The organism is Paenibacillus sp. FSL L8-0470, assembly GCF_038008625.1.
Lineage (GTDB): Bacteria > Bacillota > Bacilli > Paenibacillales > Paenibacillaceae > Paenibacillus_AQ.
This window is the reverse complement of the sequence record NZ_JBBOZM010000001.1, coordinates 5,228,854-5,286,524: the sequence shown is the minus strand read 5'-3', so window position 1 is coordinate 5,286,524 and position 57,671 is coordinate 5,228,854. Positions and strand designations below refer to the sequence as shown.

Here is a 57,671-nt window from a genome sequence, read left to right as displayed (position 1 = left end):
GGATTTTTTGTCCGTCCGGACTGGAGACTGTGCTTGTGATACTAAGCAGCGGATAACCTTCCTCAATATTCAAATAGGTAGCCACATCAAAGGAGGCGTACTCCATTACGATATATTTTCTTGAATGCCCGAAGGAGACTTTGTATTTGCTCTTCAAAATTTCATAAAGCGATTTATCGTTCAAATCTTCCTGCAGCAAAAAAGAATAGGAGGAGGGGAACCGCGAATACTCCACGGAGATTGGAACGTTGTCGGCATAACGGATGCGTTCAATGTTGATGACTTTGTCCCCCGGGTTCAGCCCCAGATGCTCTTGATCCGATAAGGTGGCTTCTTCAATTACGCACTTGATGACTTTCGCGCCGGGTGTTTTGTTCTGCAGCTTGCACGTATCGCTGAACCCGATCGTTTCGGCGACATTTTTTTGAATCTTGTCTTTAGTAATGAACGTGCCTTTACCCGGAATCCGCACCAGATAACCACCCGAGGTGAGTGAATCCAGAGCGGCCCGTACTGTGACACGGCTTACCTGATTCGTTTCGCTTAATTCCAGCTCTGTAGGGAGTTTGTCCCCCGGTTTCAGTGTGCCGTTTTGGATAGAATCCAATATATTCTCCTGCAGCTGTTTGTACAGTGGAGATGATTCGGAAGGGTCAAGCATTTGTTATACCTCCAGGTTCAAAAATCGATTATAAAACGGGCTCTGTGGCAAGGAATAGATGAGGTCTATCCATATTACGTCCGGATTATCGGACATCTGTCCAACGAAATGTATTGCATTGTATTGACCACATACTTCTATAGTATAACAATATAGACAATTTGTTAACAGTTTACATTACTCTGCTCTCCTAATGTTACTGTAAACACCTTGTAATGAGCTCAAATAAGAAATTTTATAAAAAATGAAAGCCCTCTCTTGTATCATGTATTGCTTTGTGCTATTATTTGTCCATAACATTCCCATACAAAAGCCGGCGTGGAATGGAAAATCATAATATGTATCATACAAGGGAGAGGGAGAATGGATATGAAACAAATTATCGAGCAGATTATAGCGGATAAAAAAGAGGGCGGCGGCATCAAGCAGGTCTATTATGTCGCTTGCGGCGGTTCTTACGGAGCGTTCTTCCCAGCAAAGACATTTCTTGAGAAGGAAGCTAAGGACATTAAAGTAGGCCTATACAACAGTAATGAGTTCGTGCATAACACGCCAAAGGCATTCGGTGCAAATGCGGTCCTGGTCGTAGCCTCCCATAAAGGCAACACGCCGGAAACGGTAAAAGCTGCGGAACTGGGTAAAAAAGCGGGCGTGCCGGTTATCGCACTCACCTGGATCGAAGATTCTCCTATTACGGAATTTGCGGATTACGTGGTCAAGTATAGCTTTGGAGAGAATAAAGATATCGCTGGTGAAAAAACGATCCAAGCGCTTATGACCGCAGTGGAAATTCTGAAACAGACGGAAGGGTACCCGAATTACGAGAAATTCCTCGATGGCGTTTCAAGAATCGACCGGATTGTAAAACAGGCAACCAAGCATGTAAAGAATCGAGCCCTGACGTTTGCCAAAAACCACAAAGACGATTCCGTCATCTATACGATGGCCAGTGGAGCGGGGTATGGTGCGGCATATATGGAAAGCATCTGTATCTTTATGGAAATGCAGTGGATCAACTCCGCGAGCATCCATTCCGGTGAATACTTCCATGGACCGTTTGAGATTACGGACGCCGAAATTCCGTTCGTCCTTCAGGTATCGGAAGGTAGTACCCGGGCACTTGACGAGAGAGCGCTGGATTTCCTTAACCGGTACGCTAAGCGGGTGGAAGTGCTGGACGCGAAGGATCTTGGACTGTCCACCATCGATAGCTCGGTCGTTGACTATTTCAATCACTCCTTGTTTAACAACGTGTACCCCATCTATAATCAAGCTTTGGCGGTGGAAAGAAAACATCCGCTTACCACACGCAGATACATGTGGAAGGTTGAATATTAATCCGTACTCATTTCAGCAGCCTTCAGAGGGGATATTCATATGAAACAATATAAAGTAATCGGAATTGGCGACAATGTAGTAGATAAGTACATCCACCAGGGCATCATGTACCCTGGTGGAAACGCCTTGAACTTCAGTGTATACGCTACCATGTGCAAAATGGAGTCCGCTTATTTAGGCAAATTCGGCAGCGATGAAGTCGCCCGGTATATCGGGCAGGTGTTGGACGAGCTGACCATTGACCGCAGCCATTGCCGCGAATATGAGGGTGAGAACGGCTATGCGCGCGTTACCCTTGAAGACGGTGAACGCCTGTTTCTGGGATCGAATAAGGGCGGGATCGCCAAGGAAAACGCATGGAAATTTACCGAAACTGATCTGAATTACATCAAACAATTTGCCGTGATCCATACGAGCTTGAACAGTTACATTGAACAGGATCTGACAGTTCTTCGGGAAACCGGCATTCCTATTTCGTATGACTTCTCGGTTCGCTGGAACGACGACTATCTGGAACAGGTCTGCCGGTATGTGGATATATCCTTTCTTTCATGCAGCCATTTGACGGCAGAAGAGCGGGAGAGAGAGATGCGGAAGGCACAGCGGCTCGGATCGAAAATTGTGGTTGGGACAGTAGGTGAAAACGGATCGTACACCCTTTTCGGTGATCAATGGATTTATCAACCGGCGGATTCAACGGAAGCGGTGGACACGATGGGAGCGGGAGATTCTTATATCACTGCTTTTCTCGTGGAGATGATCCGGAGTTCAGAGGGCAGGATCGAATTTGACCAGGAGAGTGAAATGCTCCGTAAAATCAAGACCAGTATGGGTAAGGGAGCGGAGTTCGCATCTCAAATATGCCGGATCAACGGTGCTTTCGGATTCGGCACCCCATTGGTTTAACAGTATATGAGGGGAGGGGCCTCCTCTCTTTACTATCAATAATGTAAGCGTATTCAGAAAAGTCGGATGAGCCTTAACGAAGGTCCAGTGGATCGGTGAAGCCAGTATAAACAAAAAAGGGGACTTTTTATGTTTTGGTTTGAACTCTTGATCATCTTTTTACTCATTTTCTTTGGCGCCAGGGTCGGCGACGTATTCATGGGCCTGCTTGGCGGAGTCGGCGTTGCGATATTCGTATTCATTTTTCACGTCCAGCCTGCGTCACCTCCCGTTGATGTTATGCTAATCATTCTGGCAGTTGTCCTGGCTGCCTCCGCCCTCCAGTCTTCGAGCGGATTGAATTTTCTCGTCAAGGTCGCGGAAAAAATGCTGCATAAATCTCCGAAGAATGTAACGATTGTCGCTCCGGTTATTTGCTGGCTCTTCACCTTCCTGTCGGGAACGGGGCATGTTGTGTACAGTCTGCTGCCTATTATCAACAAGCTATCCATCGACAGCGGAATCCGGCCGGAGCGGCCTATTTCAAACAGCATCATTGCTTCCCAGCAAGCGATTACCTGTTCGCCGGTGTCGGCGGCGACCGCAGCTATGCTTGGACTTATGGCTCCGCTTGGCGTAAGTCTGGGTACAATTTTGTCCATCGCGATTCCAGCTACCCTGCTGGGGGTCATTACTAGTGCGCTGCTCACGTTGCGTAAAGGGAAAGAACTCGCAGAAGATCCGGAGTATCTGCGCAGACTCGCCGAGGGTTTGGTTGAAAGCGACCCGGAAGAACAAACGGAGAAAAAGGTGTCACCGAAGGGTGCGAAAGCTTCGGTGGTGATCTTCCTGCTCGCCGTTCTGTCCATTGTCATTCTGGGGCTGTTCACCGAGTTACGGCCATCATGGACCGTAGACGGCGTGACGACTGTGTTATCGATGGCCCACACCATTGAAATTATTATGCTGGTCTGTGCTTCGCTGATTATTATCATCTGCCGTCCGGCGATTGAATCGATTCTTAACGGTACCATCTTCCGGGCAGGGGCGCTTGCCATGGTTTGCGCTTTCGGATTAGCCTGGATGAGCAGTACCTTTATCGGGGGGCAAACGGCGTTTATCCAAGAGCATGTGGCTACGATTGTAAACAGTCAACCCTGGATGCTTGCTGTGATCATGTTTATCGTTGCCGCTTTAACAACGAGTCAGGGTGCTACAACGTTAATCATGATCCCGATTGCCATTGCCCTTGATCTGCCGGCCCACATCATCGTTGGTGCGTGGATGGCTGTGAATGCCAACTTCTTTTTGCCGGTGTCCGCCCAATGCCTCGCGGCCATATCGTTTGATACAGCGGGAACCACCAAAATCGGCAAATACGTGCTGAATCATAGCTTCATGCTGCCAGGGATGATCAACATTGTCGTATCTGTAGTCACCGCCACATTACTGGGAAACACTCTAATCTAGGTGTGTTAAGAATCATAGATGTACAAGTATGGATTCTGCCAGGTATAACAAAGGAGGAATCGGGTTCCTATGATACAGCTCAAGCAAGTCGCTGCAGCTAACTTTCATTACAAACGATATTCCTTGGATTATTTTCTGGATTCGGTTACCCGGATCGGTATCGAACACATTGAACTGTGGGCGTCGGGCCCCCACTTTCACCTGGATTATTACTCTCCACAGGATGTACAGAACCTGAAGCGGAAAATGAAAGAACGAGGGTTAAAGGTCATTTGCCTTACTCCGGAACAGAGCGTCTATCCGATCAGTATCAGTCACCCCGACCCGGAGTACCGCAAGAAAAGCGTGGAATTCTTCTGCCGGCACATTGAAATGGCTTCTTTTCTGGAGTGTAGCCAGATGCTGGTGACTACGGGACTGGCCTATCTGGATGTGGATGAGACGGAAACGTGGAAATGGTGCAGGGAATCGCTTGGCGAGATTTGCAGGACGGCGGAAAAAGAGGGAGTTTACTTACCCGTGGAAGCGTTTACCTCTTACTCTACCCATGTGTTTAACAGCGCCGAGCACATCTCCAGAATGATTAATGAGGTGGGAAGTCCGAATTTAAAAGGGCTGGCGGACACGGATGTCATGGCGGTTACAGGAAAAGATTCGATTCATGATTTTATCAGAGAACTTGGGGATAACCTGACGTACGTGCATTTTGTAGACGGCAGCCCCGGGGGGCATCTGGTTCCCGGCGAAGGTAATCTGCCGCTGGAAGAAGCGCTGCAGGCGCTAAACGAAAGCGGCTACAAGGGATATCTTGGTCTTGAGCTGCTGGATCGGAGATATGTGCTGGACCCGGAGAAAGCGATGCGGGATTCGCTGGCTTGGTTTGAGAAACGCTTGGGATGAACGAAAGAAATGAAACTATAATCAGCTGCAATAGCTGCGAAAGAGGGATGCAAGATGAAAGCTGACATTTATGCTTATGACGGGACAGGTATCCAATGTGTCTATAAAAACGATGAATGGCTTGTGTGCATCAAGAACTGGAAACCGGATAACGACATCGACGGCATTCACCGTCTGGAGGTCCACCTCGAGACGGACGAACAGTTCATTCTGGTGAACGGAAAAGCCATACTCCTGGTGGCGGACCGGAAGGAGGACCAGTTCGATATTGATCTGATCGAGATGGAAATCGGTAAGGTCTACAATGTTTCGAAAGACACCTGGTTCTATACGATTGTCCAAAAAGACACCAAGCTTGCGTATGTACAGCATGCCAATACAACGGAAGCAAACAGCAAATATTGCGAAATGTCCGAATCCGAGCTGGCTAGTGTAAAGGAAAGAGCGCGTAAAATACTGCAGCTGTAAGCGCGAAGACGGCTGATCTGGCGGAGGCTCCAATGCCCAAGCTCACGAAAAATGTTTAATTTGGAATGAATATTGTTTGCAGGGCTACTGCTGGAAAGGAAAGAACCTTTCGCCAGTAGCCCTGTATTTTTTGTTATCCAGCGGCAAAGCACGATTCTATGCACAGCAAGCAGTGATAGAGGGGGGAAGGCACACAGCGAACCGCTCAACGGATGGAGGAGAGTGATATGCCCCCCTCCGCTTGGCCGCCTATTTTTTGAGATAGTCCGAGAAATTCTCCTGAAAATCCAGCGAATGAATGTCTTCACGAAGATGGTGGTGGATCAGCGGACCGATCTTTCCGGTTTCCTTATGCACCATAAGCTCCAGCAGAGATTGATGCTCTTTCCAGATTCCCTCCAGCTTTTCGGTCTTCAGCATGTGCAGCCTACGGTACCGGAGGTAGTGCACATTGGACTGCTGAATCAGATTCCACAAAAACTCACGCCCTGCAAGCCGGTACAAGGCCCGGTGAAACGCGTCATCCAGGTTGAGGAAGGAATCGATGTCGCTGTGCCCGATGGCCTCCTTCTGTGTCTCCAGGATTCCCTTAAGCTCGTGCACGCCGGTCAGCAAAAGCTGTGAAGACAGATCCTTAAGGATCTCTTTTTCCAGTGTGCTGCGCAGATACGTGATTTGTTCAACAGATTCAAGATCAATATAGGATACGATATTCCCTTTTTTCGGATAGATATCGGTATAGGATTCCAGGGCCAGCTGTTTCAGCACATCACGCAGCGGTGTCCGCGAAATCTGAAAGCGTTCGGAAAGTGCGGTTTCGCTCAGAATCGTGCCTGGCTTCAAGGCCAAGGTGAGGATTTCGTGCTTCAGTGTATTCATAATTTCAACTTTGATCGACATTTATCTTCCTGCTTTCCATATGTATTGACGAATATGACTAGTATACATGATGTTTGACAGTAATAAAAATGTTTATCAAAATGAAGAGGCGAATTTAGCGTTTACGCTTGTGAAAACTAAGCAGTTTATTGTATTGACAACGGGGTGTTCTTGTTCTATGATCAAGAAAATCTTGTATACAAGATCGACTTACGACGATGACAATTATAGGAGGTTCTATCAATGAACATGACGTGGAGATGGTATGGTGAAGGCAATGACAACATTACGCTTGACCATATCCGGCAGATTCCGGGGGTTATGGGTATCGTCTGGTCTTTGCACGATAAAGTAGCCGGTGAAGTATGGGAAATGGAACGGATCCAGGAAGTGGCGGATCAAATCACCGCCAAGGGCTTCAGCACTGCTGTGGTGGAGAGTGTCAACGTTCATGATGATATCAAAATCGGCCTGCCGTCCCGTGATAAATATATCGATATTTATATCGACACGATCCGTAAATTGTCCAAAGTGGGCGTAAAAGTCATCTGCTATAATTTCATGCCTGTATTCGACTGGACCCGTACGGAGCTGTACAAGAAATTGCCGGACGGCTCCAATGCCCTCTTTTATGAAAAGGCTGCCATTACCGATAATCCGCGTGAGATGGTGGACCGGATTCTGAAAGGCGCCGGACAATTCACAATGCCGGGCTGGGAGCCGGAGCGGCTGGCAAAACTTGATGAGCTGTTCGCAGCCTATGCAGATGTGACGGAAGATAAACTGTTCGAGAACCTCAAATACTTCCTGGAACGCATTATTCCGGTATGCGAGGAAGTGGACATCAAGATGGCGATCCATCCCGACGATCCGGCCTGGCCGATCTTTGGCCTGCCGCGCATTATCCGCAACCGGGAAATGATCCGCAGGTTCCTGGATTTGGTGGACAGTCCATACAACGGTCTCACCTTCTGCACAGGATCACTGGGTACGAATCCGGCGAACGACCTGCCGGCGATGATCCGCGAGTTCCATGACCGTATTCATTTTGCCCATATCCGCAACGTGAAGGTGTTTGAGAACGGTGACTTTATAGAGGTGTCGCACCGCGGGCGTGATGGCAGTGTGGATGTGGCTGAAGTCGTCAAAGCCTATCACGAGAATGGATATACCGGTTATGTGCGTCCGGACCATGGGCGGCATCTATGGGGCGAAGAGAAAAACTGCCGTCCGGGTTACGGCCTATATGACAGAGCCATGGGCATCATGTATCTCCTTGGCGTATGGGACAGTCTTGACAATGCCAAGGGGGCGAACTAAATGCTGCGTTTAAACCGAAGCAGTATCTCTGATGAAGCAGCCTGGAAGGCTGCGGGTGTAGAGCTTCCGCGCTTTGACTTTGATCAAGTGGCGAAGAATACACAGGTGAAACCGGAATGGATTCATTTCGGTGCAGGCAACATCTTCCGCGGATTCGTGGCGAACGCCCACCAGAAGCTGCTGGACAGCGGCAAGGCGGACACCGGGATCATCGCGGCGGAAACGTTCGATTTTGAGATGATCGATAAGGTCTACAAGCCGTACGACAATCTGACACTGCTCGTGCTGATGAACGCACACGGTGATTTCCAGAAAAAGATCGTCAGCAGCATTGTTGAGGGAATCGCAGCCGACAAGAACCGTGAAGCGGATTACCGCCGTCTGACTGAGGTATTCGAGAATCCCAGCCTGCAGATGGCCAGCTTCACCATTACGGAGAAGGGATACTCACTGACAGGCCCGAACGGACAGTATCTCGGCATCGTGGAAAAGGATATCGCAGGCGGGCCGGACCAGCCAGTGCATGCGATGAGCATTGTGGCTTCCCTGGCCTACCGCCGCTACCTGAAGGGCCAATATCCGATGACCTTTGTCAGCATGGACAACTGCTCCCACAATGGCGATAAGCTGAAGAACGGTGTCGTGACCATTGCCAAAGAGTGGGCCGGCAAGGGACTTGTCGAAGAAGGATTTGTGACTTATCTGGAGGACGAGCGGTTAATCGCCTTCCCGCTGTCCATGATCGACAAAATTACGCCGCGCCCGTCCGAAACGGTCCAGGCGGCGCTGCTGGAACAGGGAATCGGCGATATGGAGGTCATCGTCACTTCCAAGAATACCTATACAGCCCCATTCGTAAACGCGGAGATCAGCGAATATCTGGTGATTGAAGACAAGTTCACGAATGGCCGTCCGGCGCTGGAGGAAGCAGGGATTATCTTTACCGACCGCGATACAGTCAACAACGTGGAGACGATGAAGGTAACAACCTGCCTCAACCCGCTGCATACTGCGCTTGCCGTATCCGGCTGTCTGCTTGGCTACACCCTGATCGCCGATGAGATGAAGGACGATACGCTGCGTAAATTCGTGGAAATCATCGGCTACAAAGAGGGATTGCCGGTCGTAGTAGATCCGGGGATTCTCAGTCCAAAGCAGTTCCTGGACGAAGTATTGACTGAACGTTTCGCCAATCCGTTTATCCCTGATACCCCGCAGCGGATCGCGACCGACACCTCGCAGAAGGTAGGCATACGGTTTGGAGAAACCATTAAATCATATATCCGCCGGGAGGATCTTAATCCGGCGCAGCTCACAGCCATCCCGCTGGCGATTGCCGTCTGGTGCCGCTATCTGCTTGGAGTAGATGATGAAGGCAATCCTTTCGCATTGAGTCCGGACCCGCTGCTCGAGACGCTGCAAGGACATTTGCAGGGAATTTTACTCGGAGCCAAAGCGGCAAATGTGCGGCCAATTCTTGAAGACGAGCAGCTCTTTGGTGTCCGGCTGTATGACATCGGCCTTGGGGAGAAGATTGAGGGTATGTTCCTTGAAATGCTGGCCGGCCCGGGAGCTGTGCGGAGCACATTGGAGAAATACCTGAAATAAGGGTTAAGGAGCATAAGGATGAAGCCTTTTATTCATGAGGATTTTCTGTTGCAGTCAGAGGAGGCCCGGATACTCTATCATGAGTATGCGGAAGCTCTGCCTATTATCGACTATCACTGCCATCTGGACCCGAAAGCCATTGCCGGCAATAAACGCTTCAAGAATATTGCCGAGGTCTGGCTGGGTGGAGACCACTATAAATGGCGTGCATTGAGAACATTCGGGATCGAAGAGAGATATATTACCGGCAATGCCTCTGATGAAGAAAAGTTTGCCAAGTGGAGCGAGGTGCTTCCCTATACTGTCGGCAACCCGCTGTACCATTGGTCGGCGCTGGAGCTGAAGGCTTACTTTGGCGTAGAGGAGCAGCTGAGTCAGGACAACTGGCGGAAGATCTATGACCACTGCAACACCTTGATTGCCCAGGACGGCTTCACGGCCCGGGGGCTGATTACCCGTTCCAGGGTGAAATGGATCTGCACGACGGATGATCCGGTGGATGATCTGCGGTATCATAAGCAGATTGCCGGAGACAAAGAGTTCAAGACCGGGGTGACGCCGACCTTCCGACCGGATAAGGCACTGCTGATTGAAGCGGAGTCCTTTCCGGGTTATGTAGCAAACCTGGAGCAGACCGTAGGGTATGCCATCACTTCCTATGAACTGATGGAATGCGCGCTGCTGGAGCGAATTGAATACTTTGACCAGCAGGGCTGTATGATCTCTGACCATGGCTTCTCAAACCTTCCTTTTGCTGAGGCGCCGCCATCTGTACTGGAGACGATCTTCAGCAAGCGGCTGAGCGGCGAGACCTTGAGCAGACTGGAATGCGATCAGTACGCAACAGCGTTGTTCTTAGCCATGGGCCGCAAATATGCCGCCCACGACTGGGCGATGCAGCTGCATATCGGTGCGATCCGCAATCCGAATACACGCATGTTCCGGGAGCTTGGTCCGGACACGGGCTTCGACATCATCGGTGACGGCAGCTACGCGGACAACTTATACAAGCTGCTCGACGGGCTGGACCGGACCGGCGAGCTTCCCCGGACCATTCTCTACAATTTGAATGCAGTGCAGAATGATGTGCTGGCTGCGATGGCGGGGTCTTTCCAAGGCGAAGGAGTCAAAGGGAAGATTCAATTCGGCTCCGGCTGGTGGTACAACGACCAGAAGGACGGAATGATCAAGCAAATCACTTCCTTATCCAATCTGGGGCTGCTCAGCTGCTTTGTAGGGATGTTGACAGACTCGAGGTCTTTCCTGTCCTATACACGTCATGAGTATTTCCGCCGGATTCTGTGCAACCATATCGGCGGCTGGGTGACCAGCGGGGAGGCCCCGCGGGATCTTGCATTCCTTGGAGGCATCGTTCAGGATATTTGCTACCATAATGCCAACCGCTATTTTCAATTAAGCTGAACAGGATAATAATTTTACTGTCGAAGGACTTTCAGCGGCTGGACTCACGGTAGGACTGGGAAGGGAGACAATTTCCCAGTAGCCAAAAGGTTGCATTTCACATGATGTGCAAATTCCTGCGGATTCAGGGAGACAGCCCCGGCATGTACCTCTGGTACAAGCAATATTTCAAACTGACAAGGTGCAGAAGCCGTTAATTCCGGTCTCTGCACCTTTACTATTTTTGTAGTTGACTTTGCCCTTAGGGGAAGGTGCATAGTGGATACAAATACAAGGAATGGAGGGAACGGCTTGCTGTCGATTGGAGACTTCTCGAAGATATGCGAAGTATCTACAAAAACGCTCCGATATTATGATGAAATGGGATTAATTAAACCTGATGGGATTAATCCGGAAAATGGCTATAGGTATTACTCTATCAGGCAGCTTAAAAAGATGCTGTTTATCAACCGTTTGAAATCCTATCATTTTTCTCTGGAAGAAATCAAAGCTCTTCTGGACTGGGAAGAAGATCAATCCGATGAGAAGCTTCGTTCTGCCCTGGATCGTAAGAAACGAGAAATACAGGACAAGCTGAAAGCTTTTGAACAAACCCTGCAACAAATTAGCAATGATCTTCTAAATGTAGAGAAGGGCCTGCCGATTATGTCCTATATGGACGATATCGAAGTGCAGCTTGTTGAAACCCGGCCAATGAATATGCTTTATATGCGTCAGATGATGAGCAGGGATGACTATGCTTTTGGATACGGAAAGTATTTTAGCAGGTTATATGAGAAGCTTGCGATTGAAAAACTTACCTCGCTGGGTACACCCATGACAATTTATCACAGCGCTGAATACAATCCGGCCGGTAATGATATCGAGTTTGCCATCCCGGTAAAAGAAACGGTAAACGGAACGCGTAATCTGCCTGGAGGCCTTTGTGCAAAGTCTGTTTTAAAGGGAGCGTATTCAGAATTGACTTCGGTCTATGCCAAGCTGAGGGAATGGATAGAGAATGAGGGCTATGTAATGGTGAAATCACCCTATGAAATTTATGTAACCGACCCTTATCAAGGCACTGGTCCTGAGGATCACGTTACCGAGATATATTTTCCTGTAAAGAAAATTTAAAAACGTCTTGTAGAGAGGTGTCTATCATGCAAAGAAACTACTGGCCCACTTCAGAATGGCTGCAAGCCCCAGACCCGGCAACCTTGAGGAAGGATTCTGAGAAGCTTACAGCGCTTGATCCAATCATTAAATCGGAGTACAGCAATATAAACGGTATTGTTGTTGTGAGAAACGGATACATGGCTTATGAAAGCTATTATAATGGCTATGGCCCGGAGGATACGCACCATGTTGCCTCTGTAACGAAAAGTGTCATATCTGCCCTCGTTGGTATTGCCATAGATGCAGGATATATTCGCAATGTAGACCAGAAGGTGCTCGATTTTTTCCCTGAATATGCTCAAGGTGCTGATAAGCAGAAACAAGAAGTCAGCATACGCCATCTTCTCACGATGACGGCTCCCTATTCATTTGAGGACTGGCAAGAACCGCTCGACAAGCTGTGCATGCAGTCTGACTGGGTAAAATACACTTTGGATCTGCTCGGCCAACAAGGTAGTATTGGAACCTTTAAGTATTCCACCGCAGGAGCGCATCTGCTTTCCGCCATCCTCACCCGCAGCACAGGGAAAAGTGCCCGTGAGTTTGCCAATGAACGTTTATTTAAACCCGTCGGGATGAAAGAAATTCCGGATTATGAAATGAAATCGTTCGGCTTTGAGGATCTATTCGGGGAAAATGTGAAGGGGTGGGTTACAGATCCGAACGGCAACTCCACAGGAGGATGGGGACTTACGCTAAATCCCCGTGATATGGCACGTTTTGGTCTCCTATATCTGAACGGTGGCATTTGGGACGAACATGAGGTTGTTTCGGGTGCATGGACCCGCGAATCCACAGCAATGAACCCTAATAAGTACGGCTACCTATGGTGGTTACGCCAAGAGGATGGAGTTTCCGCATACTTAGCTATGGGAGATGGCGGCAATGTCATTTGCTGTATTCCAGAAAAAGATCTGGTCGTAGCCATCGCATCAGAATTCATGATGAATCCCCGGGATAGATGGACACTGATTCATTATTTAATCGGAAAATAAATATCAATCTGAGATTCGGGGTTATCCGTGCCTAGAAACCGTTCAGAATAGCATTCGAAATCATCCCTGGCAGCCAGTTCTACATCACTTGCAGACAGCCAAGTTCCCCAGATATACTGATAGCTTTGAAATAATGAGTGTGTCTTTCCAGTGTGTGTGAATCGAGCGTATTTTCCTCCGGGAAATTTTTTATAACACATTTTATCTGGAGCAAGGCTTGTATCATTTACTTCTATTCCGATAAATTCGCTTGTTTGGCTCTGCTCACTGAACGAAGTAAATGTACAGCCCTGTGCAGACTCAAAGATGCCATAACGGCAGGAATCAGGAAGCGCATGAGGGATTTCATGAACCCGGGACTGGAAATATTCCCACTTACTAACGCTTTGATTGTTTGCAACACTAGTTTGAAATCGTATGCCAACGAGCTGTTTGGGTTCAACATCGACAATTTGCGGCCGCAGCGTAATAGAATTACACCGATGCTGTATTTCAGGTTTAGTGATTTCCCTGCGGCTGCCAAGGATGGTCTCTACACGGTTTTTGCGGTATTGATTCGGTGTCAAATGATACTGGGATTTAAAGGCCCGGCTGAAAGCTTCATGGGATTCAAACTGCAAAGAAACCGCAATATCTAAAATTCTTTTATTAGTATAAAGCAATTCCTTAGCGGCCTGTGTCAGTCTTCTGGAGCGTATATAACTTCCTACGGTTTCTCCCATCATTGCTTGAAAAAAACGATGGAAATGATAATACGAATAGGAGGCTGCTTTAGCAACGTCGGTAACGGAGATAGTGTTATTTAGATTGTTTTCAATAAATATCAATGCTTTTTCCAGTTGCACCCTATAGTCCATAGCAGCCTCTCTTTCTCATATTATAAAATATTATAAAAGCTTTTTGGTGTCTGTTCGTAAGGAAGCTGTACGGAAAATTCCATATCCTTCTGTAAAGCGAAAGTAAACAACTGCCAATCATTCTGCTGTGGGGAACCAAAGGTCATTTCCACCTGTCCTGCTGTTACATCAAAAATCATAGAACGCAGTGTGCCGAAAAAGTCTCCGTAGTAGTGGCAGCATAACCCATTTGGATAGGGCGAAGATAGCAATTGTTTTATATCTGTTTTCGTGAATTTTTCCCTTGCGTGGCTAAAGTCGACAATAAGGTCGTTTCTAATCATGGAATTTTCTAGGATCACTTTCTCAAAGGACTTTAGCTCAGTGAGTACTGCGTGATTGGTAGCACTTAAAAAAGTTTCCTCTGTTTGGCCATCCAGCAACTTATTCGCTTTGTGTCCATCAATGCATTCAAACAAGGCGATTTCACCACTTTTATCGGCAAGCATCAAATTCATATTATACCCGATGGGAACCTCCATGCAATAATTAATTGCTTCCTTAACGTTTTGGCAATTTTCCAAAATTCCGCGAATGACAGCCCAGAACTGCAGTCCGCTTACTTCCGCCTTCTTTCCGCCCTCAAAATTACCTACAGGCATTCCGCAGGAGGCTTGGGCAACGGCAAGGCCACATTCATTCATCCCATCACCGCGGCCAAACAGGTTAATCATAGAGCCGAGATGCTTGTATTTACCAGCTGGTTGAGTATAGGCAAAGCAAAGCTCCTCCATCACATCGGAGAACTCATAATTTCTCGCAAGGATAGTATGTCCGTCCTGAGTTTTGGCAGGCATTGCCGCAAATAAGCTGCATCCGCGTTCTAAATAGGTCATAGCATAAAACAATGCTTGGCCGCGTTCAATACCAACGGTATCTGCGAATCCTTGTATTTCTTCATTAATACCGCTGCAATATTGATCCAGTAGTTCAGTGATTTCCTGTAATTTCTTTTGAGGGTACACTTTTGGAGGGAGCAACATAGCTTTGAGCATTTCCGGTTTGGACAACGCCCATTTACCAAGCAATACGCCAATTTGATAACTGTCTCCTTCAAAGGTTTTATAATACGCTGTGGTTTTTTTCAAAATAGTCACCTTACCTTTCCTGTTTTACTTTACAAGAAAGGAAATAATTGATTTTGATATTTTCTGCTGTTTTAGGTTTTTTGCATGATATTGTTTCAGCTTGCTCTTAGCGGTACAGGAACTTCCGTAAAGTGTTCAGCCGCTTGATTCCTTCCGTACCAGCCCATCCTCCGGCACTTGCCAAGAGTACATTGTGGAAAAGCTTCAACGCTATAGAATAGGTTACAGTCCCGAGGATAATTTCGATGACAAAGAAGCGCAGGATATCGCCGGAGGTTATGATATAGACTTTGAATTCTTGGTTATGGGTCATGGATTGATCACCGTCTCTTCAGGGTTTATGTAACTAAATATGCTTATTTTAGGTTGTCTAATGCCAAAAATCACCTATCAGCCGCTAGCATTGTCATGTCCTTGTTGCTTGTTGCAAACTTTTGTTCTGCGGGATAAATGGTATATATTATATTTGAGGAATAATTGAAGGTTATTATTTGAACAAAGGTGAGGAGCAGGGGAATGAACACAGCGGAGTTCCAACAGTATGTGAGAGAATTCAGTGAAGTGAAAGGTTTTGACAGGAGTACCATTGAGCAGCGGATGTTGTACTTGATGACTGAGGTTGGTGAGTTGTCGCAAGAGGTACTGTCCGTATCCTTTCATCCCGATGCCGAGAAGAAAGAGAATCTTGGTTATGAGATGTATGATGTGGTGTGGAACATCTTTGATTTAGCTAACAAACTGGACATTAATCTGGAGGACGCCTTCAATCGGAAGAAGGAAATCAATGACAACAGAAACTGGGAATAAAGACTCAATTCGTAGGCGGTTGCCGAATTGATGAACGGGAGAGTATGGCTTAAGGATTCGTGTGGACAGGGAAGCTGCTTTGTATTCGAACTTCCATGTGCCGTCGCGTAATAACCTGTATATCAACTTAAATTGCAAATAGATGATCTTACTCCTCAGCAGCGCTTGTGCAGCCTCAAGCGCTACGGAGGAGTATTTGTGATGTCCTGTCCGGACCGGGGTTGCTTAATTCTAAATAGCGTTTTAGAATATAAGTAATGACTTATATATTAGAAAGGAGAAACCTGCATGGATGTTCTAAATGAACTAGTGGATGATCTGAAGCTGCTGGGTGACAAAACACGTCTCTCTATGCTTTCGTTATTGAAAGACCGGGAGTGGTGTGTCTGTGAATTCGTTGAACTCTTTGATATTTCACAGCCGGCGATCAGTCAGCACTTACGCAAACTGAAAAGCAAAGGACTGGTCAAGGAACAGAAAAGAGGGCAATGGGTTCATTATTCCCTGAATATCAAAGACAAGCCGCATATTCAGGCTATTCTTGAGTATACTCCGGATTCCAAAGAAATTCTGGCAGGACTCAACAAGGTATCTGGTGCTGTCTGCTGTGACTAAATAGAGATCATACATAAACGGGAGGGTCAGACTTGGTAATACTTGCAATTCTTATATTTTTGCTTACATTGGTTTTTGTTATTTGGCAGCCCAGGAACCTGTCGATCGGCTGGTCGGCTTGCGGCGGTGCGATTCTCGCTTTGCTGGCAGGTGTAGTCAGCTTTAACGATGTTCTCGATGTCACTTTAATCGTGTGGAATGCTACACTGGCGTTTGTTGCGATTATTCTGATTTCCTTAATCCTTGATAAGGTTGGGATCTTTGAATGGGCCGCCCTGCATATGGCGAGAGCTGCACGGGGAAACGGAACCCGGATGTTCATCTATGTCACTCTTCTGGGTGCGGTGGTCGCCGCGTTTTTTGCCAATGACGGAGCGGCGCTTATTCTGACGCCTATTGTCCTGGCCATGGTCCGTGCGCTGAATTTTGATGAGAAAAAGGTCTTTCCCTTCATCATCGCCAGCGGCTTTATTGCGGATACGACCTCATTGCCGCTGGTGGTAAGCAATCTGGTCAATATCGTATCGGCAGACTACTTCGGAATCAGCTTCATGGACTATGCAGGGCATATGCTGATACCTACACTGTTTTCTTTGGCAGCAAGTACCCTGGTGCTGTACCTCTTCTTCCGTAAAAGCATCCCGCGTAACTTCGACAGCTCAGAGCTTAAACATCCGCAAGAGGCGATCAAAGACCCAAAAATGTTCAAACTGTCCTGGCTTGTGCTTGCGATTCTGCTCGTTGGATACTTCGTCAGTGAATTCCTGAACATTCCGGTTTCTGTGGTGGCCGGGATTATTGCGATCTTTTTCCTGCTCATGGCCAGAAGAAGCTCTGCTATTTCAACGATGGAAGTAGTTAAGGGCGCACCGTGGGCGATCGTGTTCTTTTCTGTCGGGATGTATGTAGTTGTGTATGGATTGCGGAATGCCGGGTTAATGGATATACTAGCGGATTTGATTCAGGTTGTTGCGGATCAGGGGGTATTCGCTGCCACAATGGGGATGGGCTTTATAGCGGCGGTCATTTCATCGGTGATGAATAACCTGCCTACGGTCATGATTGACGCACTGGCTATCGACGCCACTCATACCTCCGGAATCATTAAGGAAGCTTTGATATATGCCAATGTCATCGGTTCAGATCTAGGGCCGAAGATTACACCGATCGGATCACTGGCCACGCTGCTGTGGCTGCATGTGCTCTCGGCCAAAGGTGTGAGAATCTCCTGGGGCACGTATTTTAAGACCGGAATTATATTGACGATTCCTACATTGTTTATTACTTTAGTGGGCCTCTATTTAAGATTGACTCTATTTTAAACCTAATCTATATTGCATTGCGCCTATCGAGCGACCCATGGCCTCCATTCAAATCGAACAGTGCAATCGAGAATGTAAGAAAAAAATTAAACTCAAAATATTTTAGCACTCAATACAACGAATTATTGGGTTTCTATTTGGCGAATAATGATGCATCCAGTTCTATATTCATATTATTTTTACAAGATGAAATTTATATGGAAAAGGATTGCAGTAAATACGAGGCTAGCAGGGTCCTTGAAAAAAGGTTTTCGACTGAGGGTTTTATAACATACGAAAAAAAATGTGAGACAAACTGGGGAAAAGAGAAAGAGGCGAAGTTGTGAAATCAATAAAAGATTTTTATGATGAAAGAGTTGCAAAAGTTCGCTGGTTCGAGAATTGTGGTAAAGAGATAAGGGAGCCTTATTTTGAAGGTAATATCATAATTGTTGATAGTTGGACAAAAGCTCAGAAAGGGATAAACGGGAAATGGGACAATCTGAAACTAGAAATAAGAAATAATCTAACGGGTACCTTACATGAACGTTGGAGAAATGAATATAGAGAATGGAATACGATTACTTTAGAAGCGAAAGCTGTACTCCAAAAAGGTGTACTTAACGAACTCAAATCTTATGTTTCTGCTAATAACATCAATTATAGTGTATATGAGAGTGTGGAATGGGATCTTCTTTGCGTGTTGATGGAATATGCCTACAGCGATCTCGTTGCTCCTGGTTTTTATTTCAAAATGTTTGATGTATATGAAACAGGTCATCTTCCATGTGGCTGGAAAGGAAAGTGGCCAGAAGGAAATGTTTTAATTTTTTAATATTAGGTTCAAACCTCCGGAGGTACATATGGTTAAAAAGGATGACTTTGCATCGGGTGAGCTAATAAATCATTTACGTGAGAATATTGGAGAACCTAGTTTTGTAAACATGGAAGGTTTCATGCAAAGCATAAATATTGATTTAATAGTATTTGAGGCAAACACCAATAGAAACTATCACACCATAGTTACTTCTGGAATGAGCAACTATTCTTCCAATGTTGAGGTAGGATATGAAGAGTGGCAATACACAGAATTAATAATGTATTTACCCTCAGATTGGCCTGTACGAAAAACTGACATTCAAGATTTTGAATGGTATTGGCCTTTCGGCTGGTTACGGAAACTTGGGAAGTTCATATTTGATCATCAAAATTGGTTTTGTTACGGTGACAGCATTCCAAATGGTGATCCTCCACAGTTATTAAGCAACAAAAACCCATATGTCGGATTTATGCTGTTACCACCTATAAACGAGAACCCTGATTTTTTCACACTAAAAACGCCCGATAAAGAAATTCAGTTTCTAGTTGCTTTTCCTATTTTTTTGGAGGAAATGAACTTTCTGAGGAATAATAATTTTACTCTGTTGTTGGAGAAGTTTGATGATTTCCATATTAATGACATTATTAATTTGCAGAGGGCCAATGTTTGTGAATAAGCTGATTGAACTACGTCGGGGGTGAGCGGCATCATGCGGAACGGGGGGAGGATGAATTCATTCGTCACCGGGTAGCCCCCACTATTGATACTCTACCGCACCCAAGAATCTGAGATAATTCGATTGAATGGTAACTTCAAGAAGTTCCTCAGTATACTTAAAATTATATAGTAAAACTACTGCATTAAAATTATCCGTCAAACCTTCCTGCACTAAGGCAGTAAATCTCAAAACAATCTCATCATCATAAGAGAATCCTTCAAGTAATTGATTCAGATTATTACTAGCTTCTTCATAATATTCTGCTTCTCTTACAGCATCATCATATCTACGAATCCCAAAGTGTTTAGCAAAGATCGATGGAATAAAATCTCCTTCATCCGTATAAGACACAGTAAGCAGCCTATCCAATTCCTCGGAAGATTGAACATTGCCTACCCACAAAGATACGGCTCCTTCTTTTTCCATGTTAGCCTCCTCTAAGGTTTTAATCCATCAGGCAGATCAGTAGACGAATCAATAATTTCTAACGTACAAGTTCATTGACAGCGGCACTTACTTATTCACTTATTTCGCATTTTTCTAGCACCCATTCCTTTGCTTGTTCTGATTTCAACAATATAGGTTTCTCCAATGTACCAATATTAATGCTTCTAAAATAAGCTTCTTCTAAACCTATAATATTTTTCAGTGTCACTCCGGTTAATAATGTTTCTTCAAATGTGGCTACACTTATATCTACATTTTCTAGTCTGGCATTACTAAAATCAGTTAAGTAGAAAAATACATTAATCAAATTACAATTCTCTAAATATGCATTTCTAAATATTGCTTCCCAGCAATCACCTTTACTAAATCTGCTGTTTTTAATGACGCAATTAGAGAAATCTGTATATCCAAGATCTGATTTATAAAAATCGCATTTATCCAAATACGCATTTTTAAAAGTTGATGAGCATAACAGCGATGCATGAAAATCGATATTTTCCAATTTTAGACCATCAAAAATGCACTCAGTTAAATATGCTTGATCAACAAATTTATCGGTTAAGTCAAAATCTCTTAAATCCACTTCATCTAATTTTAACACTTCGCCTTCTTTACCTATGGACTCAACCCACTTTTTATGTAGTACAAACTGATTTATAATGTTTTCTTCCATTTTGCCACTCCTTAAGGATACCAGTTCTATTTCTCGGTATTTGTAGGTTTTCGGGCTAAATCAGTCATATAAATTTTCTAAAAAAACCTTGAAATTCTCAGAAATAAAATACATGTTGCCCATATCTTCAGTGTCTTCGTCATGAGTCCAAAAATAAATATTTCCGAAACACTTCTCAGTAAGACCTATGCAGATTTGATTTCCACCAGAATCATCTGCAATTGGTAAAAAGCATTAAGTATATCGTCAAAAATATCTATTTTTTTGTCTAAATTATCATACATTCCTCCAATGCCATAGAAAATATTTACCATACCCTTACCTTGCCCCTCAGAAATGATGAAGTAGTATGGTTTAGGATAGCCCCCATTGTATCTCAATAAAAAATCTCGATAATGGTTAGGAAGTTGCACTCCAATGATTCGCTCAAAAACTTGAAGTCTAGCTTCTGTTAAAACTTCTTGATTGCTTTGCATTTCCAAACCAATCTCCTCCTGTTCCGTTTACAATGGACCGTCCGCCCATGTGCTCATGTATGTTTTTTCAACTAACACCAGTCTTTTTGCTCGTCTCTTAAGCCTAGCCCAAGTACTCTCCCTGATTACTACATGGGTTAAATGTGTTTCGGGGAAGAGGGGACATGGGCGTCAGGATCATATGTTTTGGGATCAGGCAGGTTCAGCTTACGAGAGGGACAAGGGCCATTTCGATTTCCATGCAGTTCTCAGATAGGGGGAGAAGTTGCTAGTGTAATTATGCTTGCAAGTAAAATGGAAGATTTCTTATACTGATATTATTTGAGTTAAGTCTGCTTGGGCTAAGCGATAAAACACCATAGTACGGGCGGCTATCTCGCATTATGGCTTTGTTGGTTAGAACCAATCCCTAATATAGGTTATCAAAAAAATCGTTGAAACTGTTTTTTAAAAAAATCATGTTTTCCATTTCTTCATCTGACTCCATATCATGCATCCAAAAATATATTTTCCAAAGTAGTTCTCACTAATTCCAATACAAATCTCATTTCCTCCTGGATCACTAGCGATTGATATAAAACCTTCAGGCAGCTCACCATCTAAAACAGGTATACAGTTTTATTTCGCCAACCGCATTTGTTCTAATCCCCTAGGACGTGGCTATCTCAAGGCCTACTACGTAATTAACATCTAATCCACAAAATCACAAATGGATTTTCGAAAGGAAATCTTGGAGCATTTTCTTTACTGGTAAGCTAGCAGTGTGTAATGAGTCATTTATTCGTTGGAGTATACTTGGGTTATCTAATATCATTTTCTTAATTTCTTGATTTGTAAAACTTCTTAGTGTGTCAATACATATTTCGAATAATTCCTCATCATTCTTACTGAGTAATGATAATAAAATGTTGAATTCATTTACATTGCATTCATTATCCAAACAATACGCTAATTTTCTCTGCCACTCTATAGGTTTATTTTGTACTTGATTAGATAATTCAACCCAATCACTTGAATTAAACTCCGAAAGCATCTCGCTTGCAATGACACAGCCAACATCGTACCACGAATCTACTGATGTATCAGCGGATAAAAGGTTATCTAGTTCTTTGTACATATTAGAGGCCTCCATTTATATTTGAATTAAAAACCTGATAGGTGAGACGCTTTATCTTGCCTGTTGGCTAACCACTTGTTACATCGTTACCAACTTTAAATATATCAATTTCCACAGCATTCGTCGTGGCCCTTTTCGGTGTAATGAGGATATTTATTTACATAAAGCTCCATAGATTGGGGTATTTGTACTTCGGATGATCATTCTATTAATGTTTGAGACTTAAACGTTAGAACTTCTGAACTTCTTGACAGTTAGTTCTTTGTGGGTTAGTATGAGGATAAGAAGCTTCTGAATGCTAGAAGGAAAGCAAAATATACGAAGGTAGGAGAGGTGCTGTTCATTATGAAATACGATGGAAGTCAGGCTGGCACAACAGCGGTGTCCAAGATTCAGATGTATCTCACAGGAAAGCCGTTTAACCGGAATGAGGCTACACAGATAATAGAAGGCCTCAAAAGCTACAATAAGAACCGCAAGTATGGGGAAGAACTTTCAGGATCTTGTGAGGAAATTTTCAGCTATTTTAAATTCAAAACAAAAAACAGATTTACAGACGAGTTAGCATATGACAACTTCTTCAAGAAAAATGGGATTACCGATTATGCAACACTTGAGATTCAAGCAGAAGACTACTACGAACGCTACAAGCTTTAAGAATTATAATCACTTTATCCCCGGCCTACGTGTGAAAACCTTGAGAAATCAAGGTTTATTTTTTAAAAGATAAGAATTTATATGTTTCACGCTATAAATTATCCTTCTATTTCTCGCTGAAACGGATACCGTCCTTTTGAGGACGGCAAAGCCGTTTCCACTTGTAGAGAACGTAGTTTAGTCTTTTTTATTAAAACTTCTAAAGTTCAGAAGTTTTTGATTGTATGCATACTTTTTTACTTGTATACTTAAAGCGAATATAGGACTGTGCAATTTATAAAAGTAGGAGTTGATCAGAATGAGTGGAGAACAATTTAGCTCAAACGCTGAGGAAATCAGATATTATATTAAACAATTGCTTCAAGATGGTGCGATACATGGCATTGAAGAAATGCGAAGTTATGTTGAACGGCATTCTTCCAATAGTGCGAATTTTACTACTGGCATGTATACAGGGGCAATACGCGATCTTGTGCGTAATAGCGGGGGGCATTATGCCAATCCGGTTCGGGGCGGCTATCAATTGGTTCAAGAGCCGATCGTGAAGTCGGCAGGCTCTGAGCTGCGTCAAAATGTGCTTTCCGTGATCGATAATACATGTGAATCTCTAACAGAAGCATGCACGATTAATATAATTGGACTTTCGCAGGCGGAATTAGCTGTCGCGAATAAGGTGGCTGATCTAATAGCCTATTTGAAATCAGCCGCTGATGAAATTCGACAGGAATAATAAGTCTTTACAAGCCTACAGTCGAACTACAATAGAAAAGCGGCAGTCCTTCGGACCCTGCCCGTCTTACAGGCAAAGGCCGAATGGGCCACCGCTATAGGATTACTTCAGTAATGGGGATAGAAAGTCACATTTTAAGGCCGAATGCACGGATATGAGGATGCCGTTCTTGTGCGGGGTAACGGCTAGTGGTCGCATTGTACAATTTAGAACCGCTTACATAAAAACCTTTGACTGAGGTGCCTGCCGCTGCTGCCTGCTTCTGAGGGAGTGAGAGGGGAGAGGATGAGGACGCAAGCCAGAGTCATTAGTCTAATGCTGCGGAACGAAAATAATTTTCCGCATTTCAATCATAGTTCCTCCTCAAAAGGTTTATATGGGAATGTTAATAGATTTGTATTTTAACAGACTTCAGCTAGACAGGCCGATTTCTCAGGTGCTTCTGCTATATTTTCCGGGAGAAACTCCGGCGATATTCTTAAAGGTGCGAATGAAATTGGCATAATCGTTAAAACCGGCCAGGTAGCAGGTCTCGGATACTGATTTCCCTCCAGCCAGCAGCTGCTTGGCCAAAGCTATTTTTTTTAGCAGTACATAGCGGTAAAGGGTGCCGCCGGTTTGTTGTTTGAACAGGTGGCTTAAATAGTATTTATCAACGGCCAGCTCACTGGAAACCTGCTCCAGCGAAAGGCTGGTGTGCAGATGGTTGTCGATATAATGGATTGCCGATTCAATCAAGGCGGAAATAATGCTGGGAACCGGGGAATGTGACTTGTTGTAGAGACCATTGATGAATACCAGCAACTGCACAAGATAGGTCAGGGCGAGCACATCGCTGCCATACTGCGGGTGGTTTAACGCATCAATCAGCCGGGAAGCCAGCCGCATATATTCATTCAATTGGGGTTCGTCCATCTGGGAAATGTTCTGCTTGCCCGGTTGATGGTTCTGGAAGCAGGCCAGGAGATTCGTCTCCGCGGTACAGAAGGGGTACACCAGCTCTGCTTTGAAATGGATGGTTACCCGCTCATAGGGTCCCGGTGACAAATTGATGATTTTATGGATTTCTTGATTATTGAATACCAGCACAGAGCCTCTTTGCAGCGGATAGCAATACTGGTCCACGAAGCCGTTCACTGTTCCGTTCAGAAAGAGGAAAATTTCATAATGGTCATGAATGTGAAAATCTTTTGTAGGCGATAAGGGTGAATTTCCGATTCCCGCCAACAAGGGCGCGGCAATTTTCTCATAATATTGGGAATGTTTCATAATGTTAACGGCCTCCATATACAGCAATATTCGCAAGAAATCAAACATTAATCGCAAAGAACTTGCATTACTATAAAGGTAAACTAGGAGGGGAAATAACTCAATACGACAGAAGTATTCGATTGGGTGATATGAGGGATGGACTGATCAGGAGGGTTAATAATGCTCGAAACCAAGGAAATAAGACAAATGCTGCTGCGTACGGAATCGTCCAAGCTGTATCTGGCTGATTATCCGGAGATGCTGAGGCAAAAGGTGCTCGGCTCGCCGGCATTGCAGCCCATGCTGGCAGAGATCCGGGCGGAGGGGGAAGCGCTGCTGGCGACAGCGATTCCAGAGCTATCCTATACTTTATTTCGAATTTATTTCGAAAGAGGCACCCGGATGGAGTATGAGACGGCCTATTTCAACAGGAGAAACCGGCTGAGAACCTTTGGGCTGCTGGCATGGCTGGAGCCGGATAACCTTGTGCTCCGTGATGCGCTGTGCGATACCTTATGGGCAGTCTGCGATGAGTATACCTGGTGCGTTCCGGCACATCTTGGCAGTGAGGCGGAGAGTGATCCCGTGCTTCCCGAAGGTTCGGTTGCAGCGGGCAAAGAAGTTCCGGCAGCCGCTATAGACCTATTCTCGGCTGAAACCGCTTTTGCACTCGCGGAATTACTGCATCTGCACGGGGATAATCTGCCGCAGTTAGTACGTAAACGGGTCATCTCTGAGGTGCTTCAGCGTGTGCTGATTCCGTTCACCGAGCGCAGCTACTTTTGGGAAGAATCCAAGCATAATTGGGCGGCCGTCTGCGCAGGTTCTGTCGGAGCCGCAGCCTTGTATATGCTGGACAATGCCGAGGATACGGCGGTCGTGCTGGCCCGTGTACTTCCCGCGATGGACAGCTTTCTGTCAGGCTACCCTGAGGACGGCGCGTGCACGGAGGGGTATGGTTATTGGCAATACGGATTCGGATTTTATGTTTATTTTGCGGATCTGCTAAAGACCCGGACCGGTGGAGCACTCGATTTGCTGGCAGAACCTAAAATCCGGCAAATTGCCATGTTTCAGCAAAAAGCATTTCTAGATGGGTGCCATACCGTGAGCTTCTCCGATACCCGGACAGTAGCAGGCGTGTTTATGGGCTTGTCCCATTATCTGCACGCCCGGTTTGAAGAGGTTGATATACCCTCGCGCAGTTATGAGGCCGCTTACATGGAGGATCATTGCTACCGCTGGGCTTCGTCGTTGCGCAATCTGATCTGGCAGCATGGGGAAACGGAGGGACAGCCCTGGAGACCGGCTTCCTACTACCTGCCGGAAGCGCAGTGGCTAATTTCCCGGCATGAATCGCAGGGACGGCGGTTTGTATTTGCCGCCAAGGGCGGGCACAACGATGAGCCGCATAATCATAACGATGTCGGCAATTTCATCCTTTTTGCCGAGGGGACGACATTGTTAGCAGATATGGGGTCTGGACAATATACCAGCGGATATTTCGGCCCGGAACGCTACAATATTCTGTGTAATGCAAGTTTCGGCCACTCTGTTCCTATCATCAACGGAATGGCTCAGTCACCGGGCGCGTTGCACCGGGCAGCCGATGTTCAGCTGGAGAGCGGGGAGCAGACGGAAACCTTCTCGCTTGACCTGGCCCAGGTCTATGCGGATAACAGTTTGCTGCAGCTGAAACGCCGGTTCACATGGACCAAAACAAGTCAGCCTGTACTTATGCTGGAGGACAGCTATCAGTTTGCCTCTCTGCCGGAATCTGTTACGGAAAGATTTATTACCCCGCTGAAGCCGCGGATTGAAGAAGACGCAGTCATCCTCTCTTCGGATCAAGCTGCGTTAAGGATTGTCTTTGACAATAAGCTGCTGGCCCCGGAAATCCAGGAATTGCAGCATAAAGCTCATCGTGGACGCCTGCTAACCTTTTATGCCCTTGATTTTGCGGTCATCCGCACGGAGCAGAACATGAAGCTGTCACTGCGCTTTGAGTTGGAATAGGGAGAGGATCAGAAGATGGAATATCATTTGACAACCGATGACCGGCAATGGCTGGAGGAAATATGGGGAAATATCCGAAAGAAAATGGCTGTGGGATGTGAAAGAATCGGCACAGACATTCCATTCGAAGCCGAGAACGGCAAATATACAGATATGGGCAAGCAGAACATTTACTGGTGGACCAACGGCTTCTGGCCGGGAATGTTATGGCAAATGTATCATGCCACCGGAGAAGAGCTTTACCGGACCACTGCGGAAGGCGTGGAGGCCCGGCTGGACGAGGCGCTGGAAGGCTTCGAGGGATTGCATCATGATGTAGGTTTCATGTGGCTTCATTCCGCCGTGGCGAACTACCGGATCACCGGGAATGAAAAGTCGAAAATCCGCGGATTGCACGCCGCGTCGCTGCTGGCTGGCCGTTACAATCCGCTGGGACAATTTATCCGTGCCTGGAATTCTCATTCCGGGAATGAGTGTACAGGCTGGATTATTATTGACTGCATGATGAATATTCCGCTGCTCTATTGGGCCTCCAAGGAAGTTAATGATCCCAGATTTAAAGCGGTTGCCGTCCATCATGCGGACACTGTGCTGAAGACAACAATCCGTGGCGACGGTTCTTCGAATCATATTGTCATGTTGGACCCCGAGAACGGGGAGTTTATTGATAATCCCGGAGGACAGGGCTTTGACAGCGGTTCTTCGTGGAGCAGAGGCCAGGCATGGGCGGTCTACGGGATGGCTCTCAGCTATAAACACACTGGAAAAACGGAATATCTCGATGCAGCAAAGCAGGTAGCCCATTATTTTATCGCAAATGTTGCAGAGACCGGCTACATCCCGCTCGTGGATTTCCGCGCTCCGGCGGAACCGGTATGTTACGACACTACTGCCGGGGTATGTGCGGCTTGCGGTCTGCTTGAGATTGCCGGGCATGTCAGTGAATATGAGAAACCGCTGTATATCCGCTCCGCTATCAAGATCCTGCAGGCGACCGAGCGTAAATACTGCAATTGGAATCCTGAGGAGGATTCGATTGTCAGCGGTGGTACGGGAGCATATCACAGTGAAATCAAAGAAATTCCGATTATTTACGGAGACTATTTCTTCATTGAAGCTGTGTTGAGATTGCTGGATAAAGATATTTTCATCTGGTAGAACTGGGCTTCAGCCTATAACTTTTATAAAAATGGGAAACAGTGAGAGTTTAACTCGCTGCTTCCTCTTTTTTATTTCAACAAACGGGATTCACGGAGTATTCATCAGTACGGCTCTAAGCTTGATCTTTGATCCGCTGTTATTATGGTTCTGAATTGGCATGTTGCGGGAGCTGCACTGGCGATGATATTGGCTAATGCGGGATCGGTCATTTATTATGTGGTAAAATGGTAATGATTTGAACCGGAAGGAGTCGTTCTATGTTAAATATAAATAAAATCAAGGAGCTAATCCCGCACCGATATCCATTTCTGTTGGTCGATAGAGTCATCGAGCTTGAAGAGGGGAAACGAGCGGTAGCGATTAAAAATGTGACGGTTAATGAGCCGTTCTTCGCGGGACATTTTCCCGAGTACCCGGTTATGCCGGGGGTGCTCATCGTTGAGGCCTTGGCACAGACCAGTGGCATTGCCATGTCCAGTTCTGAGGAAGACAGCAATAGAATTGGACTGTTGACGGGCATCGACAAATGCCGTTTCAAACGTCAAGTAAAGCCGGGAGACCAATTACGGCTCGAATTCGAAGTTACCCGGGTGAAGGGACAGATTGTCAAAGGCAACGGAACCGCCACCGTTGACGGAGAACTGGTCTGTCAGGCGGAGATCATGTTTGCCTTTAGCAGCAAATAATTGTGAGTGACAAGTGGAAACGGCTTCGCCGTCCTCAAAAGGACGGTATCCGTTTCAGCGAGAAATAGAAGGATAAATTATAGCGTGAAGCATATAAATTCTTATCTTTTAAAAAAGGGGGCGCTCCAAGCAGCCATTTCATGGCTTTTGGAGACATCCCCTCTTCGCCTTTTATGCTTTGTAATTATGTAGTGCTGGCCTGCTGTTCCTTTTTATACTCGTTGGGTGAGAGGCCGACCTCTTGTTTGAACAGCTTGGAGAAATAGGAGTAGTTGTTATAGCCTGTTTTATTGGCAATGGTATAGACGGACATATGGGTCGTTTCCAGCAGATGCTTGGCGGCTGCGATCCGGACTTGAATGACATAGCTGCCGAGGGAGACACCAGTCTCTCTCTTGAACAGCCGGGCCAGATAATCCGGATTGAGATAGACGATTTCCGCCAAGTCATTGCGCGTCAGATCATCCCCGTAATGCTTATGGATATGCTCCTTGATCTCTTCGGCAATGGAAGTGGGCTGTGCGGCAAAGTCACGGTATTCCATAGCGGTATTGACTAAATACTTCAGATATTCCTCCATATCCTCAATGGAGCTCAGCGAATACATCAGCAGCTGATCATTGGTTTTGCCGGTATACAATTTATGCGCCTGTATCCCCTTCAGCTTCAGAAAGGAATACACAAGCTGCACAATATCCAGCCGGAACAAGCCCAGGACAGAGGTGTCGATAGCTTTGTTGCTCAGCATATGGTTCAGATGCGAGACGGTTTCCCCAAGAAAATCGGCAAGCTTGTTCTGATTGAGCAGCTCCTCCAGATGTGCCAGATCCGGCGGAAAGTAGACAGGTTTATTTTGCCGGCAGTGCTCTTCCACGGAGAAGGTCTGATTGCGGCATTTGGTCAGTTCTTCATCCATATTCAGCAGTTGTTTGAGAATTGTCCCGGCCTTATTCAGTGTGCCAGGCAGGCCGATATTGCAGCAGACATCGCATTTTAAGTAGGGATTGGCTTTTTGGATAAAAGAGGCACTGAACGCCCTAAGCACCCCGGCGTCCTCCGGCGTCTCGTTCCATTTTAATATGGCGATCCAGTTATAGTCTTTAACTTCCAGGATGCTTTCTATGGAGAAGCCCGGATGGTTCAGCAGTTCGTACAGCACATTCAGCAGCGCAAAATCAAACAGGCCTTTCTCTTCTTTGCCCATGCTTCCATTATGGGGAAATACGTTGAACAATATGGGCTGCAGCAGATCTTTCATTTGATAGGACAGGTTCTGCTCTTCGATTGCATGGGCAATGTCCCCCGGCTTAAGCGGGAAGGAGGTACTGCTGCTGACCAGCTTGCGCCAGAAATGCTCAAGATTTTTCGCTTGATTCTTTTGCCAGAAGTAACCGCCCCGAATCGCCTGCTCGTTACTTTGCTGCTCCGCTGCCCGCACGACAGCTTTTTGAATGATTAGCATCAGCTTGTCAAATTCGATCGGCTTGAGAAAATACTCAAAGCTTTGCAATTCGATGGCCTTCTGCGCATAATTGAAATCAGCATAATTGGTAAGCAGGATGGCTTGAATACTGTAATTCTGTTCACGAATCCACGCCAGAAGCTCCAGTCCGCTCCCTTGCGGCATTTCGATGTCCGATATCAGAATTTGCACCGCATGCTTCTCCAGAATTTCACGCGCTTGCGCCACGTTATTGGCCGTATACACGGTTTCAATATTCAGCATCTTCCAATCTATCTTTTTCTGCAAGGCGGCAATTACGTAATAGTCATCATCCACAAGTAATATGTTCATAAGCTTCGCTCCATTCCTGATGATAGATCTTGCTGATCCGGCAGGGTCAAGGTGATAACAGCGCCGCCTTCCGGCAAATTGGAGAAGCTGACGGCCGCTTTTTTAGCATAAAGGTATTCCAGGCGCTTAAGGGTGTTCATGATACCGATATGTGTGCCTTTCGTCTGATCCAGCGGCAATCCGGAATGAAGTTTCTCCAGAACCTCCGGCGGAAAGCCCGGACCGGTGTCAGAGATTTGAATAATGGTCAGCTCAGTGTCTTCCTCGTCCGCGCAACGTCCGACGGTAAGCTTAATCTGCACTTCCGAATCTCTGGAAATCGCATATTTAATGGAGTTCTCAATGAAGGTTTGCAGCACGAGCGGAGGAAGCATCACGCTGCCAGCCTGTTCAGCCAGTTCAATATGATAGATGAAGGCATCCCGGTAACGCTGACGCTGAATTTCCAGGTACATCCGCACATGCTCAAGTTCATTCTCCAGCGGAACAAAATCCTCGCCGTTCTGAAACAAATAGCGGAAATACTTGGAGGTCGACATCGCCATATCCTCAATCTCCTGATACATTTGGATCTGCGCCATGCTGTAAATGCTGGTCAGGCAGTTAAGGAAAAAATGCGGTTTAATCTGCTGCTTCATATAGTCCAGCTGGATTTGCTGTTTCTCCAGTTCCTGCTCGTACATGGCAATTTTAAATGTTTTGATCTGCTCCACCAGGTCTTTGAACTGGTCATTTGCCTGCTCCAGCTCAATAAGCTTGCTGCTCCTCAAATCTGCCGGCTGCCCGTCTTCATTAATGCGTGCCAGGTTCTCGGAGAAGCTTTGGATCGGGCCAAGTACCCTTCGCTTGAAAAAGAGCATAACGACACATATCGTTGAGGTGACTATGAAGAACAGCAGCATAATGAGCAGCTGGGCGATCATGATTTTCTCAAATGCTCCGAATTTAATGACCATCTCGGCGCTGAACGTTGCACTCGTGAACTCACTGCTGATCGTGGTACGGGGCTGAAGCCGATTGAAAACGCCATTATTGTTCTGAAGCACTTTGCCGCTGTTGGAGACCGGGCTGGTAAGGCTGATGCCGCGCTCATCTACCAGGGATGCATAACCGTTGGCTCCCAGATTGATCTGGCGCAGCGGACGGATCAGATGATCCGCCGAGATGAGACCGATGAGATAGCGGTTATAATAAGGGACAATGTTGATCACATAATATTTGCCGTTTACGAGGACAGGCGTCCATTTGGAATAAAACTTCTCATACAACTCTTTATCATCTATAAAGGAAATGATCTGTTTCTTGAGCTCCCGGTAGTCGGTATAGGTCACACTGATCGGAGCGCAATTCAGAAAGTAGGACTGATTCTTTAAATAGTAGAAGAAGTTATACTCCTGTCCGTAGTTTTTCTGCAGCTCGGTGAACCTTTTATGCAGGTTTTCATTTGCTTTTAAGAACTCGATGCTGTTGATCCGGTAAGCGTTCATCGTATTGAGGGTTTCATCATTGGCCAGTGTCCAGCCCATATAGTGATTAATGTAGTCAAAATCATGATTGATCCGGTTGATATAGAGGTCAGCAGTATCCTGCAAATACCTTGTGGACTGCTGTTTGACGATAAAAATGGAAGCGATGCTGATTGCCAAATCCAGAACAAGCACGGAGAATGAAATCAGAAGCATAACTTTCACATAATGACGAACAGGGTACAGTCTGGTTGCTGCTTTACCTGAAGTTGTATTGGCCATAGTTCCCAAATCCAGTATCCTTTCCTGCGCAGCCATTTCTATGAATGCGTTTTTATGAGTAACAAAATCATTATAAAACCTTTAGTTGAAAAAAACATAAGAACATGCTGCCGTTTCGGCGCAAAGTCCGGAAAGCGCAAATAAAAGTCTGGAAACTGTTATTAAAAAGGGGCGCAGATGAGTTTGCAGCTTCAATATTTTGTAAGCGGATGCAGAAGTCCGAATAAGAGGTTCAAAATGTCCGGAATGCCGAGCAGCAAGCAGATATGATTAGAACTGCAAAGAGGATGTATATATCGAAATGGGGGATTATGAAATGGGTGAACAGAGCAAGAAATCATCGGCAAAGAAATGGATAACCGGTCTTCTGGCAGCTGTAATGGTCATGGGACTTGCCGGCTGCGGCGGTAACAACAAGGAGAATAATAGCGCGGCAACCGAGACGGGCGGGTTCAATAAAGAGGGTCTGCCGATTGTAAGCGAGCCGGTGACCCTGAAGGTTCTGACCGTCCGCTGGGGCAGCATGGGCGACACTTTTACCCAGAACCAGTGGCTTAAGGATTTGGAGAAGAACACCAATGTAAAGATTGACTGGCAGGTGATGTCATCCAACGACTGGGCCGAGCAAAAGTCCATTATGCTGGCAAGCGGCACACTTCCGGATGTGGTACTGGGGGATCAGACCTTCTCCGATTCCGACATCGTCAACAACTTAAGCTACTTCCGTCCGCTGGATGATTATATTGATCAGTATATGCCTAACCTGAAAGCGGCAATGGAAGAAACGCCGGAGATGAAGAAAATCAGCACCTTCCCAGACGGGAAAATCTACTCTCTGGCCACAAGACTGCCCTCGCGTCCAAAAAGCTCGCGCCAGCCTATAATCAACAAAACCTGGCTCGACAAACTGGGCCTCGAAGTGCCGGATACCCTTGATGATTTGTACAATGTGATGAAAGCGTTCAAGGAGCAGGATCCGAATGGAAATGGCAAGGCGGATGAAATTCCTTATATTGAAGTGAGCAATGATCTCATCAGTCCTTTCGGAATCGCCGATTTGAATAACAACAACATGCTGGTCAAGGACGGTAAGGCAGAATACTATCCTATTTCAGAAGAGTACAAGGAAGGCCTCAAGTGGGAAAATAAACTCTATAACGAAGGCTTGCTGGATAAAGAGCTGTTTACACAAGACGACACCATGAGATCGGCCAAATTCCAGAACCCGGATGCTCCGGTTGTAGGCTTCTCGTACCAATGGACTCCCGATGCCGTATTTGGCAAATGGGGAGATCAGTATGAAACCATTCCGCCGATTGCCGGACCGGAGGGCAAACGCTACACAATTGGTAATCCAATCGGGATGAATTTGGCCCGCAATGAGCTGCTGATCACCACTTCCTGCAAAACACCGGAAATCGCTGCCCGTTGGGCAGACCAGTTCTACACCAATGAAGCAAGCATTCAGAATTTCTGGGGAGCTATCGGCACTGTGATCCAGAAGAACGATGATGGCACCTATACACTCATGGACCCGCCAGCCGGAACCAGCGCGGATGCCTGGTACTGGGATCAGTCGCTGCGTGATTTCGGGCCGAAATATGTAAGCCCGTCTTTTGAAAAGAATATCGTGCTGAGCTCCGAAAGCGGCGACGGCTTGAAGCTGCAGCTTGATAAGCTGGGCAGCGAATATGTAACAACGCCTTTCCCTAACGTAATGTACACTGCGGAAGAATTCCAGGAGCTGCCTACCTTGACCACTGATATCGATACCTACGTGAACACCATGCGGGCCCAATTTATCAGCAAGGGCGGAATTGATGATGGCTGGGATGCATATGTGAAGAAGCTGAACGACATGGGACTTGAGAAGCTGATCAAGATCCGTACTGAAGCTTACGAACGTTATATGAGCGTAAAATAACTCTTCTGACTCCACGAATCCGCCCTGCGCAGCTCACTAGCGCGGGGCGCATTGTATTCATGCTGGATGACATTCACCGGCAGAAGCGAGCCATAAAAGTCCGGTTAACGCACCCTATATGTCCAGTAGGCGCAGAAGCAGAGGCGATATACTGAAAGCAATTAAACAGAAACAGATAAACGGAATAAGGAAGCGGATGCTTACAAAATTTAAGGGGGGATTTCATGAAATCCGGTCAAGCCAGTCCGGCACGGGCATTCGGACAAATGAAACGAAATTGGGGACTGTACCTGTTACTGCTTCCCGCTGTGGTGCTTACATTATTATTCGCCTACAAACCGATGTATGGGGTGCTCATTGCTTTTAAGGATTATAGTCCGGCGATGGGTATAAGTGACAGTCCATGGGCGGGATTCAAGTATTTCGAGAAGTTTTTTAATTCCTATCAATTTTCATCGACGATTAAGAATACAGTGATCATCAGCTTATACAGCCTGCTTACGTTTCCAATCCCGATTCTGCTGGCACTGATGGTCAATCAGATGCGGCCAAACCGGTTTAGACGTTTTTTCCAGACTGTGTCCTATATGCCGCATTTTATTTCAACTGTGGTTATGGTTGGGCTGATGATGATTTTGCTGTCCCCAAGCACCGGACTTGTCGGTAATCTGTATAGTTTGTTTGGCAAAGAAGCCCCAGATCTGATGGGCTCCTCCAGCCTGTTCAGCAGTGTTTATGTCTGGTCAGATGTGTGGCAGCATGTGGGCTGGGACAGTATTATCTTTATCGCTGCTCTGTCTGCTGTGGATCCCAGCCTGTACGAGGCGGCTACCGTGGACGGAGCAAGCCGCTGGCATAAAGTCCGTTATATTGATATTCCGATGCTGATGCCAACAGCGGTTACACTGCTGATTCTGCGCGTCGGAGGGCTGTTGGGGGTTGGCTTTGAAAAGGTCTATCTCATGCAGAACGATCTGAATGCCACTTCAAGCGAAATTCTTTCAACGTATGTCTACAAAATTGGTCTGCTCAGCAGCCAATACAGCTTTTCCTCGGCGGTCAACCTGTTCAACACGGTCATTAACTTTATCTTGCTCATTATCGTCAATCAGATTTCCAAAAAACTCAGCGAAAACAGCTTGTGGTAGAAAGGAGGAACTTAGACATGGGAGTCTTGGAACCTGTAGTGAAGGAGAACATGGGGAAAATAAAAAACAACCGTTCCTCGGACACGGTTATGGAATATGTAATGTATGCCATTGCGGCGGTCTTTCTGATCATCCTGATGTACCCGCTGTATTTTATCATTATCGCTTCGTTCAGTGATCCTTCTGCAGTGGCGGGCGGACAGGTGTGGCTGTTCCCCAAAGGGTTCACCTTTGACGGCTACAAAGAGCTGCTGCGGCATGAAAACATTTGGATCGGGTACCGGAATACAATCCTCTACACGGTGGTGGGAACAGTCATTGGGCTGTTGGTCAATATCTCGGCAGCCTATGCACTGTCCCGGAAGGATCTTGCCGGACGAAAGTTTCTGTCGCTCTTCTTCATCTTTACGATGTTTTTTAACGGCGGTCTGATTCCGACCTTCCTGACAATCCGCGATTTTCATATGTACGATACCTTCCTGGTCATGGTGCTGCCTTTTTCAGTGGGCGTTTATAACATTATTGTTGCCCGTACCTTTTTCCAGACCAGCATTCCCGGAGATTTGTGGGAAGCAGCGCAGATCGACGGCTGCGGGAACCTGCGTTATTTTGCCCAAGTGGTTCTGCCGCTCTCCAAAGCTATCATTGCGGTACTGGGATTATGGATTGCTGTCGGCTACTGGAATTCATATTTTAATGCGCTGATTTATTTGAAAAATCCGAACCTGCATCCGCTGCAGCTGATTCTCCGCAACATTCTGATCACCAATCAGATGCAGTCGGGCATGGGAACTGGCGAAGCTGCCCAAATCGCACTGCGTTTGGCTAATATGATGCGCTATTCCGTGATCATCGTGGCCACGGTTCCAATTATGTGTGTGTATCCGTTTGTGCAGAAGTACTTTAATCAAGGGGTTATGATCGGGGCCGTGAAGGAATAGCCCTCTCTCGCCTATAACCAGAAAAGAGGTTGACCATGGAACAAAAAGTTCTTAAGCAGCGGCAGATACCTGCTCATTTCAAGCTCCACTCCAAGCCAAATGCTCATCCTGAAGCGATAATTGAGGGCGGGCATTTCCGGTTCACGATAATGACACCACAGCTGATCCGGATGGAATACAGCGGGCCGGGCTGTTTTGAAGACCGGGCCACCCAGACTGTGCTGAACCGCAGCTTTGCCGTTCCGGACTTCCGGCTGATCGATCATGGGAACAGGCTGGAAGTCATTACAGAGTATCTGCATCTGAGTTATGACAAGCAGCCCTTCTCCCGCCATGGCCTCAGCGTGCGGGTAAGAAACGGGCAGGGCCACCTGATGAGCGTCTGGAATTACGGCGATACGCCGCAGGACTTGGGTGGTACGGCACGCACACTGGATCAGGCGGACGGCGCCATTCCGCTGGAGCACGGACTATTGTCACGCAGCGGCTACACCCTCATGGATGATAGTGCTTCGCTCCTGTTGGAAGAAGGTGGTGAGGTTGAGCCGCGGAGGCAAGAAGCCCAGGACCTGTATTTTTTCGGCTACGGCCACGATTACTTGAACTGTCTTAAGGATTTCTACCAATTGTGCGGTCCCACACCGCTTTTGCCGCGTTATGCGCTCGGCAACTGGTGGAGCCGGTATTACCGCTATACAGAAGATGAATATAAAGGGCTGATGGAGCGGTTCGAACTGGAGCAGATTCCATTCTCTGTTGCAGTTATGGATATGGATTGGCATCTGGTCGACATTGATCCGCAGTACGGCAGCGGCTGGACAGGCTACACCTGGAACAGGGAGCTGTTCCCGGACCCGAAGGGTTTTCTGACTTGGCTGCATGACACAGGGCTGCGCGTAACACTTAATGTCCATCCGGCGGATGGTGTGCGGGCCTTCGAAGGTCCGTACCTGGCGATTGCGGCGGAGCTGGGCATGAATCCGGAACAAGGCGATGCGGTGGAATTTGATATCACCGATCCGGAATTTCTGCAGGCCTACTTCAAGTATCTGCATCATCCGCTTGAAGAAGAGGGAGTGGATTTCTGGTGGATTGACTGGCAGCAGGGCGGGGTAACCAAGGTTCCGGGCCTTGATCCCCTGTGGATGCTGAACCACTACCACTTCCTGGACAGCGGACGCCGGGGGAACAGGCGGTTGACCTTCTCCCGCTATGCCGGACTTGGAAGCCACCGTTATCCTGTCGGATTCTCCGGGGACACCATTGTCACCTGGGAGTCACTGGATTTCCAGCCTTACTTTACGGCCAACGCGTCGAATGCAGGTTATGGCTGGTGGAGCCATGATATCGGCGGTCATATGCTGGGTTATCTGGACGATGAGCTGGTGATGCGCTGGGTGCAGTTCGGTGTATTCTCACCTATTCTGCGTCTGCACAGCTCAGCGAGCCGGTTCAACAGCAAGGAGCCTTGGCGGTTCAACAAGGTCGCGGAGAATGTGATGAAGCAGTCGCTGCGCCTGCGGCACCGTCTGCTTCCGTATTTATACACGATGAACCGCTATGCCAGCCGCGAAGGTCTTCCGTTGATCCGCCCCATGTATTACCATCATGCGGAGCGCCTTGAGGCGTATGAGGTCCCGAACCAATATTATTTTGGCACGGAGCTGATAGCCTGTCCGATCACACAACCGGTAGACAAGCAGACAGGCGTTGCCGAATTCAAGGCTTGGCTGCCGGAAGGGATCTGGGTGGATTACTTCAGCGGAAGAGTATATGACGGCGGAAGAAAGCTGTCGCTCTACCGGAACCTGGAGAGCATTCCGGTGCTGGCCAAGGCCGGAGCCATTCTTCCTATGGCGGACCTGACGGAATATACCTCATCGGTGGCCAATCCGCAGCATCTGGAGATCATGGTATTTGCCGGATGCAACGGCTGTTTTCAGCTGTGGGAGGATAACGGAGATGCTGTAGAGGACAGCGATGAGCAATGGTGCAGCACAGAAATGCTCCTGAGCTGGGGAGAGGCTGCAGCCTTTAAGATTCACCCTGCCAGCGGAAATACAGCAGTTGTGCCGGAGCGGCGGACCTGGAAGCTGTCCTTTATCGGCTTCGCCGACAGCCGGGTAACGGTGATGGCAGATGGCGGGGATATTGCCGCCGAAACCGGATATGATGAAGTTTCGCATACGCTAACGGTTATCATCCCTGAGCTGCCGGTAGCTTCATTACTTGAAGTGATGTTCGCCAGTGCCCGGATTTCCGTAAACCGGGTGGAGGAGGAGGCATTTGAGCTGCTGAACCATGCGCAGATCCTGTTCCAATTGAAAGAACAAATTTACCGTGTGGTGAAGGAAGCTTCAGGTCCGGCAGCGGCCCTTGCTTCCCTTGCTTCGATGGATCTGGAGCATTCGCTCTATGGAGCGTTATGCGAAATATTGACTGCCAGATAGAGATCGGCCGCCGTCTACCGCAAAGATGAAGCCGGTTTTCAGTGCAGAGAATAGGACACGACTGCTATCATACACAACAAACAAGCCCGGGAAGTCGGGCTTGTTTGTTGTGTCGCAAGCTCAGAATTGCTTACACTAGGCAGTAATTTGTTGCTCAATGATGAATCTTATACCTCTAATATCTGGAAAATGTAAACAAATACCACTGAAAAAAATGTCGAATAATGCCGATATATACGATATATTGTTAATTTTATTCAGGAAATGAGGCTGTTAGAAATGCAACTTAGAAGCATCAAAGCAAAAACACTACTTCTCATTATGCCGCTTTTACTTGTAATTGTTATTGGAGTATCTTCTGCTGTTATCTTTAAATCCCATGGTTTATTGCTTGAACAGACGGAGAACAGCATGAAGGAGCAACTGGCAAATACCAATCAAAGCATTCAGAACCGGATAACCTCTCACGGTAGAGTGCCGGAAACGATAGCGAAATCTATTCAAGGTCATTACAGTAAGCTGAGCCTGGAGGATTATGATGCGGCTCTCAAAAACTCACTGGATATCAACAAAGATACCTTCGGCGTAGGCATTTATTTTGAACCTAATGTATATGAGGATGATACAAAGTTTGTTTCTTCCTATGCCTTTCGCGATCAGAATCAAATTACCGTTACACATGACTATAGTGATCCCAGCTACAATTATCCAGCGCAAGCATGGTATAAAATTGCAGCCAATCAAAAAGAGATACAATATACAGCCCCATTCTATGATGAAAAAACCAAGTCAACCATGGTTACCGCATCAGTTCCTGTGTATGATGATCAAGAACGTTTCATTGCAGTAGCCACCGGAGACATCAATTTGGATACTGTGCAAAATATCATCTCAGAGACAAATGTAGGTGATAGCGGATGGGCGTTTATGCTTGATAAAGACGGTACTTATTTAGCAGGACCCGAGACGGATAAAATCATGAAGGTAAAACTTCAGGAGGAGCAGGACCCCGTCGTGTCCACTTTAGCGAAAACTATTTTGAAAGATGGAAAGGGCGCTGCAACCTACACTTCCTCAGAAGGACTCATCCATGTGTATTTCTCAAAGCTGGAGCAGACAGACTGGATCGTCGCTGTAGCCTTGCCGGATCAAGAACTTAAAGAAAAGTTGAATGCACTGTTGCTGCAAACTTTGATCTTTCTAATCATTGGTATGGCTCTGATTGTAGTGGTTATTCTACTCTACGCCCGCAACTTGACAGCGCATACTTCACGTGTTAATGCAATGGCCGAGCACCTGGCTCAAGGGGACTTCACCTATTCCATTGAGGTGAAAACGAAGGATGAATTTGGCAGGATGGCAGAGAATTTAAATTATACAAGTGACCTTCTGAATAAAATGATGGGTAAAGTCACCGAACATTCCTTGCATGTTGCCTCTACAGCTGAAGAGTTGACGGCGAGTGCAGACCAGACAACTATAGTGGCTGAGGATATAGCCAACACCATTCAAGAAGTGGCTGCTGGTGCCGAGACGCAGCTTGTGGGAACACAAGAAAGCGCCAGGTCGCTTGAGGAGCTGGCCATCGGCATCCAACGGATTTCTGAGTCTTCATCCATTTTGCATGATGCTTCACAAAACACCTCACAGCAGGCGGCGCAGGGGAATAAGATCATTCAGCAGGCAGTTCATGATATGAACGAAGCCAATCGTTCGGTCTCGGTCACGGCTTCGCATATGGAGCAGCTCAGAGAACGTTCCAGTGATATAGGCAATATAATCAATGTGATTAGCGGAATAAGTACACAAACCAATCTGCTGTCCCTGAATGCCGGGATTGAAGCAGCACGCGCTGGTGAGCATGGTAAGGGATTTGCTGTAGTTGCTGCGGAAATTCGTAAGTTATCCGAACAAACCAAAGATTCTGCCGGGAAGGTCCGGGAGATTATTGAAGAAATACAAGGGGAGACCCGAGCGGCGGTACAATCGGTTGAAGTCGGAACGAAAGCGGTCAATTCCAGCACTGTGCTCGTGGAACACGCAGGGGAAGCCTTTAACGGAATTGTAGTGGAAATTCAACAAATGGTTAACCAAATTCAGGAGGTATCTGCAGTCTCTGAGCAAATGTCTGCCGGCTCCCAGGAAATTAGCGCTACTATGGAAGAACTTGCCCGTATTTCAGGAGAAGCATCAGATGCCACCCAAAATGTTGCCGCAGCCAGTGAACAACAGCAGGCTTCCATGGAAGAGGTTTCACACTCCGCTAAATCATTGAGTTCCATGGTTCAGGAACTGCAAAACTTGCTTGAGCAATTCAAGATTAAATAAACTTGAAGCAATGGAAGAACCCGAGAACCAGAGACAAACAGCAACCCGCAAGCTGACAAAGCAGTAAATATACATGAAGGTTATCCATAGCCCACTGGGGATAAGGATAACCTTTTTTTGTAGGATATCCACTGAAGGCCTGTATTCCTTTTTCCTCAATCCTCATCCCCAAAAGTTAATAAACCACACTCAAACCCCTTCACCACAGCCCCGATTCTTGTCTTCACCCCCAGCTTCTGATTGATTGCGGCCAGATGGTATTCAACAGTCCGCTGGCTTAAGGCCAGCTCCGTGGCAATTTCCTTGTTGGTTTTCTCCTTCGCCAGCCAGCGCAGTACTTTTCGTTCGGTTGCTGTTAGCGCGTCTGGAGAAGCGGAAGCCCGAAGATGCTCAGGGACCAGAATATTGCCCAGCACACTTTGTTTGATCGCGTTGATAATGATGCTGTATGAGCTTTGTTTGGAGAGGTAGGCATGAACGCCGATTCGGTACGCTTTGTAGTAGAATTCTTCGTAGGTATAGCCGGATAAGAGAATAATCTTCAGCGCATTACCGTAGTTCTCTTTCAACAGCCGGGCTACCTGGAAGCCGTCCATCTGCGGCAGCGAGATATCCATCAGCACTACATCCGGGCGCAGCAGCGCCGTCTCTGCCAGGAATTCTACCGGATCTGTGAAGGTCCGCAGAACTTCAAGGCCGGGCTCCTCGTCCAGACGGCTCTTAAGCCCGTCCAGCACAAGGGGGTGATCATCAAGAATATACAGGGTTATATTATCATTCATGAGAAGACTGCTCCTTATAAAGAGGGATTTTGAGTGTGACCGAGGTTCCCTGTTCCGGCACGGAGTCAATCAGAGCCGTTCCGCCCAGATGCTCCATCTGTTCCCGGATCGACAGCAGCCCGAAGCGGGGGCGGCCGTCTGGAGGAGCGGTCACAGCAATATTTCTGTTGAAGCCTACGCCGTTGTCGGACACGCTGCAATAGATGCTGTCACCGTCTATCCAGACACGGACCTTCAGTTCGGAAGCCATCGCATGCTTGAAAACGTTGACGACCAGCTCACGGGCTGCCCGGAAGAGACTCGCCTTGATAAAGACAGGGAAGGCGTCCGGCAATGGAGCCTCAAACTGCAGGGTCACGTTAAGCTCCTCCAGGCGATTCATGTCTTGCAGCAGCCAGTGCAGTGCTTCCTGCAGATCGCCTTTATCGAGAATATGCGGATATAAATGATCGCTGAGCGCCCGGATGCTGCGCTGAGAATCGGCCAGACATTTGAGCCATTTCGCATTGCGCTCCTGCTGGTATCTCCCGGTATCATGCAGCTCCTCCAGATCCCGGGACAAGAAGATCAGGTTCTGCAGCAGGTCATCATGCAGGAAATAAGAGATGCGGACCTTCTCTGCTTCTCGGGCCTCCAGCAAGCTCTGGCTATAGCTGCGGAAATCATGCACCTGGCGCTCATAATGGTCAATCTGCTTTTGATTGTCCTCATATTCGCGCCTCAAGCGGAGCAGATGGCGGGCGTTCATAAGCATCTGAACAGCTTCACTGCGGAATTTCTGGATGATCCGCTGTTCTTCGGCAGAGAACAAGGTCTGATTGCGCTTCGGTCCAAGGCACAGGTAGCCCAGCCGCTGCTCCTCCAGTTCATGCACCAGCTCGAATACGGCAGCGTATTCGCCGCCGGCGGACCATTCAAGGTCGGGGGTGTCCCGTAACGGAGCCGGACCCTTTGTCCCTTTCTCCTCGTAAATCCCTGTGTTATGTACTAGCGGCAGGGAGCTGTCATCGAAATAGACCAGTGTAAGACCTTCAACTTCAATCATATCCTGCAGAAGCTCAGCAAACAGCTTGAGGATATCGCGGATATTCTTGTTTCCGGCCAGCTGTAGCGAGAGAAGCAGCTTCTGTTGCTCCAGCCAGTCTTTTTTGCGCTTTTCCCCATGCCGCAGCCGCCGCAGCAGCAGACGATAGCCGCCGGTCAGCAGCGCCAGCAGAATGAACAAGAGTACCGCGTATCCTATCGAACCCCAGACGGTTGTCAATAGAAATAGCACTAGTGTCAGGCTGAAGTACAGGCTGTGCGCGGCCAATCTGGGAATATAAAATCTCATGTCCAGAACCTGACGCTGGACGAGCAGATAAGTGAACGTTGCAGAAATCGGCACCAGACCGACCAACGCATATTCTGCCGTGATCCAGTACCGGTCCCATAACAGATAGGGCAGGGCATACAGCCATACATAAGGAAGCAGACTCACGGTTATTCCTGTAAACAGAATGTAGAGCTGATTCTTCTCAATCCGGTCGAATTTGCTCCAGTGCCAGACCGTTATGGCAGCCATCAGCAGCAGTGTGGCAAGCAAGGCTACATTCAGAACATTGGTTACCCAGTCATATACATGACGCTGCAGCATAAAGCCTACAGCAAAGACCGAGAACATCAGCGAGTAGACCTGATACCCCCGCAGTAAGGCACGGAATTTTGAATAAATAGGACGGAAGGCAAACAGCAGATAGAAGGAAATTATCGCATAAGGCATCCAGATTGCACAGAAAGTGAACAGGTAGCCGGAGAGCATAAGCTCATCCGAGAACAGCGCCACTATGACGAATGCAAACAACAGATTCATCAGCAGAAATCTGCGGATCAGCAGCGATTCAGGATTCCTGCACAGGGCATAAGTGCCTACACCCACCAGAAAGATTTCCATGACGAAGGCAAAGCCATTCTCCAGTTTGTCTTTACTGCCAGCTTTAAGCTGAAGGGTATACGGCTGCCCTTCCTTGCTTTCAACCTTCAGACTATGGGTTCCAGTAAGCAATCGCCTTCTGTCAACGATAAATACTTCCGGTTCCGGCTCCCCATCGAAAGCGAGAATACGATCACCTGGTTTGAGGTTTGTTCTCGAACCGGGGCTGTCCCTATCGATTCTGGAGATGATCCATCCGCCGCTGGAATCCGGTTCCACGCTGATGCCTGAGTAGGGATTGGTGAATAATTGAATCTGTATATAGGTTGTGGCGAGCACAACAAGTCCCATGAAGATGTAGATGATCCTACGGCTGACACGGGGGCGTTGAAGAAAGCTGAACATGGTTCACAATCCTTTATCCTCTTTTCTTAAAAGTATATGATAAAACAGGCGATTCGTCTCGAATCGCCTGTTCGGCTGCCTTGTTGTTACAGCAGGTTTTGCAGCAGCCGGTAGATTAAAGCTGCGGCCTCCTGATTCAGCATTGGATCCTGTGCCCTGTAATTTACTTGCCCGTCTGACAATTCTGCGTCAGGACCATAAAGGCCGCGGCCAACCACATACTGGACACCCTCAGCGGCCCAGTCCGAGAAGGGCTTCTGCACAGCAGCCTTCACCGGGGCGGCTCCCAGACCAATATGGGCAATCCGCCAGACAAAGGTTGCAGCCTGTTCACGTGTCAGAGGCAGGTCGGGGCCGAAATAACTGCCCGGCAGTCCTTGAACGACACCGTAATCAAGCGCAGTCTGAATGGCAGTCTCATAAGGGCTGCCCTTGGTGTCTTTGAATGCGCTGGGCCGGGCCGATGATTGAAATCCGGCAAGAGGTATCAACTGGGCAATGAATTGTCCGCGTGTAACTGGACGATCCGGCTGGAAGGGTCCAGTGCTTTCAGGAATGGCGCCCAGCTGAACAAGATTATAGATGTATTTGGCATAGGGATGATCAGAGCCTACGTCGCTGAAGTGCTGGGGCTCAGGCAGCTTTTCAAGCCAGCTGTCGGGCTGGTTGTAATAGAAGTACAGCACCTTGCCGTCGGCATCCAGCTTGAAGCCGGCCGGCTTGTCTTCTTCATCATAAAACAGCAGTTCCTCAGTCTGCCGCAGCTTATGCTCGCCGAACACATCCTTAACCAGCAGTGCGCCGTCTATTGCGGTGACCTCCGAAGTTAAGGCTGGTGTTCGCAGGTGGCGGTACAAGCCTGCGAAACGCTGCAGCTGCTCTTGGGTAGCTGCAGGCTCGATGGAAGCGGGTGCCTTGCTTGTCTCAGGGAAATAACGGTTCATGAACTGATGGAACATGGGCTGGCGCAGATTACCTTTATCGCTGTTCAGTGCAAGAAAGATTCCCGTGTTCTGTTCAGGCAGCAGCCATAGATTAGAATGAAAGCCGGATAAATCGCCGCCTTTCTCTGCAACCTTATATCCGTTGTAGTCCTGCGAGTAGGTAGACTCGAAGGCATAACCGTTTCCTGGGACCTTAGGATGGATCGTTACGCTGCTGTGCTCCATGGCCTGTATGGATTCTGGTTGGAGAATCCGGTTCTCCCCCTTCTTCCCGCCGTTCAGCATCGCAAGCATGAACTGGGCCATATCCTTCCCGGTAGAAGTCATGCCGCCTTCAGGAGCACTAAGCGGGTCGTTGGGAATCTGCCCGGTCGGCTGCAGCTGATTATCATAAGGGGTGGCCATCCGCTTGATCACCTTATCATCAAAAATGAAGCTGGTGTTGCCCATTCCTAGCGGTTTGAATAGCTTTTCGGCCATGTAATTCTCAAAGGGCATCCGGGAGACTTGTTGAATGATGTAACCTTGCAGGGAGAAGCCGAAGTTGTCATAGCGGTAGACCTCACCCGGCTTGCGGACGATGGTAGGCATCTTCTCCTTCACGAATTTCTCCAGTGTGGAAGGGGTCCCGGATTCAAGGACATCTCCGTTGTCGAAACCGGTAGTATGGGTCATTAGATGTTTGAGGGTAAGCGGGAATCCGCTTGTGTTGTTAATGTGCAGACCCGTCAGATAACTTTGCACGTCTGTGTCCAGATCAACCTTGCCTGATTCGCTCAGCTGCATCACGCCTGCTGCAGTAAACAGCTTGGATACGGAAGCCAGGCGAAACAAGGTCTTCTCCGCATCAACCGGCTGTTTGGCAGCAATATTGGCATACCCATAGCCCTGGTTCAGCAGAATTTTTCCATCCTTTACGATGACTAGAACAGCTCCAGCCAGCTGCTCCTGTATCTCTGGCTGCTTAAAAAAATCATCGCCAAACCGCTTCGCGTCCTCCATGTTGAGCGTAACCGCAGAGGGTGAGCCTGGCGGACCGGCGGCAAAGGCAGAGAGGGGGAACATCAAGAAGGCCATAACAACAAGTATAATTTTTCTCATAAATGTGCTCCTTTGATCAGGTTGAGCCCTTATCCTATCATAACTGCATCAGCCTGAAATCCGTAGAAGCGGGCAGCGGGCGCGGATCAGCCGCATGAATTTTGCGGGAGCACGCAAAGGGGAGGCTGGAAGCCTGCGCCTGATTTGGCCTTGCCGAAGTTTATACAAACACCAATAAGAAACCTATTAGTATTCTCAGCATGTTATAATTGGAAATTTATGCAAATGTGCTACATAACAGCAACAGCAGCTTGCAATCCGAGCGAATAAAAGTTATTATAGACTAATAAAGTCTTTGATTGAGGTGGAAGATGAAATATTCAAAGGCAACAAATTATGCGCTGCATACGATGCTCTTTTTGGTGGTGGCTGCGTCCGACAAGCCGGTAGGCGTACAGCAGCTGGCAGAGCGGCAGGAGGTTTCCCCTACGTATCTGTCCAAGATATTGACCAAACTTGTGAAAGCTGGACTGATCGAGTCGGCATCGGGTGCGAATGGCGGTTATCGGCTCAAACGTAAGAAGGAAGACATTTCATTTCTCGACATCATTCATGCCATTGAAGGCACGGCCTCGTTGTTTGATTGCACGCTAAATCATCCCAGCGAGTGTCTGATTCAGCAGGAAATGGTGGAAGCTGAACGGCGGATGGAAGATTATTTGCGGAATAAAAAAATCTCCGAGCTTGCTGCACAGATAACGGTGGCTTTATAACCGCCGTTATTTTTGCAATTAAATTATAGATATAATAAGTCTGTTAAGTCTATTAAATGCAGGCTAAATGATATTCAAGAAAGGGATGAGCAAAGATGGCAACAGATTTATTTGATATTCAATTGTGGGAGCAGGCGTGGAAGGAGGACCCCTCATCCACGGCCAACCAGATGAAGCGTGCTGGAATTGATCCCACGCATGGGTTCGATCACAAGGCCAAGGTGTTTGATGAAGAGGTATTCAGTGAAGGCGGAAGACGCAGAAGCGAGCGGATCATCGGCTGGATGGAAGGGCAGGGAGTGGATTTTGCCGGACTCAGCGTGCTGGATATCGGTGCGGCTTCAGGGGGCTTCAGTGTACCCTTTGCCGAGCGCGGGGCCAAGGTTACCGCTGTTGAGCCCAACGTACCGCTGGCTGATTTATTTGAAGCCAATACAGCCCGTGTCAGCCCCGGAAAAGAAAAGATAACCTTAGTGCGGGAAGCTTTCGAGGACCTTGACATAACTGCAATGGGCTGGGAGAAAGGGTTTGATCTGGTATTCGTCTCCATGTGTCCGGTGATCATTGACTGGGATAGCGTAGAGAGAGTGCTGAGCTGTGCCCGTCAATATTGTTATATCAGTACTTCAGCTGGGAGCAGACAGCATAGTCTTATTAATGAGGTGATGCCGCTGCTGACCGGTAGGAAGATGCACCCGGATTCCTCAGATATGGCGTATTTGAACCAGCTGCTTTACTTGAAAGGCTATGCCTATGAGTCCATTGTGACACGAGAAATGAAAAGCACCGAAATTTCCGTAGAGGCGGCAATTGAAGAGGTCTTGCAACTGTTGAAGATGCATCATCTGCCTGCCCACGAAGTTTCCCGGAATATTGTTACGGATTATATACGCAGCACGTATCAGGAGAAGAAGGTAACGGTTCAGCAGGGCGGACGTTTCGGCAAGGTGCTGATCCGGCTGCAGGATCAGAATATGTACAGCAAATCATAAAACGTATAATTAACCGCTTCAAAGGTGTATTTTCCTTGTGGAAATACGCCTTTTTTCTTTGCGGCCGCAGCAGAAGGCGAAAATTGTCGGCCAACGATTTCTATCAGGAGCTGTAAAATGCTAAGATAGTAGTACATTATTTAACGGGGAGTGAATTTCTTATGAAAAAGATTGCTGCCGGATTTCTTGCCGGGGCAATACTGATGGTTAGTGCGCAGGCGCTCGGGGCTACCTCTACTCTGGTAGGAAAGAAAATCCAAGCGGAATATACAGTCAACGTATACGGCAAGAAGCTGGTAGATCCAGCCATAATCATTGATGGAAAAAGCTATGCCCCGGTGCGCGCCATCGGAGAACTGGCTGGCTATAAGGTTTCGATATCCGGCAAGAATATTAACCTGGATGAGAAAGATAGCGGAGCGGGCGCATTGGCCAATGATAAAAATACCAATGCTGTCCTGGGACCGCGGCCGACCACAACACCGGACCCTTTGCCGGCGGTCACCAAAAATAAAATCAAGCAAATTGACGAAAAAATTGATACTGTTGTCGATAACATTCTGGTCACCAGCAGCCTGCTGAAGACAGATGCCAATAATGCTGAATTGAAGCTTAAGCTGGAGCAGTATAAATCAGAATACACAGATCTGCTGAAACAGAAGGATCTGGAGCTGCAGAAGTAAGGAAGAGCACTTGTGTATTCCCGTTAAATGATATAAATACAGGGCGGTCCCCATTCTCTCACTTAGAGGATGGGGACCGCCTTGTTTATTATTGAATCTGTTGTCTGCGGTATTGATAAGGTGTGATTCCATACTGATCCTTGAACAGCTTGATGAAATACTGCGGCTTCTTGTAACCGACCATATGAGAAATATCGATTACATGCAAATTGGACTCTATCAATAGCTGGGAGGCTTTTTCCAATCGTTTGGCTGCAATGAAGTTCGATAGATTCTCACCGGTTTCCTGCTTATACACTTTAGACAGATAGACAGGATGAAGATGAACAATTTTACCCAGATCGTCCAGGCTCAAACCATCGCCGATATGACCGGCAATATGAGATTGTATGGTTTGGACAATATGGCGGTTAGACAATTTTGCGCTTCGCTCGAATTGGGTGATGCAGAGCAGAATGGACTCAAGTGCAGCGTCCGGCTCTGCCAGTTGACTGAAGATCCAACCTGCGACCTCAACCTGCTGCAGCCGGCTGACAGAGAAATACACCCGCTGAATAAAGTCGAGCAGATAGAGAATTTTCTGCTTTCTGGAACCAAGCTGGGCGAAGGTCTTGAGAATGTTCTTTCTGGTCAGCTCCCATTCTCCAGGCTCCCACTTAGGATGAGCAGTACAGTCCTGCAGCAGGGTACAGTCACCCGCGTGAACTTCCTCCTGGTAATAAAACTGGCAGAAGATTTGCCGGACGGCATTCTTCCGGCTAAATTCAAATTTCTCCGAAAAGGAAATATTGCTGATGCTGTGCGCGAGCTTCTGAGCGTCGGATTCCAGGATTAATCCTGCCAGCCCCGGGCCTGTCGTCCAAATCAATTGATCCAGCTCCCGGCTGTTGTCTCTTAAGGTGATTTCATCTGCTCCCTCTGCATCTGGAACCTGAAAGAAGCAAAAGGTCTCCTTCAGCAGTACGGTATCATAAGCACTGAAATCAGTGCCTGCGGGGGAGGGTCCGCCAATAACGGACAGCAGATAACCCAGCCCGTCAAATTTCTCCCACGTAATCTGGGGCTTCAGCTGCTGCTCATCAATGCTTTTGAGCACTTGCTTCATCGCTTTCTCCATATCCTCTTTATCCACGGGCTTCAGCAAATAATCCAGAGCGCCCAGCCGGATCGCTTTCTGCGCATAATCAAATTGAGAGTAGCCCGAGAGAAAAACCACTTTGGTCTTAAGCATGTTCTCATTAATATGCTCCAGCAAATCAATGCCGGACACCTCGGGCATGCGGATATCCGTAATCAGAATATCAATCTGATTCTGGTTCAATAATTGCTTGGCTTCAACCGAATTAGTTGAGGTCACAATCTGGTGTATGCCGAATTTCTTCCAATCCAGCAGATGTTTTAAGTATTCAACAATGTAATGTCCGTCATCCACAATCAGTAATCGCATGTTCTCCTCCTTCATCCAGCGAGAAATCAATGTAGGCCATCACGGACAAGCCGCCCCAGTCATTGGTGAAGAAACGCAGGCCGCTTAATTCGCCGTAAGCATTTTTAAGACGCTGATGTATATTCCACAGACCGATTCCTCTGGAGCCTGGCGGAGGGGATTCGCTTTCGACCCTTGCTGCCAGCAGAACGATTTGCTCCGGCGCAAGCCCCTTGCCGTCATCCGCAATGATGATCAGCGCACCGTCATCAAGAGCTTTTAACTCTATGGAGACCCGATGGGCGCCTTGCCGCTCTTCAATGCCATGCTGGATGGCGTTCTCTACGATCGGCTGGATAATGAGCGGCATAATACGATGTTCTCCCAGCTCCGGGGGCAGGTTGATTTCATAATGAATCTCTTTGCATAGGGACATGATGGATAAAAAATGATCCGCAAGCTGCAGCTCAGAGGCCAGAGTGGCGTCATGGCGGTCCAGCTTCGTCAGATAGCGGTAATATTCAGCCAGATGTTTGCTCATCTGCATGACAGCCTCCGGAGACGTCTTCGCCATCGACATAATGAAGAAGAGGCTGTTATACAGAAAATGCGGATTGATCTGCGCCTGCAGCTGCTTCACCTCGGCATCTCTCCGCAGCTCTGTTTCAATCTTCAGGGACGCAAACAGATTCTGGGTTTTGAGCACCATGTGGTTAAAGCTTTTGAACAGATTAAAAAATTCATTAACGGGATTCTCGCTGATCCGTGTGCTGTAATTCCCTTGCTCCACCTGATAAAATTTCTTGCCCAGCAAATGAACATTCCGGTAGAAATTCCGGTAGAACATCAGAATGACGATCAGCCCAATAATCAGAATGACCAGGATACTGCCCACGAATACCTGCTGATTCCGGTCCAGCGGATTCAGGAAATCACTCATCCTTGTATATGTCACAAGATATGTGTCAATAGGCTCGATATATTTAGACAACACATAATAGTCGTCCTCGCCGGTATGATAGTCAAATTTCAGGATTCGCTGCGTATCCGGTGTGATCGTCTCCTTGGCTTTTTGCACGATACGACTGTCTACAGGTTTGCCGCTAATCACCAGGTTGTTGTTCACAAGGAAAAAAGCATTGGAGCTGTCGCCGTTAACCGCTTTGCCCAGCAGGCTGACCAGATATTCCTTCTTGAGCTTCACGCCCACGATGTATTGAATATTTGCCGGGTTTTTGGGCTGATGGATGTAGGGGTAGACTGAAAAATAATACAGGCTGTTATTATAGGTCTGCCAGCCGCGCTCAGTGACCTGTTCGAAGGGAAGCTTAGCCAGCGAATCATGGCCGGTCTGAATAAAGGTGCCATCCGGCTTCCAGTAAATCCCGATGGATTCTACCGCCAGACTCGAAAAGAGCTGATCCGATAACCGCTCTGAGATTTCATTCTTATTCATCTGTCCATCATAGTTGCTTAAATCCTGTTTCCGGCTCTGATAGAACCGCACATCATTGTCGGCGGTATACTGGATACCGTACATGCTTGCCTCGGAGATGACACCATCCATAATGCTCTCCGCATAAGCCAGCTGATTTTTGGAGGAGTTGATCAAACTGTCCTGAATCGTTCTTGAACCCAACGTATTCATGATAAAAAACAGTCCCAGCGTAAGCAGCAGAAAAAAAACGAAAAAGTAGATGAACCGTTTCATATTCACTTTTTTAATCATATTCACTTCCTCGTTCCCCAATACTGGCGGTTGCCGGATTCGTGTCCTTCCGTATAAATCTATCATAATTGATTAAATTCAAAAGAAAAAGATTATTCAGCCGCAAAATGAAAGCGCTTATCAAACATGTTTAGGGATTGGTTATGATCTTTAGATTAAGACATTTTAGGATGAAAGCGCTTTTGCTAACATTAAACCTGAAAGAAAAACTTCTTGGCATGATAAAAGGGGGTAACACAAATAGCTCAGGTTATAAATACCCAAGCGGGGACGTTAAAGACAGATGACAGGAAAAAAAGCAGCAAAAATCCCTGGAACAAGGAGATCAGGAAAAACTGGCCGCTGTATGTGCTCTGTATCCCGGCACTCGTATTTGTTCTTATCTTTGCGTACGGACCGATGGTCGGCCTGGTGATGGCTTTTCAGGATTACAAGCCCTGGCTGGGACTTACCGGCTCAACGTGGATCGGCTGGGACAACTTCGCGAGAATCTTCCAGTATAAAGAAGCGACACAGGCCATTACCAACACGCTCATCATTGCTGTAATCAAAATTATTGTCGGCATTATCGTTCCAATCTTCATGGCAATCCTCTTAAGTGAAATCAGAAATGTGGGAGTCAAGAAAAGTATCCAGACCTTGGTGTATTTGCCCCATTTCTTATCATGGGTAACCGTTGCCGGAATTATGATTGATATTCTGGGACTGGACGGCGGCATCAATCACTTTCTATCCAATCTGTTTGGATCGAAACCGATCTTCTTCCTGGGTGATCCGGTCCTGTTCAGGCCGACGGTTATTATCAGTGACCTGTGGAAAAATTTCGGCTTCGGCATGATTGTCTACCTGGCGGTCATCACCGGGATCGACCCTTCCTATTATGAGGCTGCAGAGATCGACGGCGCTTCACGCTGGCAGCAAATCAGGCATGTTACTTTGCCGAGCATGATGCCGATGATCATCGTCATTGCTACGCTGAGCCTGGGGAATATCCTCGATGCGGGCTTTGATCAAATCTTTAACCTTTACAATCCGCTTGTCTATAGCACAGGAGATATTATCGATACGTACGTGTACCGGTCTTCCTTATTGAATGGACAATACGGGTTCGGTACTGCCGTCGGGCTGTTCAAATCAGGCATCAGTTTTATATTGATCGTCATTTCATACCGGATTGCCTATAAGGTTGCCAACTACAAGATATTCTAGAAAGGAGCATGGAGAGTGTATCATAAGTCCAAGGGATATAAGATCTTTTCGTTCTTCAATTATATATTTCTGATTCTGATTGCATTATCATGCTTCTTGCCTATGCTCCATCTGCTCGCGCAATCTCTTAGCAGCAAGGCCGCGATAAACGGCAATCTGGTCTCCTTTTGGCCGGTGGATTTCAATGCGGACGCCTATGTCAAAACCTTTAAAAACTCCAACTTCACCGGTTCCATGCAGGTATCCGTGTTCAGAACCGTACTGGGAACCTTAATCAGCATGTTTATTATTACGACTGCGGGTTATGCCTTATCCAAGGATTTCCGCGGACGCAATGCCTTGATGTGGGTTTTCATCTTCACCATGCTGTTCTCCGGGGGATTAATTCCGTCCTATATCCTGGTCACGAAGCTTGGATTAAAAGATACGATCTGGTCCTTGGTGCTTCCGGGTGCCTTTGGCGCGTACAATTTGATTCTGATCATGAATTTCTTCAAGACCATTCCGAAGGCGCTGGAAGAAGCCGCGTTTATCGACGGAGCTTCGTTCTTCGTGATTTTCCGCAAAATCTACCTGCCGCTGTCGCTTCCCGGCTTGGCCACTGTGGGATTGTTCATCATGGTCGGGCACTGGAACGCCTGGTTTGACGGTATCCTGTATATGTCGAATACTGAGAACTACCCGCTGGCATCGTTCCTGCAGACGGTCGTCGTCCAAGGCTCTGCCCAGAGTATGGCGCTCAGCCAATCGGAAGCGGCAGCGATGTCGGAGCAGAGCATCAAGGCAGCCCAGATTTTTATCAGCACCTTGCCGATCATTCTGGTCTATCCCTTCCTGCAAAAGTATTTTGTGAAAGGCATCGTGTTAGGTGCAGTCAAAGAATAACCCACTATAAAGGAGCCTACTCAATGAAAAAAACAGGTGTTTTACTCTCCGCCGCTTTACTGATGACTGGATTGCTGGCGGGCTGCGGCTCGGATAATAAGGGATCAAGCTCCGCTGCGGAAGCAACGCTTAAGGACGGGAAATATGATCCTCCGATTACGATCAGCATTGCGAAGCAGCAGGATGAAAATGCCGGAAAATACATCAACGGCGAAAGCCTGAATGACAATGTCCTGACCCGCTGGGGTAAAGAGCATCTCGGCATCCAGATCGAGACTACGCTGCTCGGCGGCGATGCGACCCAGTATAACACCAAGCTGCGGCTCGCGCTCACCGGCTCCGAGAAACTCCCGGATGTTCTGCCTGTCTATGACACCTCGCTTGAGAATGACCTGATTCAGTCCGGGCTGGTCAAAGATATTACAGAGGACATCAGCAAATATATGCCTGAGCGGCTGAAAGAGATTTATAAGGAATACCCGACGGCCTTCAATCCGGTCATACAGGACGGCAAGGTGTACGGCATGCCGATTGCACCTAATTTGACGGAAGGCCAAGTGATGCTCATCCGTCAGGACTGGCTGGATAAGCTGAACTTAAAGGCACCGACAACCCTCGATGAGTTTGAAAAAGTGATTGCTGCCTTTACGAATGATGATCCCGACGGCAATGGCAAACAGGATACCTACGGATTTGATTTCTCCGGTAAGGATTCTTACAACACAGGCTGGGTCAGTGACTCCGTGATGATCTTCAGCGCCTACACCGGCAAGCATCTTCCGGGCCAATGGTATAGCGAGGACGGTAAGCTCACTTACGGGTCGGTTGCCGAAGGAACCAAGGATGCGCTTGCCAAACTCCGCGACTGGTATTCGAAAGGGTATCTGAACAAGGAATTGGCTACACAGGGCGCATGGGATGCACTGGCTGACTTTACCGAAGGCAAAGCAGGCATTATTATTGGCCGGCCTTGGCTGTACGGCAGTGTTAAGGATGTTGAAACCAACGTTCAAGGTGCCAAAATCAGTGCTTATCCCACGATCAGCGGTGTCAGCGGAGATAAGACCTATCAATCCGGTCAACAGAATGACGGAGTGTTCATGTTCAATAAGGATTTTAACAATATGGAAGCTTTCTTCCTGTACTACGACAAGCTGTACGATGCGGCATTCGGCACGGGTGACTTCAAGTACGGATATGCCGAAGGTTATGATTATGATACCGTAAACGGCGAAGTAGTCTTTGATTCCAAGAAATTCAACACGCCCATGGATGCTGCCCAAGGTGTAGGCAAGATGTCCTTTACCAAGAATACGCCAAGCGTTGACGGCCCGGGCAAATCGTTCTATGATCTTGCGCAAGGTGCGAAGCCGGATAATGGGGTTCTGATGAGATCGGCAGCCAATGATGCAACCGCCAAAGACGGATATGTTATTTCTTATGAGAACAGAGATGTGCTGCTTCCTAACGCCTTCAACGGACCGCCGACCAAAACGATGCAAACTTCGTGGGAACAGCTGAACACCATGGAGAAGGAAACCTTCACAAAGATCATTTACAGCAAAGAACCGCTTGAAGCTTACGACACCTTTGTTAAGCAATGGCATGACAAAGGCGGCACGCAAATTACAGAAGAAGTGAACGATTGGTACACTAATGCCAGCAAAGTCGATGTAATGTCCAATATGGGCCTGAAATAAGCCGATTATGGGAAATTAATGAAATCAATTATTTCTGAGAAAAGAGGATTTACTTATGAACCTTACGATCCCATTCTCCAATGAATGGTTTCAAGCTGAACATGATTCACGAGTATCTCCGACTCCGTCCGGCGGCTTCCGGTTGAACACTACGCCCGAGGGCGGGGGGATGGAGCTTCTGCCGGGCAGCCTGGACAGTTCTGTATGGCAGGAATACGAGTTTATGAATGCAGAGGTGTATCACGATTCACATGATGTACTGGTGCTGCTATTCAGTTTCCGTGATCAGGACAGCCGTATGATCACCTATCATACTGGCATTTTGCCGGGCGTCAGAACGGTGATCTGTTTGCCGCTGAAGCATCTGAACGGGGAGAAGCTGTTCCTTGACCGTTATCCGGGTGTGATGCAGACCGTGCTCCGCGGAGATGCGAGGGTCGACCGGAAGCGGATTGCCGGGTTCTCCATCGCGACCATTCCTTCAACGACAAGCCGGAGTGTGGAGATTAGCGGATTGTCCCTCAGTGGAGCCGAGCCGGATTTCACCTACGATTACCACCCTTATATTGATGGGCTGGGCCAGCTGAAAGGCAGAGATTGGCAGGGGAAGACGGCCAATCAGGCGGAGTTGAGCGAAAGGCTGCATTTAGAACGGCAGCTTGCAGCTGCGGCTGATTTCAGCGCGAGCGGTCTTGGCCGGTACGGAGGCTGGAAGGGACTTGCATTTCAGGCGACCGGCTATTTCCGGACGGAATTTGACGGCAGCAACTGGTGGTTTGCCGATCCGGACGGCTATGCCCTGTTCAGTACGGGAATGGACTGTGCCGGTCCGGCTTCTCCCATGCACGTAACCGGCATGGAGCATTTGATCCCGCAGCTGCCGGGGCGGGAAGGGAGCTATCATGAGGCCTGGTCACAGGCTGGGCAGGAATTCAGCTTCGGGATCGCCAATCTGATCACAACCTTCGGGTCGGAGTGGCGGTCCGCCTGGACGGAGCTGACCGAATACCGGCTGAGACAGTGGGGATTCAATACGATCGGCAATTGGTCCGATGACGGATTTATCAAAGGCTCGGAGCTTCCCTATGTGTATCCGCTGTCTGATTTTCCGGCGACGGAGCAGACGATCTTCCGCGATTTCCCCGACGTGTTCAGCCGGGAGTATGAGCAGAATGCAGAGGAATTCGCGAAGCAGCTGGTTCCGCTGCGCGGAGATCGGCGGATGATCGGCTATTTCATGCGCAATGAGCCGCATTGGGCATTCGTGGATAGTCTGAATTTAACGCAGCTGATGCTGAAATCACCGGTCCGTTATGTCAGCAAGGAGCGGTTCATCCAGTGGCTGGGCGAGAAGTATGGGACTGTAGAGCAGCTGAATGAGGCGTGGGCCAGCAGCTACGCCAGTTTTGAACAGTTGTACACACCGCACGATACGGCAGCCTCGGATCATCCTGGAAGGGAAGCGGACTACGCACAATTCAACCGGATGATGATCCGGCGGTATGTGGAGATTCCGGCACGCTTATGCAAGCAGGCGGACCCGAATCATCTCAATCTGGGCATGCGTTATGCCTGGGTGGGCAGCGACGATGTGCTGGAGGGCTGCGAGTGGTTTGATGTCTTCTCGCTGAACTGCTACCAGTTCGCTCCTGACCGGGAACAGATCATGTATATCAGCGAGCGGCTGGGCAAGCCGGTCATGATCGGAGAATATCACTTCGGCGCAGCGGACGGCGGCATGCTGGCTTACGGCATACGCGCAGTGGCAACCCGGGAGGAGCGCGGCAGTGCCTACCGCTATTATGTCGAGCAGGCTGCAGCCATTCCGCAGCTGATCGGGGTGCATTATTTTCAGTGGAATGATCAGCCGGTGCTGGGGCGTTTTGACGGGGAGAATTACGGGATCGGCGTGGTGGATGTCTGCAACCGGCCGTATGAACATTTTGTACAGGCAGCGAAACAGGCCCATGAGCAGATGTATCCGGTGCGGACCGGCCTTGTTGAACCCTATAATGTACTTCCTGCAGAGATACCCAAAACAGGATTCTGACGGCACAATCCTAACTAATTACACTAAAAGGGCAATCCATGGTCACAATGACCCCGGATTGCCCTTTATTTAGAATATTAGAATGTGATTTAATCCATTATACTTAAGCTTTTTCTACCGTAAGCTTGGAAGGATTCAAGCCTTCCGCTTCCCCTTCGGCAGGAGCCTTGTTCGAAGTGCGGAGAGGCAGCTCCTTCAGGAAGAAGACCAGAATAAAGGCGACAACCAGTACGATGGTCCCTG

51 protein-coding genes and 1 pseudogene (2 of these 52 only partly in view) are annotated in these 57,671 nt (G+C 47.6%); 33 read left to right on the top strand and 19 right to left on the bottom strand.

What is annotated here, in order from left to right; genetic code table 11:
• Nucleotides 1-661: the 5' portion of a GntR family transcriptional regulator gene (locus tag NST99_RS24250; RefSeq protein WP_341094993.1), read on the bottom strand. 50 nt of this gene lie to the left of the window's left edge; 661 of the gene's 711 nt are visible here — the first part of the coding sequence; the start codon lies at nucleotides 659-661; the stop codon falls past the left edge of the window.
• A 363-nt stretch (nucleotides 662-1,024) separates the two neighbouring features.
• On the opposite strand from NST99_RS24250, the gene NST99_RS24245 reads away from it, so the two are divergent.
• The 5 genes from NST99_RS24245 to NST99_RS24225 all read left to right on the top strand — a co-directional run bounded on the left by NST99_RS24245 (nucleotide 1,025) and on the right by NST99_RS24225 (nucleotide 5,722).
• Nucleotides 1,025-1,999 (top strand): SIS domain-containing protein, encoded by a 975-nt coding sequence (locus NST99_RS24245; RefSeq protein WP_341094992.1) that lies wholly within the window; start codon nucleotides 1,025-1,027, stop codon nucleotides 1,997-1,999.
• A 39-nt stretch (nucleotides 2,000-2,038) separates the two neighbouring features.
• Nucleotides 2,039-2,905 (top strand): fructoselysine 6-kinase, encoded by an 867-nt coding sequence (locus NST99_RS24240; protein WP_341094990.1) that lies wholly within the window; start codon nucleotides 2,039-2,041, stop codon nucleotides 2,903-2,905.
• A 129-nt stretch (nucleotides 2,906-3,034) separates the two neighbouring features.
• A complete protein-coding gene (locus tag NST99_RS24235; protein ID WP_341094988.1) occupies nucleotides 3,035-4,354 on the top strand; it encodes an anaerobic C4-dicarboxylate transporter in 1,320 nt (439 codons plus the stop codon).
• Nucleotides 4,355-4,423: 69 nt separating this feature from the next.
• Nucleotides 4,424-5,254: a sugar phosphate isomerase/epimerase family protein gene (locus NST99_RS24230; protein WP_341094987.1), complete on the top strand. Its 831-nt coding sequence runs from the start codon at nucleotides 4,424-4,426 to the stop codon at nucleotides 5,252-5,254.
• A gap of 54 nt (nucleotides 5,255-5,308) precedes the next feature.
• Nucleotides 5,309-5,722, top strand: a complete 414-nt coding sequence (locus tag NST99_RS24225; RefSeq protein WP_341094986.1) for a hypothetical protein — start codon at nucleotides 5,309-5,311, stop codon at nucleotides 5,720-5,722.
• A 249-nt stretch (nucleotides 5,723-5,971) separates the two neighbouring features.
• Here NST99_RS24225 and NST99_RS24220 read toward each other — a convergent pair whose 3' ends face one another.
• On the bottom strand, nucleotides 5,972-6,622 hold the full coding sequence (locus NST99_RS24220) for a GntR family transcriptional regulator (protein WP_341094985.1): 651 nt from the start codon (nucleotides 6,620-6,622) through the stop codon (nucleotides 5,972-5,974).
• Nucleotides 6,623-6,844: 222 nt separating this feature from the next.
• Here NST99_RS24220 and uxuA point away from each other — a divergent pair, with 222 nt between their 5' ends.
• The 5 genes from uxuA to NST99_RS24195 all read left to right on the top strand — a co-directional run bounded on the left by uxuA (nucleotide 6,845) and on the right by NST99_RS24195 (nucleotide 13,104).
• Nucleotides 6,845-7,921, top strand: coding sequence for a mannonate dehydratase (gene uxuA / locus NST99_RS24215; protein ID WP_341094983.1), 1,077 nt, complete (start codon nucleotides 6,845-6,847; stop codon nucleotides 7,919-7,921).
• Nucleotides 7,922-9,529, top strand: coding sequence for a mannitol dehydrogenase family protein (locus tag NST99_RS24210; protein ID WP_341094982.1), 1,608 nt, complete (start codon nucleotides 7,922-7,924; stop codon nucleotides 9,527-9,529).
• A gap of 18 nt (nucleotides 9,530-9,547) precedes the next feature.
• The gene (uxaC, locus tag NST99_RS24205; RefSeq protein ID WP_341094980.1) at nucleotides 9,548-10,951 is read left to right on the top strand and encodes a glucuronate isomerase; all 1,404 of its coding nucleotides are present in this window, start codon (nucleotides 9,548-9,550) and stop codon (nucleotides 10,949-10,951) included.
• Nucleotides 10,952-11,242: 291 nt separating this feature from the next.
• Entirely contained in the window at nucleotides 11,243-12,067 is an 825-nt protein-coding gene (locus tag NST99_RS24200) for a MerR family transcriptional regulator (protein WP_341097741.1), read from the top strand.
• Nucleotides 12,068-12,093: 26 nt separating this feature from the next.
• Complete coding sequence (locus tag NST99_RS24195; protein WP_341094978.1) at nucleotides 12,094-13,104, top strand: serine hydrolase domain-containing protein; 1,011 nt, start codon at nucleotides 12,094-12,096, stop codon at nucleotides 13,102-13,104.
• Here NST99_RS24195 and NST99_RS24190 read toward each other — a convergent pair.
• The 3 genes from NST99_RS24190 to NST99_RS24180 all read right to left on the bottom strand — a co-directional run bounded on the left by NST99_RS24190 (nucleotide 13,086) and on the right by NST99_RS24180 (nucleotide 15,401).
• The gene (locus NST99_RS24190; RefSeq protein ID WP_341094976.1) at nucleotides 13,086-13,949 is read right to left on the bottom strand and encodes an effector binding domain-containing protein; all 864 of its coding nucleotides are present in this window, start codon (nucleotides 13,947-13,949) and stop codon (nucleotides 13,086-13,088) included. The two genes, NST99_RS24195 and NST99_RS24190, sit on opposite strands and share 19 nt — an antisense overlap.
• A 32-nt stretch (nucleotides 13,950-13,981) precedes the next feature.
• Nucleotides 13,982-15,097: a C45 family peptidase gene (locus NST99_RS24185; protein WP_341094975.1), complete on the bottom strand. Its 1,116-nt coding sequence runs from the start codon at nucleotides 15,095-15,097 to the stop codon at nucleotides 13,982-13,984.
• Nucleotides 15,098-15,194: 97 nt separating this feature from the next.
• Nucleotides 15,195-15,401 carry a hypothetical protein gene (locus NST99_RS24180; RefSeq protein WP_341094973.1) on the bottom strand — a complete coding sequence of 69 codons (207 nt, stop codon included), beginning with the start codon at nucleotides 15,399-15,401 and terminating at the stop codon, nucleotides 15,195-15,197.
• A gap of 203 nt (nucleotides 15,402-15,604) precedes the next feature.
• Between NST99_RS24180 and NST99_RS24175 the strand changes: the two genes are divergently transcribed.
• The 6 genes and pseudogenes from NST99_RS24175 (at nucleotide 15,605) to NST99_RS24150 (ending at nucleotide 19,307) form a co-directional block, all read left to right on the top strand.
• Nucleotides 15,605-15,895: a MazG-like family protein gene (locus NST99_RS24175; protein WP_038595156.1), complete on the top strand. Its 291-nt coding sequence runs from the start codon at nucleotides 15,605-15,607 to the stop codon at nucleotides 15,893-15,895.
• A gap of 288 nt (nucleotides 15,896-16,183) precedes the next feature.
• On the top strand, nucleotides 16,184-16,510 hold the full coding sequence (locus NST99_RS24170) for an ArsR/SmtB family transcription factor (RefSeq protein ID WP_341094971.1): 327 nt from the start codon (nucleotides 16,184-16,186) through the stop codon (nucleotides 16,508-16,510).
• Nucleotides 16,511-16,542: 32 nt separating this feature from the next.
• Entirely contained in the window at nucleotides 16,543-17,832 is a 1,290-nt protein-coding gene (locus tag NST99_RS24165; protein WP_341094969.1) for an arsenic transporter, read from the top strand.
• Between the two features lie 98 nt (nucleotides 17,833-17,930).
• Nucleotides 17,931-18,158: pseudogene (locus NST99_RS24160) on the top strand (hypothetical protein); the annotation flags it as partial.
• Complete coding sequence (locus NST99_RS24155) at nucleotides 18,155-18,646, top strand: hypothetical protein (protein WP_341094967.1); 492 nt, start codon at nucleotides 18,155-18,157, stop codon at nucleotides 18,644-18,646. The pseudogene NST99_RS24160 and the gene NST99_RS24155, both read left to right, overlap by 4 nt.
• 28 nt (nucleotides 18,647-18,674) lie before the next feature.
• Nucleotides 18,675-19,307: a suppressor of fused domain protein gene (locus tag NST99_RS24150; RefSeq protein ID WP_341094966.1), complete on the top strand. Its 633-nt coding sequence runs from the start codon at nucleotides 18,675-18,677 to the stop codon at nucleotides 19,305-19,307.
• 81 nt (nucleotides 19,308-19,388) lie between these two features.
• Here NST99_RS24150 and NST99_RS24145 read toward each other — a convergent pair whose 3' ends face one another.
• The 5 genes from NST99_RS24145 to NST99_RS24125 all read right to left on the bottom strand — a co-directional run bounded on the left by NST99_RS24145 (nucleotide 19,389) and on the right by NST99_RS24125 (nucleotide 22,062).
• A complete protein-coding gene (locus NST99_RS24145) occupies nucleotides 19,389-19,775 on the bottom strand; it encodes an immunity 22 family protein (protein ID WP_341094964.1) in 387 nt (128 codons plus the stop codon).
• A gap of 91 nt (nucleotides 19,776-19,866) precedes the next feature.
• On the bottom strand, nucleotides 19,867-20,469 hold the full coding sequence (locus tag NST99_RS24140) for a pentapeptide repeat-containing protein (protein WP_341094962.1): 603 nt from the start codon (nucleotides 20,467-20,469) through the stop codon (nucleotides 19,867-19,869).
• Between the two features lie 60 nt (nucleotides 20,470-20,529).
• A complete protein-coding gene (locus NST99_RS24135) occupies nucleotides 20,530-20,658 on the bottom strand; it encodes a hypothetical protein (RefSeq protein ID WP_341097740.1) in 129 nt (42 codons plus the stop codon).
• The gene (locus tag NST99_RS24130; protein WP_341097739.1) at nucleotides 20,655-20,945 is read right to left on the bottom strand and encodes an SMI1/KNR4 family protein; all 291 of its coding nucleotides are present in this window, start codon (nucleotides 20,943-20,945) and stop codon (nucleotides 20,655-20,657) included. The genes NST99_RS24135 and NST99_RS24130 overlap by 4 nt, the downstream gene beginning before the upstream one ends.
• A gap of 703 nt (nucleotides 20,946-21,648) precedes the next feature.
• The gene (locus NST99_RS24125; protein WP_341094960.1) at nucleotides 21,649-22,062 is read right to left on the bottom strand and encodes a hypothetical protein; all 414 of its coding nucleotides are present in this window, start codon (nucleotides 22,060-22,062) and stop codon (nucleotides 21,649-21,651) included.
• Between the two features lie 345 nt (nucleotides 22,063-22,407).
• Here NST99_RS24125 and NST99_RS24120 point away from each other — a divergent pair, with 345 nt between their 5' ends.
• The gene (locus NST99_RS24120; RefSeq protein ID WP_341094959.1) at nucleotides 22,408-22,719 is read left to right on the top strand and encodes a hypothetical protein; all 312 of its coding nucleotides are present in this window, start codon (nucleotides 22,408-22,410) and stop codon (nucleotides 22,717-22,719) included.
• 298 nt (nucleotides 22,720-23,017) lie between these two features.
• Nucleotides 23,018-23,449, top strand: coding sequence for a hypothetical protein (locus NST99_RS24115; protein ID WP_341094957.1), 432 nt, complete (start codon nucleotides 23,018-23,020; stop codon nucleotides 23,447-23,449).
• Between the two features lie 432 nt (nucleotides 23,450-23,881).
• On the opposite strand, the gene NST99_RS24110 is transcribed toward NST99_RS24115, so the two are convergent.
• Nucleotides 23,882-24,718 carry an AraC family transcriptional regulator gene (locus tag NST99_RS24110; RefSeq protein ID WP_341094953.1) on the bottom strand — a complete coding sequence of 279 codons (837 nt, stop codon included), beginning with the start codon at nucleotides 24,716-24,718 and terminating at the stop codon, nucleotides 23,882-23,884.
• Nucleotides 24,719-24,880: 162 nt separating this feature from the next.
• Here NST99_RS24110 and NST99_RS24105 point away from each other — a divergent pair, with 162 nt between their 5' ends.
• The 3 genes from NST99_RS24105 (at nucleotide 24,881) to fabZ (ending at nucleotide 28,563) form a co-directional block, all read left to right on the top strand.
• The gene (locus tag NST99_RS24105) at nucleotides 24,881-26,716 is read left to right on the top strand and encodes a heparinase II/III family protein (RefSeq protein WP_341094952.1); all 1,836 of its coding nucleotides are present in this window, start codon (nucleotides 24,881-24,883) and stop codon (nucleotides 26,714-26,716) included.
• Between the two features lie 15 nt (nucleotides 26,717-26,731).
• Nucleotides 26,732-27,874 carry a glycoside hydrolase family 88 protein gene (locus NST99_RS24100; protein ID WP_341094951.1) on the top strand — a complete coding sequence of 381 codons (1,143 nt, stop codon included), beginning with the start codon at nucleotides 26,732-26,734 and terminating at the stop codon, nucleotides 27,872-27,874.
• A 260-nt stretch (nucleotides 27,875-28,134) separates the two neighbouring features.
• Nucleotides 28,135-28,563 (top strand): 3-hydroxyacyl-ACP dehydratase FabZ, encoded by a 429-nt coding sequence (fabZ, locus tag NST99_RS24095; protein WP_341094949.1) that lies wholly within the window; start codon nucleotides 28,135-28,137, stop codon nucleotides 28,561-28,563.
• 184 nt (nucleotides 28,564-28,747) lie between these two features.
• On the opposite strand, the gene NST99_RS24090 is transcribed toward fabZ, so the two are convergent.
• Together NST99_RS24090 and NST99_RS24085 are read right to left on the bottom strand one after the other, a co-directional pair.
• On the bottom strand, nucleotides 28,748-30,358 hold the full coding sequence (locus NST99_RS24090) for a response regulator transcription factor (RefSeq protein WP_341094948.1): 1,611 nt from the start codon (nucleotides 30,356-30,358) through the stop codon (nucleotides 28,748-28,750).
• Nucleotides 30,355-32,106, bottom strand: a complete 1,752-nt coding sequence (locus NST99_RS24085) for a sensor histidine kinase (protein ID WP_341094947.1) — start codon at nucleotides 32,104-32,106, stop codon at nucleotides 30,355-30,357. Before NST99_RS24085 ends, NST99_RS24090 begins: the two co-directional genes overlap by 4 nt.
• Nucleotides 32,107-32,422: 316 nt before the next feature.
• Between NST99_RS24085 and NST99_RS24080 the strand changes: the two genes are divergently transcribed.
• The 5 genes from NST99_RS24080 (at nucleotide 32,423) to NST99_RS24060 (ending at nucleotide 40,897) form a co-directional block, all read left to right on the top strand.
• Entirely contained in the window at nucleotides 32,423-34,030 is a 1,608-nt protein-coding gene (locus NST99_RS24080) for an extracellular solute-binding protein (RefSeq protein WP_341097738.1), read from the top strand.
• 224 nt (nucleotides 34,031-34,254) lie between these two features.
• The gene (locus tag NST99_RS24075; RefSeq protein WP_341094945.1) at nucleotides 34,255-35,178 is read left to right on the top strand and encodes an ABC transporter permease; all 924 of its coding nucleotides are present in this window, start codon (nucleotides 34,255-34,257) and stop codon (nucleotides 35,176-35,178) included.
• A gap of 17 nt (nucleotides 35,179-35,195) precedes the next feature.
• Nucleotides 35,196-36,119, top strand: a complete 924-nt coding sequence (locus NST99_RS24070; RefSeq protein WP_341094944.1) for a carbohydrate ABC transporter permease — start codon at nucleotides 35,196-35,198, stop codon at nucleotides 36,117-36,119.
• A gap of 35 nt (nucleotides 36,120-36,154) precedes the next feature.
• On the top strand, nucleotides 36,155-38,569 hold the full coding sequence (locus tag NST99_RS24065; protein ID WP_341094942.1) for a glycoside hydrolase family 31 protein: 2,415 nt from the start codon (nucleotides 36,155-36,157) through the stop codon (nucleotides 38,567-38,569).
• 279 nt (nucleotides 38,570-38,848) lie between these two features.
• Nucleotides 38,849-40,897: a methyl-accepting chemotaxis protein gene (locus tag NST99_RS24060; protein ID WP_341094941.1), complete on the top strand. Its 2,049-nt coding sequence runs from the start codon at nucleotides 38,849-38,851 to the stop codon at nucleotides 40,895-40,897.
• Between the two features lie 155 nt (nucleotides 40,898-41,052).
• Here NST99_RS24060 and NST99_RS24055 read toward each other — a convergent pair whose 3' ends face one another.
• From NST99_RS24055 to NST99_RS24045, 3 genes are all read right to left on the bottom strand, one after another.
• Nucleotides 41,053-41,679: a response regulator transcription factor gene (locus tag NST99_RS24055; RefSeq protein WP_341094939.1), complete on the bottom strand. Its 627-nt coding sequence runs from the start codon at nucleotides 41,677-41,679 to the stop codon at nucleotides 41,053-41,055.
• The gene (locus tag NST99_RS24050) at nucleotides 41,672-43,996 is read right to left on the bottom strand and encodes an ATP-binding protein (RefSeq protein ID WP_341094937.1); all 2,325 of its coding nucleotides are present in this window, start codon (nucleotides 43,994-43,996) and stop codon (nucleotides 41,672-41,674) included. The genes NST99_RS24055 and NST99_RS24050 overlap by 8 nt, the downstream gene beginning before the upstream one ends.
• Before the next feature lie 86 nt (nucleotides 43,997-44,082).
• Nucleotides 44,083-46,041 (bottom strand): serine hydrolase, encoded by a 1,959-nt coding sequence (locus NST99_RS24045; RefSeq protein ID WP_341094935.1) that lies wholly within the window; start codon nucleotides 46,039-46,041, stop codon nucleotides 44,083-44,085.
• A 311-nt stretch (nucleotides 46,042-46,352) separates the two neighbouring features.
• On the opposite strand from NST99_RS24045, the gene NST99_RS24040 reads away from it, so the two are divergent.
• The 3 genes from NST99_RS24040 to NST99_RS24030 all read left to right on the top strand — a co-directional run bounded on the left by NST99_RS24040 (nucleotide 46,353) and on the right by NST99_RS24030 (nucleotide 48,429).
• A complete protein-coding gene (locus NST99_RS24040) occupies nucleotides 46,353-46,754 on the top strand; it encodes an Rrf2 family transcriptional regulator (RefSeq protein WP_341094934.1) in 402 nt (133 codons plus the stop codon).
• A 95-nt stretch (nucleotides 46,755-46,849) separates the two neighbouring features.
• Nucleotides 46,850-47,746 (top strand): methyltransferase domain-containing protein, encoded by an 897-nt coding sequence (locus tag NST99_RS24035; protein ID WP_341094933.1) that lies wholly within the window; start codon nucleotides 46,850-46,852, stop codon nucleotides 47,744-47,746.
• 161 nt (nucleotides 47,747-47,907) lie between these two features.
• Entirely contained in the window at nucleotides 47,908-48,429 is a 522-nt protein-coding gene (locus NST99_RS24030) for a hypothetical protein (RefSeq protein WP_341094931.1), read from the top strand.
• Nucleotides 48,430-48,517: 88 nt separating this feature from the next.
• Here the strand turns inward: NST99_RS24030 and NST99_RS24025 are convergent, their stop codons facing one another.
• Together NST99_RS24025 and NST99_RS24020 are read right to left on the bottom strand one after the other, a co-directional pair.
• On the bottom strand, nucleotides 48,518-49,876 hold the full coding sequence (locus NST99_RS24025) for a response regulator transcription factor (RefSeq protein WP_341094929.1): 1,359 nt from the start codon (nucleotides 49,874-49,876) through the stop codon (nucleotides 48,518-48,520).
• Complete coding sequence (locus NST99_RS24020) at nucleotides 49,854-51,584, bottom strand: sensor histidine kinase (protein ID WP_341094927.1); 1,731 nt, start codon at nucleotides 51,582-51,584, stop codon at nucleotides 49,854-49,856. Before NST99_RS24020 ends, NST99_RS24025 begins: the two co-directional genes overlap by 23 nt.
• 324 nt (nucleotides 51,585-51,908) lie before the next feature.
• Here NST99_RS24020 and NST99_RS24015 point away from each other — a divergent pair, with 324 nt between their 5' ends.
• The 4 genes from NST99_RS24015 to NST99_RS24000 are packed head-to-tail and all read left to right on the top strand — an operon-like array spanning nucleotide 51,909 to nucleotide 57,428.
• Entirely contained in the window at nucleotides 51,909-52,793 is an 885-nt protein-coding gene (locus NST99_RS24015; protein ID WP_341097737.1) for an ABC transporter permease, read from the top strand.
• A gap of 15 nt (nucleotides 52,794-52,808) precedes the next feature.
• Nucleotides 52,809-53,678: a carbohydrate ABC transporter permease gene (locus tag NST99_RS24010; protein ID WP_038595090.1), complete on the top strand. Its 870-nt coding sequence runs from the start codon at nucleotides 52,809-52,811 to the stop codon at nucleotides 53,676-53,678.
• Nucleotides 53,679-53,701: 23 nt separating this feature from the next.
• Entirely contained in the window at nucleotides 53,702-55,378 is a 1,677-nt protein-coding gene (locus NST99_RS24005; RefSeq protein WP_341094926.1) for a hypothetical protein, read from the top strand.
• A 55-nt stretch (nucleotides 55,379-55,433) separates the two neighbouring features.
• Nucleotides 55,434-57,428, top strand: coding sequence for a beta-galactosidase (locus NST99_RS24000; protein ID WP_341094924.1), 1,995 nt, complete (start codon nucleotides 55,434-55,436; stop codon nucleotides 57,426-57,428).
• A 103-nt stretch (nucleotides 57,429-57,531) separates the two neighbouring features.
• Here the strand turns inward: NST99_RS24000 and NST99_RS23995 are convergent, their stop codons facing one another.
• Nucleotides 57,532-57,671, bottom strand: the final stretch of a protein-coding gene (locus tag NST99_RS23995; RefSeq protein WP_341094922.1) for an MDR family MFS transporter. Its footprint extends 1,483 nt past the window's final position; the window shows 140 of its 1,623 coding nt (coding positions 1,484-1,623); the start codon falls outside the window, past its right edge; its stop codon occupies nucleotides 57,532-57,534.

Bases quoted from the DNA above. Each gene is read 5' to 3' on its own strand.
- NST99_RS24230 (WP_341094987.1), top strand. From the start codon at position 4,424: ATGATACAGCTCAAGCAAGTCGCTGCAGCTAACTTTCATTACAAACGA.
- NST99_RS24105 (WP_341094952.1), top strand. From the start codon at position 24,881: ATGCTCGAAACCAAGGAAATAAGACAAATGCTGCTGCGTACGGAATCG.
- NST99_RS24025 (WP_341094929.1), bottom strand. From the start codon at position 49,876: ATGCGATTACTGATTGTGGATGACGGACATTACATTGTTGAATACTTA.
- NST99_RS24020 (WP_341094927.1), bottom strand. From the start codon at position 51,584: ATGATTAAAAAAGTGAATATGAAACGGTTCATCTACTTTTTCGTTTTT.
- NST99_RS24125 (WP_341094960.1), bottom strand. From the start codon at position 22,062: ATGTACAAAGAACTAGATAACCTTTTATCCGCTGATACATCAGTAGAT.
- NST99_RS24175 (WP_038595156.1), top strand. From the start codon at position 15,605: ATGAACACAGCGGAGTTCCAACAGTATGTGAGAGAATTCAGTGAAGTG.
- NST99_RS24235 (WP_341094988.1), top strand. From the start codon at position 3,035: ATGTTTTGGTTTGAACTCTTGATCATCTTTTTACTCATTTTCTTTGGC.
- NST99_RS24150 (WP_341094966.1), top strand. From the start codon at position 18,675: ATGGTTAAAAAGGATGACTTTGCATCGGGTGAGCTAATAAATCATTTA.
- NST99_RS24245 (WP_341094992.1), top strand. From the start codon at position 1,025: ATGGATATGAAACAAATTATCGAGCAGATTATAGCGGATAAAAAAGAG.
- NST99_RS24060 (WP_341094941.1), top strand. From the start codon at position 38,849: ATGCAACTTAGAAGCATCAAAGCAAAAACACTACTTCTCATTATGCCG.
- uxaC (WP_341094980.1), top strand. From the start codon at position 9,548: ATGAAGCCTTTTATTCATGAGGATTTTCTGTTGCAGTCAGAGGAGGCC.
- uxuA (WP_341094983.1), top strand. From the start codon at position 6,845: ATGAACATGACGTGGAGATGGTATGGTGAAGGCAATGACAACATTACG.
- NST99_RS24210 (WP_341094982.1), top strand. From the start codon at position 7,922: ATGCTGCGTTTAAACCGAAGCAGTATCTCTGATGAAGCAGCCTGGAAG.
- NST99_RS24055 (WP_341094939.1), bottom strand. From the start codon at position 41,679: ATGAATGATAATATAACCCTGTATATTCTTGATGATCACCCCCTTGTG.
- NST99_RS24070 (WP_341094944.1), top strand. From the start codon at position 35,196: ATGGGAGTCTTGGAACCTGTAGTGAAGGAGAACATGGGGAAAATAAAA.
- NST99_RS24120 (WP_341094959.1), top strand. From the start codon at position 22,408: ATGAAATACGATGGAAGTCAGGCTGGCACAACAGCGGTGTCCAAGATT.
- NST99_RS24040 (WP_341094934.1), top strand. From the start codon at position 46,353: ATGAAATATTCAAAGGCAACAAATTATGCGCTGCATACGATGCTCTTT.
- NST99_RS24000 (WP_341094924.1), top strand. From the start codon at position 55,434: ATGAACCTTACGATCCCATTCTCCAATGAATGGTTTCAAGCTGAACAT.
- NST99_RS24085 (WP_341094947.1), bottom strand. From the start codon at position 32,106: ATGGCCAATACAACTTCAGGTAAAGCAGCAACCAGACTGTACCCTGTT.
- NST99_RS24240 (WP_341094990.1), top strand. From the start codon at position 2,039: ATGAAACAATATAAAGTAATCGGAATTGGCGACAATGTAGTAGATAAG.
- NST99_RS24115 (WP_341094957.1), top strand. From the start codon at position 23,018: ATGAGTGGAGAACAATTTAGCTCAAACGCTGAGGAAATCAGATATTAT.
- NST99_RS24170 (WP_341094971.1), top strand. From the start codon at position 16,184: ATGGATGTTCTAAATGAACTAGTGGATGATCTGAAGCTGCTGGGTGAC.
- NST99_RS24110 (WP_341094953.1), bottom strand. From the start codon at position 24,718: ATGAAACATTCCCAATATTATGAGAAAATTGCCGCGCCCTTGTTGGCG.
- NST99_RS24050 (WP_341094937.1), bottom strand. From the start codon at position 43,996: ATGTTCAGCTTTCTTCAACGCCCCCGTGTCAGCCGTAGGATCATCTAC.
- NST99_RS24090 (WP_341094948.1), bottom strand. From the start codon at position 30,358: ATGAACATATTACTTGTGGATGATGACTATTACGTAATTGCCGCCTTG.
- NST99_RS24225 (WP_341094986.1), top strand. From the start codon at position 5,309: ATGAAAGCTGACATTTATGCTTATGACGGGACAGGTATCCAATGTGTC.
- NST99_RS24180 (WP_341094973.1), bottom strand. From the start codon at position 15,401: ATGACCCATAACCAAGAATTCAAAGTCTATATCATAACCTCCGGCGAT.
- NST99_RS24005 (WP_341094926.1), top strand. From the start codon at position 53,702: ATGAAAAAAACAGGTGTTTTACTCTCCGCCGCTTTACTGATGACTGGA.
- NST99_RS24195 (WP_341094978.1), top strand. From the start codon at position 12,094: ATGCAAAGAAACTACTGGCCCACTTCAGAATGGCTGCAAGCCCCAGAC.
- NST99_RS24140 (WP_341094962.1), bottom strand. From the start codon at position 20,469: ATGGAAGAAAACATTATAAATCAGTTTGTACTACATAAAAAGTGGGTT.
- NST99_RS24075 (WP_341094945.1), top strand. From the start codon at position 34,255: ATGAAATCCGGTCAAGCCAGTCCGGCACGGGCATTCGGACAAATGAAA.
- NST99_RS24045 (WP_341094935.1), bottom strand. From the start codon at position 46,041: ATGAGAAAAATTATACTTGTTGTTATGGCCTTCTTGATGTTCCCCCTC.
- NST99_RS24030 (WP_341094931.1), top strand. From the start codon at position 47,908: ATGAAAAAGATTGCTGCCGGATTTCTTGCCGGGGCAATACTGATGGTT.
- NST99_RS24065 (WP_341094942.1), top strand. From the start codon at position 36,155: ATGGAACAAAAAGTTCTTAAGCAGCGGCAGATACCTGCTCATTTCAAG.
- NST99_RS24100 (WP_341094951.1), top strand. From the start codon at position 26,732: ATGGAATATCATTTGACAACCGATGACCGGCAATGGCTGGAGGAAATA.
- NST99_RS24130 (WP_341097739.1), bottom strand. From the start codon at position 20,945: ATGCAAAGCAATCAAGAAGTTTTAACAGAAGCTAGACTTCAAGTTTTT.
- NST99_RS24220 (WP_341094985.1), bottom strand. From the start codon at position 6,622: ATGTCGATCAAAGTTGAAATTATGAATACACTGAAGCACGAAATCCTC.
- NST99_RS24080 (WP_341097738.1), top strand. From the start codon at position 32,423: ATGGGTGAACAGAGCAAGAAATCATCGGCAAAGAAATGGATAACCGGT.
- NST99_RS24145 (WP_341094964.1), bottom strand. From the start codon at position 19,775: ATGGAAAAAGAAGGAGCCGTATCTTTGTGGGTAGGCAATGTTCAATCT.
- NST99_RS24035 (WP_341094933.1), top strand. From the start codon at position 46,850: ATGGCAACAGATTTATTTGATATTCAATTGTGGGAGCAGGCGTGGAAG.
- fabZ (WP_341094949.1), top strand. From the start codon at position 28,135: ATGTTAAATATAAATAAAATCAAGGAGCTAATCCCGCACCGATATCCA.